This window comes from Pararhizobium sp. P1_E7, from assembly GCF_056405855.1.
This window is the reverse complement of record NZ_JBFUBH010000012.1, coordinates 1-57,671: the sequence shown is the minus strand read 5'-3', so window position 1 is coordinate 57,671 and position 57,671 is coordinate 1. Positions and strand designations below refer to the sequence as shown.

At 60.3% G+C, this 57,671-nt stretch carries 47 protein-coding genes and 1 pseudogene (1 of these 48 running past the window's edge); 22 read left to right on the top strand and 26 right to left on the bottom strand.

Features of this window, described 5'->3' with window-relative positions; translation table 11 throughout:
* From atzF to AC1D17_RS14645, 3 genes are all read left to right on the top strand, one after another.
* Positions 1-1,672, top strand: the 3' portion of a protein-coding gene (gene atzF, locus AC1D17_RS14655; protein WP_477566125.1) for an allophanate hydrolase. 143 nt of this gene lie to the left of the window's left edge; 1,672 of the gene's 1,815 nt are visible here — the last part of the coding sequence; its start codon lies beyond the left edge, outside the window; the stop codon is at positions 1,670-1,672.
* A 416-nt stretch (positions 1,673-2,088) separates the two neighbouring features.
* Complete coding sequence (locus tag AC1D17_RS14650; RefSeq protein WP_477566124.1) at positions 2,089-3,375, top strand: NAD(P)/FAD-dependent oxidoreductase; 1,287 nt, start codon at positions 2,089-2,091, stop codon at positions 3,373-3,375.
* Between the two features lie 179 nt (positions 3,376-3,554).
* Positions 3,555-3,977, top strand: a complete 423-nt coding sequence (locus AC1D17_RS14645) for a DUF4864 domain-containing protein (protein WP_477566123.1) — start codon at positions 3,555-3,557, stop codon at positions 3,975-3,977.
* A gap of 44 nt (positions 3,978-4,021) precedes the next feature.
* Here AC1D17_RS14645 and tgt read toward each other — a convergent pair whose 3' ends face one another.
* The 5 genes from tgt to coaD all read right to left on the bottom strand — a co-directional run bounded on the left by tgt (position 4,022) and on the right by coaD (position 7,975).
* Positions 4,022-5,152, bottom strand: coding sequence for a tRNA guanosine(34) transglycosylase Tgt (gene tgt / locus AC1D17_RS14640; RefSeq protein ID WP_477566122.1), 1,131 nt, complete (start codon positions 5,150-5,152; stop codon positions 4,022-4,024).
* Positions 5,149-6,249, bottom strand: a complete 1,101-nt coding sequence (queA, locus tag AC1D17_RS14635) for a tRNA preQ1(34) S-adenosylmethionine ribosyltransferase-isomerase QueA (protein WP_477566121.1) — start codon at positions 6,247-6,249, stop codon at positions 5,149-5,151. Before queA ends, tgt begins: the two co-directional genes overlap by 4 nt.
* A gap of 78 nt (positions 6,250-6,327) precedes the next feature.
* Complete coding sequence (locus tag AC1D17_RS14630; protein WP_264218779.1) at positions 6,328-6,837, bottom strand: peptidylprolyl isomerase; 510 nt, start codon at positions 6,835-6,837, stop codon at positions 6,328-6,330.
* 43 nt (positions 6,838-6,880) lie between these two features.
* Complete coding sequence (locus AC1D17_RS14625; RefSeq protein ID WP_477566120.1) at positions 6,881-7,450, bottom strand: peptidylprolyl isomerase; 570 nt, start codon at positions 7,448-7,450, stop codon at positions 6,881-6,883.
* Between the two features lie 30 nt (positions 7,451-7,480).
* On the bottom strand, positions 7,481-7,975 hold the full coding sequence (gene coaD / locus AC1D17_RS14620; RefSeq protein ID WP_477566119.1) for a pantetheine-phosphate adenylyltransferase: 495 nt from the start codon (positions 7,973-7,975) through the stop codon (positions 7,481-7,483).
* Positions 7,976-8,227: 252 nt separating this feature from the next.
* Here coaD and AC1D17_RS14615 point away from each other — a divergent pair, with 252 nt between their 5' ends.
* From AC1D17_RS14615 to AC1D17_RS14605, 3 genes are all read left to right on the top strand, one after another.
* Positions 8,228-8,350, top strand: a complete 123-nt coding sequence (locus AC1D17_RS14615; protein WP_477566118.1) for a hypothetical protein — start codon at positions 8,228-8,230, stop codon at positions 8,348-8,350.
* A gap of 29 nt (positions 8,351-8,379) precedes the next feature.
* Positions 8,380-8,520: a hypothetical protein gene (locus tag AC1D17_RS14610; protein ID WP_477566117.1), complete on the top strand. Its 141-nt coding sequence runs from the start codon at positions 8,380-8,382 to the stop codon at positions 8,518-8,520.
* A gap of 244 nt (positions 8,521-8,764) precedes the next feature.
* Complete coding sequence (locus AC1D17_RS14605; protein WP_477566116.1) at positions 8,765-10,438, top strand: M10 family metallopeptidase; 1,674 nt, start codon at positions 8,765-8,767, stop codon at positions 10,436-10,438.
* A gap of 170 nt (positions 10,439-10,608) precedes the next feature.
* Here AC1D17_RS14605 and gyrA read toward each other — a convergent pair whose 3' ends face one another.
* Positions 10,609-13,389, bottom strand: coding sequence for a DNA gyrase subunit A (gene gyrA, locus AC1D17_RS14600; protein ID WP_477566115.1), 2,781 nt, complete (start codon positions 13,387-13,389; stop codon positions 10,609-10,611).
* Positions 13,390-13,621: 232 nt separating this feature from the next.
* Between gyrA and AC1D17_RS14595 the strand changes: the two genes are divergently transcribed.
* Entirely contained in the window at positions 13,622-14,251 is a 630-nt protein-coding gene (locus tag AC1D17_RS14595) for a MarC family protein (RefSeq protein WP_477566114.1), read from the top strand.
* Positions 14,252-14,328: 77 nt separating this feature from the next.
* Here the strand turns inward: AC1D17_RS14595 and AC1D17_RS14590 are convergent, their stop codons facing one another.
* Positions 14,329-14,862, bottom strand: coding sequence for a single-stranded DNA-binding protein (locus AC1D17_RS14590; RefSeq protein WP_477566113.1), 534 nt, complete (start codon positions 14,860-14,862; stop codon positions 14,329-14,331).
* A 268-nt stretch (positions 14,863-15,130) separates the two neighbouring features.
* On the opposite strand from AC1D17_RS14590, the gene uvrA reads away from it, so the two are divergent.
* Positions 15,131-18,052, top strand: coding sequence for an excinuclease ABC subunit UvrA (gene uvrA / locus AC1D17_RS14585; protein ID WP_477566112.1), 2,922 nt, complete (start codon positions 15,131-15,133; stop codon positions 18,050-18,052).
* 24 nt (positions 18,053-18,076) lie between these two features.
* Positions 18,077-18,880 carry a DUF72 domain-containing protein gene (locus AC1D17_RS14580; protein ID WP_477566111.1) on the top strand — a complete coding sequence of 268 codons (804 nt, stop codon included), beginning with the start codon at positions 18,077-18,079 and terminating at the stop codon, positions 18,878-18,880.
* A 64-nt stretch (positions 18,881-18,944) separates the two neighbouring features.
* Here AC1D17_RS14580 and AC1D17_RS14575 read toward each other — a convergent pair whose 3' ends face one another.
* Positions 18,945-20,465: an NAD(P)H-hydrate dehydratase gene (locus tag AC1D17_RS14575; RefSeq protein ID WP_477566110.1), complete on the bottom strand. Its 1,521-nt coding sequence runs from the start codon at positions 20,463-20,465 to the stop codon at positions 18,945-18,947.
* A gap of 338 nt (positions 20,466-20,803) precedes the next feature.
* On the opposite strand from AC1D17_RS14575, the gene AC1D17_RS14570 reads away from it, so the two are divergent.
* On the top strand, positions 20,804-21,142 hold the full coding sequence (locus AC1D17_RS14570) for a P-II family nitrogen regulator (protein WP_018324798.1): 339 nt from the start codon (positions 20,804-20,806) through the stop codon (positions 21,140-21,142).
* Positions 21,143-21,202: 60 nt separating this feature from the next.
* Positions 21,203-22,612, top strand: coding sequence for a type I glutamate--ammonia ligase (gene glnA / locus AC1D17_RS14565; protein ID WP_477566109.1), 1,410 nt, complete (start codon positions 21,203-21,205; stop codon positions 22,610-22,612).
* 92 nt (positions 22,613-22,704) lie between these two features.
* Here glnA and AC1D17_RS14560 read toward each other — a convergent pair whose 3' ends face one another.
* On the bottom strand, positions 22,705-23,742 hold the full coding sequence (locus AC1D17_RS14560) for a TAXI family TRAP transporter solute-binding subunit (protein ID WP_477566108.1): 1,038 nt from the start codon (positions 23,740-23,742) through the stop codon (positions 22,705-22,707).
* Positions 23,743-23,787: 45 nt separating this feature from the next.
* Positions 23,788-24,831, bottom strand: a complete 1,044-nt coding sequence (locus AC1D17_RS14555) for a hypothetical protein (protein ID WP_477566107.1) — start codon at positions 24,829-24,831, stop codon at positions 23,788-23,790.
* A 187-nt stretch (positions 24,832-25,018) separates the two neighbouring features.
* On the opposite strand from AC1D17_RS14555, the gene hspQ reads away from it, so the two are divergent.
* A complete protein-coding gene (hspQ, locus tag AC1D17_RS14550) occupies positions 25,019-25,348 on the top strand; it encodes a heat shock protein HspQ (protein ID WP_477566170.1) in 330 nt (109 codons plus the stop codon).
* An 87-nt stretch (positions 25,349-25,435) separates the two neighbouring features.
* Here hspQ and AC1D17_RS14545 read toward each other — a convergent pair whose 3' ends face one another.
* Positions 25,436-26,065: an invasion associated locus B family protein gene (locus tag AC1D17_RS14545; protein ID WP_477566106.1), complete on the bottom strand. Its 630-nt coding sequence runs from the start codon at positions 26,063-26,065 to the stop codon at positions 25,436-25,438.
* Positions 26,066-26,193: 128 nt separating this feature from the next.
* A complete protein-coding gene (locus tag AC1D17_RS14540; RefSeq protein WP_477566105.1) occupies positions 26,194-26,391 on the bottom strand; it encodes a hypothetical protein in 198 nt (65 codons plus the stop codon).
* Between AC1D17_RS14540 and AC1D17_RS14535 the strand changes: the two genes are divergently transcribed.
* Both AC1D17_RS14535 and AC1D17_RS14530 read left to right on the top strand, forming a co-directional pair.
* On the top strand, positions 26,372-28,165 hold the full coding sequence (locus tag AC1D17_RS14535; RefSeq protein ID WP_477566104.1) for an extracellular solute-binding protein: 1,794 nt from the start codon (positions 26,372-26,374) through the stop codon (positions 28,163-28,165). The genes AC1D17_RS14540 and AC1D17_RS14535 overlap by 20 nt on opposite strands.
* Before the next feature lie 100 nt (positions 28,166-28,265).
* The gene (locus tag AC1D17_RS14530) at positions 28,266-28,931 is read left to right on the top strand and encodes a DsbA family oxidoreductase (RefSeq protein ID WP_477566103.1); all 666 of its coding nucleotides are present in this window, start codon (positions 28,266-28,268) and stop codon (positions 28,929-28,931) included.
* A gap of 164 nt (positions 28,932-29,095) precedes the next feature.
* On the opposite strand, the gene mfd is transcribed toward AC1D17_RS14530, so the two are convergent.
* Complete coding sequence (gene mfd, locus AC1D17_RS14525) at positions 29,096-32,602, bottom strand: transcription-repair coupling factor (protein ID WP_477566102.1); 3,507 nt, start codon at positions 32,600-32,602, stop codon at positions 29,096-29,098.
* Positions 32,602-32,916, bottom strand: coding sequence for an FAD assembly factor SdhE (locus AC1D17_RS14520; RefSeq protein WP_477566101.1), 315 nt, complete (start codon positions 32,914-32,916; stop codon positions 32,602-32,604). The genes mfd and AC1D17_RS14520 overlap by 1 nt, the downstream gene beginning before the upstream one ends.
* Before the next feature lie 117 nt (positions 32,917-33,033).
* On the opposite strand from AC1D17_RS14520, the gene recG reads away from it, so the two are divergent.
* Positions 33,034-35,136, top strand: coding sequence for an ATP-dependent DNA helicase RecG (gene recG, locus AC1D17_RS14515; RefSeq protein ID WP_477566100.1), 2,103 nt, complete (start codon positions 33,034-33,036; stop codon positions 35,134-35,136).
* On the opposite strand, the gene AC1D17_RS14510 is transcribed toward recG, so the two are convergent.
* The 4 genes from AC1D17_RS14510 to glmU form a co-directional block, all read right to left on the bottom strand.
* Positions 35,123-35,839, bottom strand: a complete 717-nt coding sequence (locus AC1D17_RS14510) for a DUF502 domain-containing protein (protein WP_477566099.1) — start codon at positions 35,837-35,839, stop codon at positions 35,123-35,125. The genes recG and AC1D17_RS14510 overlap by 14 nt on opposite strands.
* Before the next feature lie 119 nt (positions 35,840-35,958).
* On the bottom strand, positions 35,959-36,459 hold the full coding sequence (locus AC1D17_RS14505; protein ID WP_477566098.1) for a GNAT family N-acetyltransferase: 501 nt from the start codon (positions 36,457-36,459) through the stop codon (positions 35,959-35,961).
* Positions 36,456-38,282: a glutamine--fructose-6-phosphate transaminase (isomerizing) gene (gene glmS, locus AC1D17_RS14500; protein WP_477566097.1), complete on the bottom strand. Its 1,827-nt coding sequence runs from the start codon at positions 38,280-38,282 to the stop codon at positions 36,456-36,458. Before glmS ends, AC1D17_RS14505 begins: the two co-directional genes overlap by 4 nt.
* Positions 38,283-38,444: 162 nt before the next feature.
* The gene (gene glmU, locus AC1D17_RS14495) at positions 38,445-39,800 is read right to left on the bottom strand and encodes a bifunctional UDP-N-acetylglucosamine diphosphorylase/glucosamine-1-phosphate N-acetyltransferase GlmU (RefSeq protein WP_477566096.1); all 1,356 of its coding nucleotides are present in this window, start codon (positions 39,798-39,800) and stop codon (positions 38,445-38,447) included.
* Between the two features lie 147 nt (positions 39,801-39,947).
* On the opposite strand from glmU, the gene AC1D17_RS14490 reads away from it, so the two are divergent.
* A complete protein-coding gene (locus AC1D17_RS14490; protein WP_477566095.1) occupies positions 39,948-41,741 on the top strand; it encodes a hypothetical protein in 1,794 nt (597 codons plus the stop codon).
* A 3-nt stretch (positions 41,742-41,744) separates the two neighbouring features.
* Here the strand turns inward: AC1D17_RS14490 and AC1D17_RS14485 are convergent, their stop codons facing one another.
* A complete protein-coding gene (locus AC1D17_RS14485) occupies positions 41,745-43,391 on the bottom strand; it encodes a Na/Pi cotransporter family protein (RefSeq protein WP_477566094.1) in 1,647 nt (548 codons plus the stop codon).
* Between the two features lie 382 nt (positions 43,392-43,773).
* On the opposite strand from AC1D17_RS14485, the gene AC1D17_RS14480 reads away from it, so the two are divergent.
* From AC1D17_RS14480 to AC1D17_RS14460, 5 genes are read left to right on the top strand one after another with little or no spacing between them, the layout of a single operon-like run.
* Positions 43,774-45,669 carry a peptidylprolyl isomerase gene (locus AC1D17_RS14480; RefSeq protein ID WP_477566093.1) on the top strand — a complete coding sequence of 632 codons (1,896 nt, stop codon included), beginning with the start codon at positions 43,774-43,776 and terminating at the stop codon, positions 45,667-45,669.
* Positions 45,670-45,685: 16 nt separating this feature from the next.
* Positions 45,686-46,699: an anthranilate phosphoribosyltransferase gene (gene trpD, locus AC1D17_RS14475; protein ID WP_477566092.1), complete on the top strand. Its 1,014-nt coding sequence runs from the start codon at positions 45,686-45,688 to the stop codon at positions 46,697-46,699.
* A gap of 11 nt (positions 46,700-46,710) precedes the next feature.
* The gene (gene trpC, locus AC1D17_RS14470; protein WP_477566091.1) at positions 46,711-47,526 is read left to right on the top strand and encodes an indole-3-glycerol phosphate synthase TrpC; all 816 of its coding nucleotides are present in this window, start codon (positions 46,711-46,713) and stop codon (positions 47,524-47,526) included.
* Positions 47,526-48,020 (top strand): cyclic pyranopterin monophosphate synthase MoaC, encoded by a 495-nt coding sequence (moaC, locus tag AC1D17_RS14465; protein ID WP_477566090.1) that lies wholly within the window; start codon positions 47,526-47,528, stop codon positions 48,018-48,020. The genes trpC and moaC overlap by 1 nt, the downstream gene beginning before the upstream one ends.
* Entirely contained in the window at positions 48,020-49,243 is a 1,224-nt protein-coding gene (locus tag AC1D17_RS14460) for a molybdopterin molybdotransferase MoeA (protein ID WP_477566089.1), read from the top strand. The genes moaC and AC1D17_RS14460 overlap by 1 nt, the downstream gene beginning before the upstream one ends.
* A 228-nt stretch (positions 49,244-49,471) precedes the next feature.
* Here the strand turns inward: AC1D17_RS14460 and AC1D17_RS14455 are convergent, their stop codons facing one another.
* The 6 genes from AC1D17_RS14455 to ytfQ form a co-directional block, all read right to left on the bottom strand.
* Positions 49,472-50,749 carry a hemolysin family protein gene (locus tag AC1D17_RS14455; RefSeq protein WP_477566088.1) on the bottom strand — a complete coding sequence of 426 codons (1,278 nt, stop codon included), beginning with the start codon at positions 50,747-50,749 and terminating at the stop codon, positions 49,472-49,474.
* 190 nt (positions 50,750-50,939) lie between these two features.
* The gene (locus AC1D17_RS14450; RefSeq protein WP_477566087.1) at positions 50,940-51,704 is read right to left on the bottom strand and encodes a FadR/GntR family transcriptional regulator; all 765 of its coding nucleotides are present in this window, start codon (positions 51,702-51,704) and stop codon (positions 50,940-50,942) included.
* A gap of 12 nt (positions 51,705-51,716) precedes the next feature.
* Positions 51,717-52,685 (bottom strand): galactofuranose ABC transporter, permease protein YjfF, encoded by a 969-nt coding sequence (yjfF, locus tag AC1D17_RS14445; protein WP_477566086.1) that lies wholly within the window; start codon positions 52,683-52,685, stop codon positions 51,717-51,719.
* Positions 52,682-53,707: an ABC transporter permease gene (locus AC1D17_RS14440; protein WP_477566085.1), complete on the bottom strand. Its 1,026-nt coding sequence runs from the start codon at positions 53,705-53,707 to the stop codon at positions 52,682-52,684. The genes yjfF and AC1D17_RS14440 overlap by 4 nt, the downstream gene beginning before the upstream one ends.
* The gene (gene ytfR / locus AC1D17_RS14435) at positions 53,704-55,227 is read right to left on the bottom strand and encodes a galactofuranose ABC transporter, ATP-binding protein YtfR (protein WP_477566084.1); all 1,524 of its coding nucleotides are present in this window, start codon (positions 55,225-55,227) and stop codon (positions 53,704-53,706) included. Before ytfR ends, AC1D17_RS14440 begins: the two co-directional genes overlap by 4 nt.
* A 212-nt stretch (positions 55,228-55,439) precedes the next feature.
* The gene (gene ytfQ, locus AC1D17_RS14430) at positions 55,440-56,402 is read right to left on the bottom strand and encodes a galactofuranose ABC transporter, galactofuranose-binding protein YtfQ (RefSeq protein WP_477566083.1); all 963 of its coding nucleotides are present in this window, start codon (positions 56,400-56,402) and stop codon (positions 55,440-55,442) included.
* A 394-nt stretch (positions 56,403-56,796) separates the two neighbouring features.
* Between ytfQ and AC1D17_RS14425 the strand changes: the two are divergent.
* Positions 56,797-57,294, top strand: a pseudogene (locus AC1D17_RS14425) (transposase); the annotation flags it as partial.
* Between the two features lie 230 nt (positions 57,295-57,524).
* Here AC1D17_RS14425 and AC1D17_RS14420 read toward each other — a convergent pair.
* Positions 57,525-57,671: ATP-binding protein (locus tag AC1D17_RS14420; protein WP_477566169.1), on the bottom strand; the 147-nt coding region annotated here is incomplete at its 5' end.

The following is a 57,671-nucleotide window of genomic DNA, read 5'->3' as shown; positions in this document are numbered from 1 at the left end:
GAAGCTGCGCTCTGCCGCCCGTGACCTGCTGGCACGGGCACCCGACCCAAACAGCCTACCGCTTTGGGGTATCCCCTTTGCTGTGAAGGACAATATCGATGCCGCTGGTCTGCCGACCACAGCCGCCTGCCCTGCCTTCGCTTATGATTCGACGGTGGATTCGACTGTCGTCGCACGTCTCAAGGCTGCCGGCGCCCTCCTCATCGGCAAGACCAACCTCGACCAGTTCGCGACCGGGCTCAATGGCACACGGTCTCCCTATGGCGCGCCGCGTTCGGTCTTCGACCCCGCCTATGTATCGGGTGGTTCGAGTTCCGGTTCGGCGGTAGCGGTCGCCTCGGGGCTTGCCACATTCGCGCTCGGCACGGACACGGCAGGTTCCGGCCGCGTGCCGGCGGCCTTCAACAATCTCGTCGGCATCAAGCCGACCCCTGGGCTGGTGCCGAACGGCGGGGTCGTCCCGGCCTGCCGCAGCATCGATGTGGTCACTGTCTTTGCCGCGACGGTTGGTGATGGCGTTACGATCCGCAAGGTGATGGAGGGCTATGACGCTGCCGATCCCTTCTCGCGCCATGCCAAGCCCACTAGCCTTCCCGCGTCCGGTTTGCGTATCGGCGTGCTGGAGGCTGCCGAGCGCGAATTCTTCGGAAACCGGGATGTCGAGGCGCTCTACGATGCGGCGATCGAGCGGGCGAAATCGCTTGGCGCGACCATCGTGCCTTTCGACTACGCGCCGTTCCGGCAGGCCGCCGAACTGCTCTACAATGGCCCGTGGGTCGCCGAACGGCTGGCGGCCGTGAAGGACTTCCTGGCCAGCAACGCGGATGATTTCGACCCGACGGTTCGCACGATAATCGAAGGCGCCAAGGCTTATGATGCCGTCGCCGCATTCGAAGGCAGGTACAAGCTCGAAGCGTTGCGGCAACAGACGAAGGCCACGTGGACGAAGGTGGACATCCTGTTGCTGCCAACCTCGCCCACCACGTACACGGTTGGGGAGATGCTGGCCGATCCGATCGTGAAGAACAGCCATTTCGGGCGCTACACGAATTTCGTCAATCTCTACGACTATGCTGCCATCGCCATTCCGGCGGGCTTCGGCAGCAATGGTTTACCCAGTGGCGTGACGCTGATCGGCCCGGCGTTTACGGACGACGCGCTCGCCCCGTTTGCCGACGCCATGCACCGGGCAGTTGGCGCGGGCATGGGCAAGGACAAGACGGCATCGCTGCCCGAAGAAATCCGGATTGCACCGCTTGATGACGGCTTTGTTCCGATCGTTGTCGTCGGGGCGCATCTGACCGGCATGCCACTCAATCACGAACTGACCGGACCGGGTGGATATCGCCTGAAAACCTGCCGAACAGCCGGCGATTACCGCCTCTTCGTGCTGCCGAACACCACGCCGCCGAAACCCGGCCTCATCCGTGACACCGGGTTCGCCGGCGATGGCCTCGAAGTCGAAGTCTGGGCACTCCCACCCGCCGCCTTCGGTACCTTCGTCCAGAAGATTCCAGGGCCGCTCGGCATTGGAAAAGTGACCCTTGAAGACGGCAGCTGCGTCTCCGGCTTCCTCTGCGAGGCGCATGCCGTCGCAGGCGCCGAGGAAGTGACCGCGCTCGGTGGCTGGCGGGCCTACATCCGCACGAAAAACGCGAATTCAACCGTATGACGAAGGAAGCAAATAACATGACAAGATTGCTCGGACATATGCTTCGCCTGTTCCGCGAGGGACTGCTCGCCCGCACGTTCGCCATCGGCGCGCAGCGTCGCAATTCGGCACTCCTCGACAAATGATATGCATGCCGACCTCAAAGATTAGGAACAATGATTTAGCGCAAAGCTCGGTCGCCGTACCGACACGCAGATAGACACGAGCGGCGCAAGCGCTTCGGATGAGGTTCGACTTGCAGGCGCTATCGTCGTTTTCGCTCCGGCGGGCAGGAGGTAGCATGCAACGCTGGAATGTCCCACTGCCCGGGTTTCGATGACCTGGGAGATTGCCGATGGGATTGATTGCGGATGATCGCCCTTCTCAAATAGCGCCCGCCGTGCAGAATGGTCTTTCCATTCAGATGAAAGCACAGCATGCCCGCAGTCCCGCTGCCGACCAGCCTCTATACCGACACCGCCCATCCCGCACCGTTGACGCCACCGCTTGATGGCGACAGGACCGTGTCGGTCGCGATTATCGGCGCCGGTTTTGCCGGGCTCTCCACAGCCTTGCATCTTGCCGAGATGGGCGTCGATGTCTGCGTGCTCGAAGCCAATGAACCCGGCTGGGGGGCGTCCGGACGCAATGGCGGACAGGTCAATCCCGGGCTCAAGTTCAACCCCGACGAACTGCTTGCCCGGTTTGGCGGCGATCTTGGCCAGCGCATGATCAAGATGGCCTGGGGTGCGCCGGATTTCACCTTCGGTCTCATTTCCCGGTTGGACATCGATTGCGACGCACGGCAGAACGGCACGCTGCGGGCGGCGACCAATGCACTGACGGCCAAGGCTGTCGGCATCACGGCCGCTCAATGCGCAGTACACGGCATGCCGGCACGCTTGCTCGATGCCAGAGAAACGGAGCTGGCGACCGGCACGGGCCGCTATTCCGCGGCCCTGTTCGATCCGCGCGGCGGCGATCTGCATCCGCTCAACTTTGCACGCGGCCTGGCTTCTGCCGCCCAGAATGCGGGCGCGTCGATCCATGGCGACAGCCGTGTCGTCTCGGCCCGCAAGCAATCCGGAAAGTGGCTGTTGCGCACCCACAAGGCCACCGTTACGGCGGACAAATTGCTAGTCGTTACAAATGCATATGCGGACGGGCTGTGGCCTGGCTTGAAGAAATCCCTGGTTCCCGTCTACAGTTCGATTGTTGCAACGGAACCCCTGCCGGGCGAACTTACGGACCGCATCCTGCCGCACCGTCCGGTGCTCTACGAAAGCGGCCATATCACTGTTTACTATCGCCTCGACAAACAGAACCGGCTGCTGATGGGCGGACGCGGACCGCAGCGGACACTGACCGGGCAAACCGGGCCGCTCGACTATCTCAAGCGCTACGCCGAAGCGCTTTGGCCGGGCCTGCGGGGTGTTCGCTGGCCACATGCCTGGAACGGCCAGCTGGCAATCACACCGGACCACCTGCCGCATCTGCATGAGCCGTCGGAAGATGCATTGATCTATCTCGGCTGCAATGGCCGTGGCGTGGCGCTGGCGACAACCATGGGCCATCAGCTGGCCGGACGCCTGGTGGGCGGACAATCGGCCCGGATCGACCTGCCGGTGTCCGGCATCAGGCCCATGCCTTTCCATGCGCTGTGGCCCATCGGCGTGCATTCCGCCATGATCTGGGGGAGAATGAAGGACCGGCTGGGCATATAGACCCGAAGGATACCGGCGTATCCACTCAACAGTTTTCGTATTCTTCAGTTTAATAAAACAAACCAATACATTGAAATTTATATATTTATTACGATGCATCCCAAGCGGCGTGAGCGCATCAAAAAACCATTTTCGCTCGTTGCACGTATCTATTCTGATGGCCAGCAAGGGAGACGGGAATGATCCGAACATTCAGAGCCTGCGCGTGCATTGTCATTCTACTGTCGACCGCACCGGTGGCGGTGGCGGCGGAGCCCGTCGATACCGCGCAGTCGATCATCCAGAACCAGATCGAGGCCTTTCTCAACGACGATGCCGAAGCCGCCTATTCGTTTGCCTCGCCGCAGATCCGGCAAAAATTTCCCGACAAGAGCATCTTCTTCGAGATGGTCAAGCGCGGCTACGCACCGGTCTACCGTCCCGGCAATTTCGCCTTTGGCCGCAGCAAGGTCGAGGGCGGCACGGTGGTTCAGGAAGTGCTGATTACGGGTGCGGACGGCAAGGACTGGACGGCGCTGTACTTCCTCGTCAGGCAACCGGACGGCAGCTACAAGATCAACGGCGTGCAGATACTGCAGCAGGCGCCCGGCCCGGAAATCTGACCGGGACCCCGCTTATATCAAGTCTCTATCTCCGAGACTTGGTATTACAGCGGCGCCAGATCGCCGCGCGCCCATTCTTCCTGGGTCTCTTCCATGAAGGCGGCATAACGGCCTTCCTCGATTGCCTTGCGGATGCCTGCCATCAGCTCCTGATAATAGGCCAGGTTGTTCCATGTCAGCAGCATGCCGCCCAGGCTCTCGTCGGCGCGCACGAGATGATGCAGGTAGGCGCGGGAATAATCGCGCGTTGCCGGGCATGCGGACTGGTCGTCAAGGGGCCTTGTATCCTCCGCATGGCGCGCGTTGCGCAGGTTGACGCGGCCGCGCCGGGTAAAGGCCAGGCCGTGACGGCCGGCACGGGTCGGCATGACGCAATCGAACATGTCGATGCCGCGCGCCACGGACTTCAGGATATCGTCAGGCGTGCCGACACCCATCAGATAGCGCGGCTTTTCGGCCGGCAGTTCCGGGCATGTGATGTCGAGCATGTCGAGCATGACGGCCTGCGGTTCACCAACGGCCAGACCACCGATCGCATAGCCCTTGAGATCAAGCCCGGATAGCGCCTGCGCCGAGCGGACACGCAGCGCCGGCACATCGCCCCCCTGGACGATGCCGAACATCGCCTTGCCCGGCTGGTCGCCAAAAGCGGTCTTGCAGCGCTCCGCCCAACGCAGTGACATTTCCATTGCGCGTTCAATATCAGAGGGTTCTGCCGGAAGCCTCACACATTCGTCGAGCTGCATCTGGATATCGCTGTCGAGCATGCCCTGTATCTCGATCGAGCGTTCCGGCGACATATGGTGCAGGGCGCCATCGACATGGCTCTTGAAGGTCACGCCCTTCTCATTGAGTTTTCGCAGGCCGGCCAGCGACATGACCTGAAAGCCGCCACTGTCTGTGAGGATGGGATGGGGCCAGCGGATCAACTCATGCAGACCGCCAAGACGCGCCACGCGCTCCGGGCCGGGGCGCAGCATCAGGTGGTAGGTGTTGCCGAGGATGATGTCTGCGCCGAGATCGCGCACCTGGTCGAGATACATCGCCTTGACGGTGCCCACTGTGCCCACCGGCATGAAGGCCGGGGTGCGTATCTCTCCGCGCGGCATCGATACCGTACCGCGCCGCGCCTTGCCGTCCGTTGCCTTGATGTTGAACTGAAATGTCTCGGTCATAATGTCTCGATCATGGGGGTATCCCGAAAAAGCAGGCTGGAATCGCCATAGGAATAGAAGCGGTAGCCGGTTTCGATCGCATGCGCGTAAGCGCGCCGCATCGTCTCCATGCCGCTGAAGGCCGAGACGAGCATGAACAGCGTCGACTTCGGCAGGTGGAAATTGGTCATCAGCATATCGACGGCGCGAAAACGATAGCCGGGCGTGATGAAGATACCGGTCGGGCCGGACCACGCGTGGATGTCGCCGTTTTCCCCGGCGGCACTTTCGATCAGCCGCAGCGAAGTGGTGCCGACGCAGACGATGCGCCCGCCCCTCGCCCGCACAGCGTTCAGCCGTTCGGCGACTTCGGCGCTGACATGGCCGATTTCCTGATGCATGACATGGTCGTCGGTATCATCGACCTTCATCGGCAGGAAGGTTCCAGCACCGACATGCAGGGTAACGAAATGGCGCTCGACCCCAAGTGCGTCCAGGGCCTGGAAAAGGCGGTCCGTAAAGTGAAGGCCGGCGGTCGGGGCTGCCACGGCGCCGTGTTCGCGTGCGTAAACCGTCTGGTAATCGGTGCGGTCCTGCTCGTCCTCTGCACGCTTGGACGCGATATAGGGCGGCAGCGGAATGTGGCCGACGGACAGAATGGCTTCGTCCAGCGCCGGGCCGGAGAGATCGAACTGCAGGGTCACCTCACCCGCCTCGCCCTTCTCCTCGACGGTCGCGTCCAGCGCGCCCATCAGGCAGGTGTTGGAGCCGTGGCCGAATTCGATACGGTCGCCGGGCTTCAGGCGTTTTGCGGGACGTGCAAACGCCTTCCAGCGATCTGCGGCGACGCGCATATGCAGCGTCAGCGAGACCTGGGTGACCACGTCCTCGCCTCGCCGGCGCAGGCCTTCCAGCTGTGCGGGAATGACTTTTGTATCGTTGAAGACGAGCGCATCGCCGGGGCGCAGGAACGACGGCAGATCCATGACGCTGTGATCGGAAAGCTCAGCATTTTGCTGCGGCCGGACGACGAGCAGGCGGGCGCTGTCGCGCGGGCTTGCAGGCCTGAGCGCAATATTGTCCTCGGGGAGATCGAAATCGAACAGGTCGACGCGCATGAAAAATCTTCTTTAAACGGCAAACCCGCCCCGGCGCTTTTTAAGGCGATCCGGGACGGGTTTTGGCAATAGCCTGAATTAGGCGTTGGCGGCAAGTTTCATCGACACGATGCTGTCGGGATCCTTGACGGGCTCGCCCTTCTTGATCTTGTCGACGTTCTCCATGCCGGAGATAACCTGGCCCCAGACCGAGTACTGCTTGTTCAGCCAAGGACTGTCGGTGAAGCAGATGAAGAACTGCGAATTGGCCGAGTTCGGCATCTGGCTGCGGGCCATGGAGCATGTGCCGCGTACATGGCTCATGTTGGAGAATTCAGCCTTGAGGTCCGGCTTGGAGGAGCCGCCCATGCCGGCGCGGGCCGGGTTGAAATGCTCGCCGCCCTTCTTGCCGAACTGGACGTCGCCGGTCTGCGCCATGAAGTCGTCGATGACGCGGTGGAAGACGACGCCGTCATAGGCACCTTCGGCGCACAGTTCCTTGATGCGGGCAACGTGGCCCGGCGCCAGGTCCGGCAGAAGCTGGATGACGACCTGTCCCTTGGTGGTTTCCATGATGATGGTGTTTTCCGGATCCTTGATCTCGGCCATGGCCTTCTCCTTCTTGTTTAAAGCAGGCGTGTTAAAGCGGTTGTTACTTGCCGACCTTGACGCTGATCATCCGGTCGGGATCGGTGACGGAGCCGTTGTTGGCTTCGTCGCCCTTCTTGATCTTGTCGACATTCTCCATGCCATCGACGACCTTGCCGACGACGGTGTACTGGCCATTCAGGAAATCGCCGGGTGCGAACATGATGAAGAACTGGGAATTGGCCGAGTTCGGGTCCTGGCTGCGCGCCATGCCCACGGTTCCGCGCTCAAAGGGAACCTTCGAGAATTCGGCTTCAACATCCGGTTTGGACGAACCGCCCATGCCGGCCATATCGGCCTTGAAGTCCTTTTCCATGTTGCCGTACTGGACGTCGCCGGTCTGGGCCATGAAGCCCGGGATGACGCGATGGAAGGCGACATTGTTGTACTCGCCCGCCTCCGTCAGTTCCTTGATGCGCGCGACATGCTTCGGCGCGACATCCGGCATAAGCTCGATGACGACCGGGCCGTCCTTCAGCGTGATGGTGATGTATTCCTTGGCCTGGGCAAAGGCATTGCCGGTCAGGGATGCGAGGACAACGGCGCCGGCGAAAGCGAGTTGGAAAATTTTCATGATAGCTCCCGTGAAAATGAAATGGACGCGTCAGGATTTGCGTTTGGCGCTGAGGGCCTGGTGAACGGCTTTCGGCACGAAAGCGCTGACGTCACCGCCCATAGCCGCGATCTGGCGGACCAATGTGGCGGTAATGGGCCGCGATGCCGTTCCGGCCGGTAGAAACAAGGTCTGTATATCCGGCGCCATCTGGCGGTTCATGCCCGCCATCTGCATTTCGTAGTCGAGATCCGTGCCGTCGCGTAGCCCGCGCACCAAAATCGATGCGCCATGTTTGCGCGCCGCATCAACCACCAGATTGTCAAAGGAGACCACGGATATATCGCCGGCCCTCTGCGGCAGGAACTCGCTCAGCGACTGCCGGATGAGGGCAGCGCGTTCCTCGAAGGAAAACAGCGGCGCCTTGCCCGGATGGATGCCGATCGCAACGATCACCGTCGGCGCCACGTTCAGCGCCTGCACCAGCACATCAAGGTGACCGTTGGTCATGGGGTCGAAGGAGCCGGGGTAAAAAGCAGTGGTCATCGCGCCTGTTTCCGTTTCGAAGCCTTTTGTCACGGACAGCGGCCAATCGCAAGAGAGCGCCCTGATGCCAAGTCTCGATGACGGAGACTTGGTATTGCTGCACCCTGTTCCTTGCGGAACTGCAGCGGGCTCGCATGGATGCTAGATGAAGGGTGTATCCAAGGTTGCTTCAAGCACCACCTTGTATCACGCGAAGTAGAGAACGGAACTTTTTCGGATCACAGCCATTATCCGGCTGAAGGGATCACGGCTATGGCACTTATTCTTCTTTCGATGACCATGTTTTTTGTCATGCTTTTTGCAACGGCAAACGCAATCAGAAACGAAGCGCGTATGGATCGTTCCGGTCTCAACCGCAAGCAGTTGTTCAAGTAGCGGCATTTTCAAGCAAAGGATAATCTGCAATGGCCATCGCGATGATGCTCGTATCGGCAGGGATTACTATCGTGTTCCTGGTCGATTTCGCCAAAACCATTTTCGAACTCCGGCGCGACCGTATCGCGATGAAGTCTACCAGCCCCGACGCCGGCGGTTTCAGCGTCTAAAATCCGTGCGTTCCAAGGTTTCCCGACAGCGGCAACCTCCAGTCTCCGCTGACATAAAAAACCGGACGGTTCCCTGCCCGTCCGGTTTTTCTTTGTTCGCGGCGTGTCGCTTGCATTGCCCACGATCAAGGCCGATCCGGTCCCGCATCTCATCTTGACTTGCTGCGGTCTTCTCGATAGAGGCAATAGTATCGGGGCATGCACCTTATTGGTGTATTGTGCAGTATTCAAGGTTGAGGCGAACATGGCAACTCCGACACTCAATTCCGTTCCGGTGACGGCGGTAAACGCTGCGGCGACAGGCGCTGGCGCCTATTTGATCGCGGGAACGAAATGGGGCGGAGCCCTCGGGTCGGGCGTGACTTTGACCTACAGTTTCCCCACGGGCGTTGCGACGTTCATCCAAGGTTACTCCGAATGGAGCAGCTGGTCGGCGCTTTCCGACGGAGAGCAGGCAGCAATTCGCGATGCTTTGAGCATGTGGTCGAAATCTGCCAATGTCACATTCGTTAAGGTTGCCGACGATGCGTCCACCGTCGGTGAGCTTCGTTTCGCCTACACTGAAGATATTGATCCGGGCGCAGCAGCCCACGCCTATTTACCCGGAAGTCACCCAAGCGCCGGCGACATCTGGTTCAGCTGGTACAATTTCAATCCGAACGCCAACCCAACAGTTCCTCGCGGAACGTATGACTATCTTACAATCCTGCATGAGATTGGCCACGCGCTGGGGTTAAAGCATTCCTTTGAATCGCCTAACGCCATTCCGGCCGACAAGGACAATTATTTTTATACGATCATGAGTTACACCGCCTCGCCCTGGTCTGCCGTTGGCGACAACTATTCTTCCTTCGCCCCAACCACGCCTATGTACTACGACCTTGTGGCGATCCAGGCACTTTACGGAAAAAATACGAGTATAAACAGCGGTGACACAGTCTACACGTTCAAGGATGGCTCGCGCTATTGGCAGGCAATCAATGACGCTGGGGGCCGTGACGAGATTGTCTATAGTGGTTCTGAAAACAGCTCGATTAACCTCAACCCTGGCGCTTTCAGTGCTCTCAGCGAAGCAATTTTCTTCCAGACCCCCACAGGGGCAAGCACATCGTCACGGAGCACAGTGACGATCGGTCCAGGCGTGACGATCGAAAATGCGCGCGGCGGCACTGGCAACGACAGCTTGATCGGGAACGGCGTTGGCAATCGACTGTGGGGCCAAGCGGGCAACGACACACTGACTGGAGGCGGCGGCAACGACACCCTTGACGGCGGTACCGGCGCAGACATTCTGCGTGGGGGCGCGGGGAACGACACCTATGTCATCGACACCAGCGCGGACACCGTTGACGAAAGCCCTGCCGGCTCCAACGGTGCGGATATCGTGCGCTCGTCGGTCAGCTGGAGCCTCGTGAATTCCACCAGGGTTCTCGGCGCATTCGAAAACCTGACACTGACCGGGAGCAACAACATAAGCGGCACGGGCAACGCGCTGAACAACCTGCTGACCGGCAATAGTGGCGCCAATGTGTTGAGTGGCGGTGGCGGCAATGACACGCTCAACGGCGCGGGCGGCAATGACAAACTTGCCGGCGGTGCGGGTAATGACACATTTTTCTTCAATACGGCGCTGAACGCAGGCGCGAATATTGACCGTATCACTGATTTCTCAGTTCCTGCGGATACAATCCGCCTGGAGAACGCCGTTTTTACGGCACTGCAGGCCGTCGGAACTCTGGCAAGCGCGGCCTTCTACCTTGGTTCAGCCGCTCACGACGCCAGCGATCGCGTTGTCTACAACGCCAAAACGGGTGCGCTGACCTACGATCCGAACGGTAATGCAGCAGGCGGCGACATTCAGTTTGCGACCCTCAACACCGGGTTGGCACTCACCCACCTGGACTTCATCGTGGTGTAACCGTGCCGGAATCACCGGCGACGGATTTTTCCGGACGCGAGCCAAAACCCCGAAAAAGCAAGGCACTGATATAGCCAGCCGATAAAGGCTATTTTTGTCAGATGGACCAAACGCAAAAAGCCGGGCGATCTGACCGCCCGGCTTTGTTGGAGATGCCTGAACCAGGCTGACTATTCCTCGGCTACCGCCGGAGTGTCGCTCTCCGGCAGACCCGCATCGCTTGCGATTTCCTCGTCCTCATCAGAGTCCGGTTCGCTGATCCGCTCGACCGAGACGACCTTTTCGTCCTTGGCGGTCGAGAAGATCGTGACGCCCTTGGTGGCGCGGCTTGCAAGCCGGATGCCGCCGACCGGAACACGGATCAACTGGCCGCCATCCGAGACGAGCATGATCTGGTCGCTGTCTTCGACCGGGAAGGCCGCCACAAGCTCGCCGATTTCGCCGGTCTTGGACGTGTCCGTTGCGCGAATACCCTTGCCGCCGCGGCCGGAGGTGCGGAAGTCATAGGTGGACGAACGCTTGCCGAAGCCCTTGACGGAGATCGTCAGCACGAACTGCTCGCGTGCCTTCAGTTCTTCGTAACGGGCATCTTCAAGCTGACCTTCCTCGGTGACTTCCTCGCCGACCAGAGCGATTTCCTCATCCTCGCCGGTGGCCGCCCGGCGCTCTGCAGCAGCGCGCTTCAGATAGGCAGCGCGTTCCCATGGCTCGGCGTCGACGTGGCCGACGATGGTCATCGAGATGATCCGGTCGCTCTCACCCAGCGTGATACCGCGAACGCCGATCGAGTTGCGGCCGGCAAAGACGCGGACGTCATCGACCGAGAAGCGGATGCACTGGCCAAGCGCCGTCGTCAAAAGAACGTCGTCGTGTTCGGTGCAGGTTTCGACGGAGAGGATTTCGTCGCCCTCTTCCTCGAGCTTCATGGCAATCTTGCCGTTGCGGTTGACCTGGACGAAGTCCGACAGCTTGTTGCGCCGGACGGTGCCGCGGGTGGTCGAGAACATCACGTCGAGGTTTTCCCACGTCGCCTCGTCCTCAGGCAGCGGCATGATCGTGGTGATGCGTTCGCCGGGCTCCAGCGGCAGCATGTTGATCAGCGCCTTGCCGCGCGATTGCGGCGTACCGATCGGCAGGCGCCAGACCTTTTCCTTGTAGACGATGCCGCGCGACGAGAAGAACAGGATCGGCGTATGGGTGTTGGCGACGAACAGGCGCGTGACGAAATCCTCGTCGCGCGTCGCCATGCCGGAGCGGCCCTTGCCGCCGCGGCGCTGGGCCCGGTAGGTCGTCAGCGGCACACGCTTGATATAGCCGAGATGGGACACGGTGATGACCATGTCTTCCCGGGCGATCAGGTCCTCGTCGTCCATGTCCGGACCGCCTTCGACGATCTCGGTGCGGCGCGGCGTGCCGAATTCGTCGCGAACGGCGATAAGCTCGTCCTTGACGATGGTCATGATGCGAATGCGCGACGACAGGATATCGAGGTAATCCTTGATCTCGTCGCCGATCTTGTTCAGTTCGTCGCCGATTTCATCGCGGCCAAGCGCCGTCAGGCGGGCAAGGCGCAATTCGAGGATCGCCCGGGCCTGCTCTTCCGACAGGTTGTAGGTGAGGTCCTCGTTGATGCGGTGACGTGGATCGTCGATGAGGCGGATCAGGCTTTCGACGTCGGCTGCCGGCCAGCGGCGCGTCATCAACTGTTCGCGCGCGGTGGCTGGATCCGGCGCTTCGCGGATCAGCTTGATGATCTCGTCAATATTGGCAACCGCGATGGCAAGGCCGACCAACACATGGGCGCGGTCACGCGCCTTGCGCAGCAGGTACTTGGTGCGGCGGCTGATGACTTCCTCGCGGAAGGAAACGAATGCGCGCAGCATGTCGAGCAGCGTCATCTGTTCCGGCTTGCCGCCGTTCAGAGCCACCATGTTGCAGCCAAACGAGGTCTGCAGCGGCGTATAGCGATAGAGCTGGTTGAGGATCACCTCGGCATTGGCATCGCGCTTCAGCTCGACGACGACGCGGTAGCCCTGGCGGTCGGATTCGTCGCGCAGGTCGGAAATGCCCTCGATGCGCTTGTCCTTGACCAGTTCGGCCATCTTCTCGATCATCGTCGCCTTGTTCACCTGATAGGGAACTTCGGTGATGATGATCTGCTCGCGGTCGCCGCGCATCGGCTCGATGGTAGCGCGGCCGCGCATGATGACCGAGCCGCGGCCGGTCTCGTAGGCCGAGCGGATGCCGGACCGGCCGAGAATGAAGGCGCCGGTCGGGAAGTCCGGACCGGGAATGATCTCCATCAGCTGCGGCAGTTCGAGCGCCGGTTCGTCAATCAGGGCGATACAGCCGTTGATCACCTCGATCAGATTGTGCGGCGGGATATTGGTCGCCATGCCGACGGCGATGCCGCCTGCGCCGTTGACCAGAAGGTTGGGGAATTTCGCCGGCACGACAGACGGCTCGCTCAGCGTGCCGTCATAGTTGTCGCGAAAATCGACCGTTTCCTTGTCGAGGTCGTCGAGCAGCGCGTGCGCCGCTTTCTCCAGGCGGCACTCGGTGTAGCGTTCGGCCGCCGGCGGGTCACCGTCGATGGAGCCGAAATTGCCCTGACCGTCGATCAGCGGCAGGCGCAACGACCAGGGCTGCGCCATGCGGGCGAGCGCATCATAGATCGCCGAGTTGCCATGCGGATGGAATTTACCCATCACGTCCCCGGTGACGCGGGCGCATTTGACGTATTTCTTGTTCCAGTCGATGCCCAGTTCGCTCATCCCGAACAGGATGCGCCGGTGCACGGGCTTCAGACCATCGCGGACGTCGGGAAGAGCGCGGCTGACGATAACGCTCATGGCGTAATCGAGATAGGAGCGCTGCATTTCCTCCATGATGGAAATGGGCTCGATGCCGGGTGGGTTCTTGCCGCCGCCTGGTGTGCTTTGTTCAGTCAATTTCGATCACGATCTTTGTTCAGAATCAGACAGATTTTTATAGCCGAATGCATTGGCGAGCGCCAATTTCGGGGCTGGGTTTTGAACAGCCTTTTAGGCTCATCGGCGCTCTCGCAGGCATTTGCAAGGCAAAAGCGGCAGAACAGTGAAGGACGGCCCTTTCATTCGCTGCCGCCCTCGCCTAACAATTCATCAGGCGGCGATCCTAAACAAGGCCGCGAGGGGGAACGGGATGCCTGACATCGACCTTCTGATCAATGCGCTGACCACAATCCTGGTCACCATCGATCCGCCCGGCCTTGCGCCGATCTTCCTTAGCCTCACCGTCGGCATGAGCCGGCACGAACGCTTTCTGGTGGCCCGCCGCGGCACGCTGATCGCGTTTTTTATCCTGTCGGCCTTCGCGCTGTTCGGCAACGGCATCCTCGGCCTGCTGGGCATCTCCATCGGCGCCTTCCGGATCGCCGGCGGCCTGCTCCTGTTCTGGATCGCTTTCGAAATGATCTTCGAGAAGCGCAATGAGCGCAAGGAAAAGAGCGGCGAAGCCGCCATTACCCGAGACCACATCCACAATATCGCGGTGTTTCCGCTGGCGCTGCCGCTGATTGCCGGTCCCGGCGCGATCTCGGCGACGATCCTGCTTTCCGGCTCGTTTTCGGCAACGATCGACCGGGCCCAGCTGATCCTGGTCATCGCTTTCTGCCTGGCCATCCTGTTTGCCGCCCTCGTCATCGCCGATCGCATCGACCGGTTCTTGGGCGTCACCGGCCGCGCCATCCTGACACGGCTGCTCGGCGTCATCCTTGCGGCTTTGGCGGTGCAGTTCGTGGTCGACGGCGTCAAATCGGCCATGGCTTTGTGACCGCGCCAAACTGCAGGCGGTTCGTCTGACGAAAAAGGCCCGGTTTCCCGGGCCTTTTTGACTGTCGAGCGCTTCGCTCAGAACGGAATGTCGTCATCCATATCGCGCGAAAAGTTTCCGCCGCTGCTGCTGCCGCTGGAGCGGCCCGATGGCGCCGGGGACGGGCGATCGTAATCGCCGCCGTAGTTGCTGGAACCGCCGCCGGCATTGCCGCCGTATTCGGAGCCGCCGCGGCTGCCGCCGGCGCCCTGCCCGTCACCACGGCCGCCCAGCATGGTCAGCGTCGAATTGAAGCCCTGCAGCACGACTTCCGTCGAGTAGCGATCCTGGCCGTCCTTGTCCTGCCATTTGCGGGTCTGCAGCTGGCCTTCGATATAGACCGTCGCACCCTTCTTCAGATACTGCTCGGCAACCTTGCACAAACCTTCGTTGAAGATCACCACACGATGCCATTCGGTCTTTTCCTTGCGCTCGCCGGAATTGCGGTCGCGCCAGCTTTCCGACGTCGCAATGTTCAGGTTGGCGATCGGCTTGCCGTCCTGCGTGCGCCGGATTTCCGGGTCTGCCCCGAGGTTACCGATCAAAATCACCTTGTTGACACTGCCTGCCATCTTGCTTTTCCCGCTATCCTGCCCGGCCTTTCACAGCCCGGCTACCTAATTCCAAGCGCGCATCTTAGCGGCTGACGCCCAAGCATACGCCCCTTTGCATTGCATCATCCACAACAGATTTCAAATTTCGTTCTTTATTTGTTCTAATAAATCCGTAATATCCTGTCAACCGACTCGTGAAGGTTGCCTGTTTTTCGGATTGCGCCTCGACATGCGCTGTGCCGTACCTAAATAGGAGCTTTCCAATGCAGACACAAAGCTGGGCACGATGAGCAAACTCGAGACCATTTCCATCCGCGGCGCGCGTGAGCACAATCTGAAGGGCATTGACCTCGATCTGCCGCGCAACAAGCTGATCGTCATGACCGGCCTGTCCGGCTCCGGAAAATCCTCTCTCGCCTTTGACACCATCTATGCCGAGGGACAGCGGCGCTATGTCGAAAGCCTGTCGGCCTATGCCCGCCAGTTTCTCGAGATGATGCAGAAGCCGGACGTCGACCAGATCGACGGCCTGTCTCCGGCAATCTCGATCGAGCAGAAGACCACCTCGCGCAACCCGCGCTCGACGGTCGGCACGGTCACCGAGATCTACGACTATATGCGTCTTCTGTTTGCCCGGGTCGGCGTGCCCTATTCGCCGGCGACCGGCCTGCCGATCGAAAGCCAGACAGTCAGCCAGATGGTCGACCGGGTTGTCGATTTCGGCGAAGGCACGCGCCTCTATATTCTCGCGCCGATCGTGCGCGGCCGCAAGGGCGAGTACAAGAAAGAGCTCGCCGAGCTGATGAAGAAGGGCTTTCAGCGCGTCAAGATCGACGGGCAATTCTACGAGATTGCCGAGGCGCCGGCGCTCGACAAGAAATACAAGCATGACATCGACGTCGTCGTCGATCGCGTCGTCGTGCGCCCGGACCTGACGACGCGCCTGGCCGATAGTCTGGAAACCTGCCTGACGCTTGCCGACGGTCTGGCCATCGCCGAATTCGCCGACAAGCCACTGCCGCCGGAAGAGACTGCGGCAGGCGGCTCGGCCAACAAGTCGCTGAACGAAACGCACGAGCGCGTGCTGTTTTCCGAAAAATTCGCCTGCCCCGTATCCGGCTTCACCATTTCGGAAATCGAACCGCGGCTGTTCTCGTTCAACAACCCCTTCGGCGCCTGCCCGACCTGCGACGGTCTGGGCAGCCAGCAGAAGATCGACGAGGCGCTGATCATCCCGGAACCTGACCGGACGCTGAAGAGCGGCGCCATCGCCCCTTGGGCGAAATCGTCGTCACCCTACTACAACCAGACGCTCGAAGCGCTCGGCAAGGCTTTCGGCTTCAAGCTGTCGAGCAAATGGACCGACCTCTCCGACGAGGCCAAGCACGCCATCCTGCAGGGCACCGAAGAAAAGATCAGCTTCCACTACGAGGACGGCGCCCGTTCCTACAACACGACCAAGACCTTCGAAGGCATCGTGCCCAACCTGGAACGGCGCTGGAAGGAAACCGACAGTGCCTGGGCGCGCGAGGAAATCGAGCGCTACATGTCGGCCGCCCCATGCCCGGCCTGTGCCGGCTTCCGGTTGAAGCCGGAGGCGCTCGCGGTCAAGATCAACAAGCTGCATATCGGCGAAGTCACGCAGATGTCGATCCGGGTTGCGCGTGACTGGTTCGACGTCCTGCCGCAGCACATGAACGCCAAGCAGAACGAGATCGCGGTGCGCATCCTCAAGGAAATCCGCGAGCGCTTGCGCTTCCTCAATGATGTCGGCCTCGAATATCTTAGCCTGTCGCGCAATTCCGGCACGCTGTCGGGCGGCGAAAGCCAGCGCATCCGGCTGGCCTCGCAGATCGGCTCGGGCCTGACCGGCGTGCTCTACGTTCTCGACGAACCGTCGATCGGCCTGCACCAGCGCGACAATGCCCGGCTGCTCGATACGCTGCGGCACCTGCGCGATATCGGCAATACCGTGATCGTCGTCGAGCATGACGAGGACGCCATCATGACGGCCGACTATGTGGTCGACATCGGGCCGGCTGCCGGCATTCACGGCGGCGAAGTCGTGGCACAGGGCGCGCCACCGGAAATCCTTGCCAATCCGAACTCGCTGACCGGCAAGTATCTGTCCGGCGAAATGGCGGTTTCGGTTCCGGCCGAGCGGCGCAAGCCGAAGAAGAAAAAGGAAATCACCGTCGTCGGCGCCCGTGCCAACAATCTGAAGAACGTCACGGCCTCGATCCCGCTCGGCATTTTCACGGCCGTCACCGGCGTTTCAGGTGGAGGCAAGTCGACCTTCCTGATCGAGACGCTCTACAAGGCCGCGGCGCGGCGGATCATGGGTGCGCGCGAAAACCCGGCCGAGCACGACCGGATCGACGGGTTCGAGCATATCGACAAGGTCATCGATATCGATCAGTCTCCGATCGGCCGCACACCGCGCTCCAACCCGGCCACCTATACCGGCGCCTTCACGCCGATCCGCGACTGGTTCGCCGGCCTGCCCGAGGCAAAGACGCGCGGCTATCAGCCGGGCCGGTTCTCCTTCAACGTCAAGGGCGGCCGCTGCGAGGCCTGCCAGGGCGACGGCGTCATCAAGATCGAGATGCACTTCCTGCCGGACGTCTATGTCACCTGCGACGTCTGCCACGGCAAGCGCTACAACCGCGAAACGCTCGACGTGCATTTCAAGGGCAAGTCGATCGCCGACGTGCTCGACATGACCGTCGAGGAAGGCGTCGAGTTCTTCGCCGCAGTCCCCGCCGTGCGCGACAAGCTGCAGGCGCTGCAGGGCGTCGGCCTCGGTTACATCAAGGTCGGCCAGCAGGCGAACACGCTGTCGGGCGGCGAGGCGCAGCGCGTCAAGCTCGCCAAGGAACTGTCGAAACGCTCGACCGGCCGCACGCTCTACATTCTCGACGAACCGACCACCGGCCTGCACTTCCATGACGTCGCCAAACTGCTCGAGGTGCTGCACGAACTGGTCAATCAGGGCAATTCCGTTGTGGTCATCGAGCACAATCTCGAAGTCATCAAGACCGCCGACTGGGTCATCGATTTTGGCCCCGAGGGCGGCGATGGCGGCGGTGAGGTGATTGCTGCGGGAACGCCCGAGGACATTGTCAAGGAAAAGCGCTCCCATACCGGCGCTTTCCTCAAGGAACTTCTGGAGCGGCGGCCGATCCGTAAGATGGCCGCGGCGGAGTAAGACATAGAACGAGAGGGAGAGAGTATGTCGACATCAGGCACGATCCGCTGCGGCATTGGCGGCTGGACCTTCGATCCCTGGGAGGGGACGTTTTATCCGGAAACGCTGGCGAAGAAGCGGCAGCTTGAGTATGCAAGCCAGCAGCTGAAGGCCATCGAGGTCAACGGTACCTATTATAGCTCGCAAAAGCCTGAGACTTTCGCCAAGTGGGCGTCGGAAGTGCCTGATGATTTTATCTTCTCGCTGAAGGCCAGCCGCTTTGCCACCAACAAGAAGGTGCTGGCGGACGCCGGCGAATCGATCGGCAAATTCCTTGGCCAGGGGCTGACGGAACTCGGACCGCATCTCGGCCCGATCCTCTGGCAGTTCATGCCGACCAAGAAATTCGACGCCGATGATTTTGGCGCGTTTCTGGCGCTGCTTCCGGAAAAGCAGGATGGCCTGACGCTGCGTCATGTCGTTGAAGTCAGGCACGATTCCTTCCGCACGCCGGAATTCACGGCTCTGCTTGCCAAGCACAAGGTGGCGGTCGTCTGCGCCGATCATTTCGATTATCCGATGATCGCCGATGTGACCGGTGATTTCGTCTATGCCCGCCTTCAGACCGGCAGCGATGACGTGCAGACCTGTTACGATGAAAAACGCCTCGATCTCTGGGCTGAGCGGGTGAAAATCTGGGCGGCAGGCGGCGATATCGGCGATCTCGCCCATGCCGATCCAGCTCACAAGCCGGAAAAGAAGCCGCGCAACGTCTTTGCCTTCTTCATCACCGAGGGCAAGGTCAATGCGCCGAACGGCGCTCGGGCACTTCAGAAGCGGGTGGCTTGATCACTAGCCGCACAATTCCTTAAATCGGAGCCAATTTATGGAATTATGCAGCAAATTTAAGGTGTTACAGCGACCTTTGCGGGTCATGGGTGACCCGCTGCGCTGTAACGGCCGGCAGCGGCTCGATAGCGGCCGCAAGGTCTTCCGCCGTCAGCCCCTCGCCCGCCTTGGTGCCTGCCCGGCCATGGCGCCAGACGCCGGCGGCGGCGGCTTCAAAGGCCGGCATGCCCTGCGCCAGATGGGCACCGATGATGCCGGCAAGTGTATCTCCTGATCCGGCCGTCGCCAGCCACGGCGGCGCGTTGGTATTGATTGCGGCGCGGCCGTCGGGCGATGCGATGACCGTATCGGCGCCCTTGTAGACGATGACGCCATGGCTGCGTTTGGCCGCCGCAATGGCGCGATCGACCTTCGAGAGCGTTTGGTCAGCGTCGATATCGGCAAACAGCCGGGCGAACTCGCCCTCGTGCGGGGTCATGACCAGCCGGGTTTCGCCTCCCGCAAAGGCTGCGAACAGCGGTGCCGGATCGTCCTTGAAAGCGGTGATCCCGTCGGCATCGAGCACCAAAGCCCTGTCGCTGAGCATCAAGGCGTATTGCCGTGCCTTCTCCATATCGCCAAAACCCGGACCCAATACGAAGGCGCTGACGCGTCTGTCGGCAAGCCAGTGCGACAGAGCGCCGGCATCGTCGATTTGCTTGAGCATCACGGCGGTCAGGTGGGTTGCGTTGGCGTCGAGGGCGTCGGATGGGGACACCAGCGTCACCAGCCCGGCGCCGGCCTTCAGTCCGGCGGACGCCGAAAGCCGCGCCGCCCCGGTTGTGAGCGGCCCGCCCGAGAAGACGGCGAGATGGCCGCGCTTGAATTTATGGGCCGAAGGATCAAGGACGCGCGCCTGCCCTGCCCAGAGATCTGGAGCGTTTTCGCAAAGCCCGCTTGCGTGGCTGCGCAGGATCCGCTCCGGTATACCGATATCGAAAACCTCCAGGCTGCCGCAGAGCGCCCGGCCCGGCAGCAGGATGTGCCCCGGCTTCCGCGCCATGAAAGTGACGGTATGGCTGGCGCGAAAACTCTCACCCAGCACCTGTCCGGTGCGGCCGTCAACACCGGATGGCAGGTCCACCGCGATGACCGGGAGTTGCGCTTGCGCGACGGCCTGCATGATCGAGGCCACATCATTGCCGACCGGACGGGCGAGGCCTGCGCCAAACACGGCATCGATAACGATATCCCCGGGCTGCGGCTTGTATGCCGCAAGAGCGGCGGTGCTGTGCGCCCACGCCGCATGGGCACGGGCGGCATCGCCTTTGAGACGCGCCGGCTCGCCGAGGCAATGGACGCGGACATCAGCGCCGCTCTGCCGCAAGGCCACTGCTGCGATATAGCCGTCGCCGCCATTGTTGCCGGGTCCACACAGAACGGCAAACCGCAACGCGCCGGGGTAAAGCCGCAGGGCTGCAGCGGCGACGGCCATGCCGGCTAAGGTCATCAGCCGAAAACTGTCGATCCCCGACAGCGCTGCGTCGCGATCGATCGCAGACATTTCGGCGGGGGTAATGATCACGGTGTCGCGGGTGAATGGCATGGCGTCAAAATGCCCCCAAGCAGCGGCGGCGGCAAGCGTAAAACTATGGGTCGATTTTGTATATTTTTTATGCATTTGCACATATTTGACGCTCAAATATGTCGCTTAACAATGCACTAGGCGCCAAGAGTTGCGGACAATTCGGTTTCGCGCAGAAAAATTCATAAAAAATAGGCAAAAGGCGCTGTTTATTCCGAATAAAGCGATATGATCACAGCAGATGGAGGAGTTTTCATCCAAAACACCATCGCATTTGCCATATCTGGCATGTAAAATGCATATTAAGGGCGAGCGGGCATAAGCCTGCCATAACGGGAGAAGCGGAGAGACATTTTCTCATGAAAAAGATCGAAGCGATCATAAAGCCTTTCAAGCTTGACGAAGTGAAGGAAGCCCTTCAGGAGGTTGGTCTGCAGGGTATCACCGTCACGGAAGCGAAGGGCTTTGGGCGCCAGAAAGGCCACACGGAGCTGTATCGTGGGGCGGAATACGTTGTTGATTTTCTCCCCAAGGTGAAAGTCGAAGTCGTGCTGGCTGACGAAAACGCGGAGGCCGTGATCGAGGCCATACGGAATGCCGCCCAGACCGGACGCATTGGCGACGGAAAGATCTTCGTATCCAATATCGAAGAGGTCATTCGAATCCGTACCGGCGAAACCGGCATCGACGCCATCTAATCTGCCTGACCGTTCGGTTCGGGTCCTACCTCGTCATCTCAAAAGAGGGACTTTCAAAACATGACGACTGCAAATGATATCCTCAAGCAAATCAAGGATAACGACGTCAAGTTCGTTGACCTGCGCTTCACGGACCCGAAGGGCAAGCTGCATCACCTGACGATGGACGTCGGCTGTGTGGATGAAGACATGTTCGCCGATGGCGTCATGTTCGACGGCTCGTCTATCGGCGGCTGGAAGGCCATCAACGAGTCCGACATGGTGCTGATGCCGGATACGGCAACCGTGCACATGGATCCTTTCTTTGCGCAGTCCACGATGGTTATCGTCTGCGATATTCTCGATCCGGTCTCCGGCGAAGCCTATAACCGCGATCCGCGCGGCATCGCCAAGAAGGCCGAGGCCTATCTCAAGGCGTCCRGCATCGGCGACACCGTCTTCGTTGGCCCGGAACCGGAATTCTTCGTGTTTGACGACGTCAAATACAAGGCCGATCCCTACAATACCGGCTTCAAGCTCGATTCTTCCGAACTGCCATCGAACGACGACACCGACTACGAGACCGGCAACCTCGGTCACCGTCCGCGCGTCAAGGGCGGCTATTTCCCGGTTCCGCCGATCGACAGCTGCCAGGATATGCGCTCCGAAATGCTGACGGTCCTGACAGAAATGGGTGTCACCGTCGAAAAGCAGCACCACGAAGTGGCCGCCGCCCAGCATGAGCTCGGTGTCCGGTTCGATACGCTGGTGCGCAATGCCGACAAGGTGCAGATCTACAAATACGTCGTACACCAGGTCGCCAACGCCTATGGCAAGACGGCAACCTTCATGCCGAAGCCGATTTTCGGCGACAACGGCTCGGGCATGCACGTCCACCTGTCGATCTGGAAGGACAGCAAGCCGACCTTCGCAGGCGACGAATATGCCGGCCTTTCGGAAAGCTGCCTCTATTTCATCGGCGGCATCATCAAGCACGCCAAGTCGATCAACGCCTTTTCCAACCCGACGACGAACTCCTACAAGCGTCTCGTCCCGGGCTATGAGGCACCGGTGCTGCTCGCCTACTCCGCCCGCAACCGCTCGGCTTCGTGCCGCATTCCGTTCGGCACGGGCCCGAAGTCCAAGCGCGTCGAAGTCCGCTTCCCTGATCCGCTGGCAAACCCCTACCTCGCCTTCGCAGCGATGCTGATGGCTGGCCTCGACGGCATCAAGAACAAGATCCATCCGGGCAAGGCCATGGACAAGGATCTGTACGACCTGCCGCCGAAGGAATTGAAGAAGATCCCGACCGTCTGCGGCTCGTTGCGCGAAGCGCTGGAAAGCCTCGACAAGGACCGCAAGTTCCTGACCGCCGGCGGTGTCTTCGACGACGATCAGATCGATTCCTATATCGAACTGAAGATGGTCGAGGTCATGCGCTACGAGATGACCCCGCATCCGGTCGAATTCGACATGTACTACTCGGCCTGACGGCCGGTTTCGGACCCGTCTGCGGCGGGTCCGTCTCAAACAAAAGGCCGGCTTTCACCAGAAAGCCGGCCTTTTGTTTGGAGAGGTTTGCTCTATTTCTTCTTCAGCCGCTGCTTCAAAAGATTGAGATATTCCTCGTTGCCATCCGGCGCTTGGCTCGCGGCTTCCGGCGACTTGCAGGCCGGCTTGTAGTCGAGCGCCATGCCTGCCTTGACGCAGACCCCGACCTGCCAGCCGGGCGGCAGGGCCGTCAGATCGACATCCTTCCATTTCGGATGGCCGGTTGCCTGCAGCTTGTCGAGATTGTTGAGGATGAGGCTGGAAAACTCCGAGACGGCCTTGCAGCTGTCCCGTTGATAGGCGTTGCGCTTGACGTCGTAGTCATAGGTCATCATCACAGCCTTGACGGCGATCAGATCGACGGGCTCTTTCTGGAAGGCATAGGTTCCGGCATCGATGCGCGACGGCGTGTAGGTTGCCAGAAGCGGCGCTTCGGTGATCGGCACGAGATGGAATTTCGCTCCATCGATCGGGTTGTTCTTGAACAGCGCCGCCGGCGCCCCGGCGACGTAGAAGAAGGCGTCGATCTCGCCTGCGAGAAGCTTTGGCAAGGCTGCATCCGGATTGAGCGGCACCCGCTCCCCGGTCTTCACCTGCAAGATATCGAGGATCAGCGAGGATGTCAGGAAGGTGCCGCTGTCCTTGACGCCGACGGCAACCTTTTTGCCAGCCAGATCTTCCATGCCTTTGATATCGGTACGGGCGAGAACATGGATTTCCTCGTTATAGAGCGGAAACATGATGCGCACGCCGCGCACCGCCTGCTGCACTTCCGGATCATCGGCCTCGAACGTTTTCAGATATTCGAGCACATCGCTCTGGACGATGCCGAACTGGGTATTTTTGCTGTTGCGCACGCCGACGAAATTCTCAAGCGACCCTGCGGATTCCTTGACGTTGAGCGTCAGGCCACAGGTCTTGCCGAGGGTCGAGACATCCCGCCCGATCTGTATATAGGTGCCCTGCGGCCCGCCGGTCATGATGTTCTTTTCGAATTCGGCAGCCGATGCCGAATGGAGCGCCAGCGCCGTAAAGATCGTAGCGGCTATGAAAGCCCGTCGGAACATCATGTTTTCTCCACGTAATGCGCCCGCCTGGCAGGCAGATACCGGTTGTCAGCAATCACTTTTAAAATCGCGCATCAGATTGCGCATCAGGATCAGCGGCACTTTGTCAAAGACACTTTCAAGCGCATCGGTAACGCAAGCGCCTGACGCCAGCTGGTCTTTCAGGCGTTGTTTCTTCTCGTCGTCCAGAAAGCCAACGCCCCGCGTCGTACCAATGATCCTGTCCACCGTCAGCCGGTCACGGGGGACCAATCCCGCGCCCGGAACCGGCCGACCGGCCTCGGATACCGGCTTGTCGATCACCGGTACATCGGATGGCGTTTCGGCGGCAATTCTGGCAGCGGCCTTAGCCTGATCCTCAAGCTGCTTCTGCAGTATTTCGACTTTCCGGCGTTCTTCACTGAGGCTTTGTTCCAGCGTCTGGAGCTGAACATCACGCGCCAGATCAAGCGCTGATTTGAATGTCGGAGGCTTTCTTTCGGCGTCCGTCACCTTCTGCTCCAACGCCTTTTGCGCTGCCACCGTATCGGCCATTGCCCTCTCGAGGGCCGCCTTCAGGCTGGTTATCTGCTTGTTCAGCGCAATGTTGTCGGCGCCAAGATTTTGCAGTTGCGTCCGGGCATCGGCAGCATCGGTCTTGGCAATGCTCAGCTGATCGTTGAGCCTGGCAATCGTTGCCGTGAAATCATCGGCCGCAGATTTCGCTGCGGTCTTTTCGGTTGAAAGCAGTTTTTCAAGCGCGGAAATATCGGCGTCGCGCTTGTCCAGCAGCCGGGTGAGCTTGGGAACCTCATTCAGCTTCAGCTCGGCATAATCCTTCTCCAGTTCTTCGGCCCAGTTTCCGGAATTCTTTTTGAAGTTGACGAGATCGCTGCTGGCCTTGTCTTTCTCCGCCGTGACTTCGGCCAGTTCCGCTGTGAGTGAGGCAGTACCGGCCTTCAGCGCGGCAATATCCGCCTGCATAGTCTGCCGGGCAAACCAGAAATAGCCGCCGGCGGCAATCAGCACGACGCAAAGCACAGCCGGCAGCGCGAGGCCGGAGGGGCTGCGGCCGCGTGTCACCTGATGATCCCTACCCCATTGATTGCTCATGCCATATCCGCTGCCGAAGAACGCCTCCCATTTGAGGTACGACGATTTTCCAACAGAGGCAAGCAACCGCATCAAGCGATGCTGTCTGTGCCGATCCGCGATGCTCTGCGCCCATGTCCTGGCAGAGTTTGGCTATTGATGTTTGATGAAGAACCACCACATAATACAGCGAAAGGAACCTAACATGCTGAAACAAAGAGACGCAAAATTTCAGATTGGACAGGTTGTTCGCCATCGCGTGTTTCCATTCCGCGGCGTTATATTCGACGTCGATCCGGAATATGCCAACACCGAGGAATGGTGGAATTCAATACCCGCTGAAGTCCGCCCGACCAGGGACCAGCCGTTCTACCATCTGCTCGCGGAGAACGAGGAAACGGAATACGTCGCCTATGTCTCCGAACAGAATCTCGTTTCGGATGAAAGCGGAAAACCGGTGCGTCATTCGCAGGTGAACGCCTTCTTCGATCCGGAGACCGTCGGGCAGTATAAGCCGAAAGCGGTTGTCCAGCACTGAGACAACCATCGATGATGGTTTTGGCCTTAAATGCAAAAAGCCGCCGCGAGATTATCGCAGCGGCTTTTTGCTTGAGAAGTCAGGCAATCAGTTCGCCTTGGCAGCCTTCTGGGCTTCTTCAAGCTTCTTGCGGGCGTCCTCGGCCTTCTTCTGCATTTCTTCCTGCAGCAGGCGCTGGCGCTCTTCGAGCTTGGACTGTTCGATCGGTTCGCCGTCGAAGACGCCGGTGAAACCACCGAGCGAAATCTTGATCGGGTTCGGCGCGCGCTGGAAGTTGACCGACGTGAAGACGACTTCGCCGCCCTTCTTCAGGCTGGCAAGAACGGCATCGCTGAGCGGCACTTCGGCAACGCACTTGTCAGGCATGCAGATGGCGTAGTCGAGCTTGGCGCCCTTTCCACCATCGATCTGCATCTGAATGCCGGGCGGAATGAGGCGTGCCGACGGAACCGAAACCTGCAGAACCTTGCGGTTGACCTTGCCCTGAACGCTGATCAAGCCAACGGCGGTGATCAGCTGACCGTTGCTGGCCGTCAACAGGTTCTGCACGATGCAGACGTCGTTGTCTTCCTGCTTGGTGCAGACCTTGAACCAGCCCTGCGGCGGACGGCCGGCAGCCTGCTGCGCGAAAGACGCGGACGGCAGAGCGGCAACGGCGACAGCGCCGGCGAACGCCGACAAAGCAGCCTTTTTGGTGAAGTTCGACTTGAAGATCATATTGATATCCGTCTCCTGAATTCCGGTGTCTGAGCAGTCTTAAAGACGCTCGTGATCAATGGTCAGCTGCCCGCTCTCCTGTTGGGCAAATGAGGCAATTGCATGACCCTCGTCTCCGGGAACACCTGTTACAGCGAGCGGCGATAGATATCCAGCCTCTCCGCCATTTTTTTGCATTCGGTTCTCGGGCCGGCACCGGCTTTAAATGCCATCTGCCGGTTGGCAATGCTGGTCAACGTGATAATTTGCCGTGATTCACAGGACGACGACAGCAGGAGGCGGGCTTTGCGCGCATTGTTTTTGGGTTTGATTTCGTTGCTGGCCACGCTTGGCGCCGGTGTAACGGCACAGGCAGAACCGGTTCACGGCATCGCCATGCATGGCCAACCCGCCCTGCCCGCCGATTTCAAGAACTTCCCTTACGTCAAGCCGGACGTGAAGAAGGGCGGCCGCGTCTCTTACGGCGTCGTCGGCACGTTCGACAGTCTCAACCCGTTCATCCTGAAGAGCATGCGCACCACCGCGCGCGGCATGCTCGATCCGGAATACGGCAATCTCATCTATGATTCGCTGATGCAGCGCTCCCGCGACGAGGCTTTCTCGCTCTATGGCCTCCTGGCCGAGACAGTCGAGTGGGATGACGACCGCACCTTCATCCAGTTCAACCTGAACCCCAAGGCCAAATGGGCCGATGGCCAGCCGGTGACGCCCGAGGACGTCATCTTCACCTTCGAGCTGTTTCGCGACAAGGGCCGTGTCCCGTTCGCCACGCGGCTGGCAAAGGTCGAAAAAATGGAGAAGGTCGGCGACCGCAGTGTCCGCTTTACCTTCAACGATCAGGCCGACCGCGAGTTTCCGCTGTTGATCGCCATGACGCCGATCCTGCCGAAACATGCGACCGATGCGGCGACGTTCGACCAGACATCGCTGAAATTCCCGCTCGGGTCGGGGCCATATCGTGTCGCCGAGGTCAAGCCCGGCGAGCGCATCGTCTACAAGCGTAACCCGGATTACTGGGCAAAGGATCTGCCAACGAAAATCGGCTTCGACAATTACGACGAGATTTCCGTCGAATACTTCCTGCAGGACAATTCCCTTTTCGAGGCCTTCAAGAAGGGCGAGATCGACATCTATCCGGAAGGCAGTCCGACAAAATGGTCGCGCAGCTACAATTTCCCGGCTGTTCAATCAGGCAAGGTCGTCAAGGACACGTTCACGCCGAAGACGCCGTCCGGCATGCTCGGCTTCGTCTTCAACACCCGCCGGCCGATGTTCGAGAACCCGAAGCTGCGTCAGGGCTTGGCGCTGGTCTTCGATTTCGAATGGGTCAACAAGAACCTCTTCGATAATGCCTATACCCGCACGCAGAGCTTCTGGCAGAATTCGGGCCWGTCCTATCTCGGCGTTGCCGCCGACAATCGCGAACTGGGGATTTTGGGCGACATCAGGAACCGTATCAATCCATCGGTTCTCGACGGAACGTATCGTCTGCCGGTCACGGATGCCACGGGACGCGACCGCAATGTGCTGCGCGAAGCCGTGACGCTTTTGCGTGAAGCCGGTTACGGTATCAAGGACGGCAAGATGATCAACGACAAGGGCACGCCGCTTTCGTTCGAGATCATGACCCAGAACGAGGGGCAGGAGAAACTGGCCCTGGCCTATCAGCGATTCCTCGCGGCACTTGGCATCACAGCGACGGTGCGCACGGTCGATGATTCGCAATATCAGCAGCGCAGCCAGTCGTTCGATTATGATGTCATCATGAAGTCGTTCCCATCCTCGCTTTCACCGGGGATCGAGCAGATTTCCTATTGGGGTTCGCAATCGCGCGATCAGCAGGGCAGCTCGAATTTTGCCGGCGTCGCAGACAAGGATGTCGATACGCTGATCGATCATATTCTTCGTGCCGTCAGCGTCGACGACTTCACCGCAGCGGTGCGGGCCCATGATCGCCTCCTCGTCTCCAACTTCTATCTCGTGCCGCTTTATCATGTCGGGTCGCAATGGGTGGCCCGCGAAAAGCACATCGGCCGCCCGGGCGTGGTGCCACTTTATGGCTACCAGCTACCGACCTGGTGGGATGAAACTGTGCAGTAACGCGGAATTGGCGGCGGTATACTTTTGGTAACGCATTGAAAGCGCAAACCGGGACGCCTATGTCGCTGATCAATGATTGTCAGCGCAAGGAGCAAGCGTCATGAACCATGTCAATATCGACGTCATCTCCGACGTCGTCTGCCCCTGGTGCTATCTCGGCAAGGCGAGGCTCGATCAGGCGATCGCCAATGTCGCTGGCGATGTTCTTGTGACGGTGAACTGGCGGCCGTATCAGCTCAATCCTGACCTGCCGCCGGAAGGCGTCGATCACAAGGCGCATCTTGCCGCCAAGCTCGGGGGCCAGGCGGCAGTCGAGCGTGCGCATGAAATGCTGGCTGGGCTTGGCCAGCAGGACGGCATCGCGTTCGATTTCGACGCCGTCAAGATCAGCCCCAATACACTCGACGCGCACCGGCTACTCCGCTGGGCGCTGACAGAAGGGCCGGAGACGCAGAGCGAAGTAGCCTCACTGCTGTTCAAGGCGAATTTCGAAGAGGGCCGCAATGTCGGCGACCACGCGGTCCTGCTCGATATCGCGGAAGAGGCCGGGCTCGATCGCAGCGTCGTCGCAGCGCTGCTCGCCTCGGATGCCGACAAGGATGCCGTTTCAGGCGAGATTGAAACGGCGCGGGACATGGGCGTCACCGGCGTTCCCTGCTTCGTCATCGACGGCAAGTATGCCGTCATGGGGGCGCAGTCGGTCGATGTCTTGACCGGAGCCCTGCGCGATATCGCCAAGATGAAAGATACGTCCCAGATCAATTGAGCCGGAAATAACCGGAAAAGTCAAACAGCCGCGCGAAATTCCGCGCGGCTTTTTTGTTCGCAGTCAGTTCTTACAGCGCCGCGCGTCATTCATGACGCGCAAACCGCTGTAACACCTTCGATTTACTGCATAATTTTTCCTCAAATCGACTCCGATTTGAGGAATTATGCAGTAGCCAACCCGGCCAGCTGCGTCATCACGACTGCGGAGCCTGCCAGCCGCTTTTCCGGTGTCGGGAAATCGCGCTGGAAGAAGATGCTGTGATCCGGGCGGATCTTGGCCATGATCCCCTGCTTTGCGATATAGCCGACCWGCGCGCCCGGATTGGGGAATTCGCGGTTGCGGAACTGGACGACGACGCCCTTCGGGCCTGCATCCAGCTTTTCGACATTGGCGGTGCGGCAGAGCGACTTGATATAGACGATCTTCAGAAGATGCTGGACTTCGAGCGGCAGCGGGCCGAAGCGGTCGATCAGCTCGGCGCCGAAGGCATCGATGTCCGAAAGCTCGGTGATTTCGCCGAGCCGGCGGTAAAGGCCGAGGCGCAGATGCAGGTCGGGCACATAGTCGTCGGGGATCATCACCGGCGTTCCGACGGAAATCTGCGGCGACCAGCCGCTGTCGGCGATCTCCTCGTCGCCCTTCAGTTCGGCAACTGCCTCCTCCAGCATCTGCTGGTAAAGCTCGAAGCCGACTTCCTTGATGTGACCCGACTGCTCGTCGCCGAGCAGATTGCCGGCGCCGCGGATATCGAGGTCGTGGCTCGCCAGCTGGAAACCTGCCCCCAGCGTATCCAGTGACTGTAGGACCTTGAGGCGGCGTTCGGCCATGCCGGTCAACGTCCGGTTGACCGGCAGCGTGAACAGCGCGAAGGCGCGAACCTTGGAACGGCCGACACGGCCTCTGAGCTGATAGAGCTGCGCCAGACCGAACATATCGGCACGGTGGACGATCAGCGTGTTGGCGGTGGGAACATCGAGGCCCGATTCGACGATTGTCGTCGACAGCAACACATCGTAGCGGCCCTCGTAGAAGGCATTCATGATGTCTTCGAGTTCGGTCGCCGGCATTTGGCCATGGGCGACGGCAACCTTCAGTTCCGGCACATCGGATTTGAGGAAGTCATGGATTTCCGACAGGTCGGCCAATCGTGGGCAGACGTAAAAGCTCTGGCCGCCGCGATAGTGCTCGCGCATCAGCGTCTCGCGAATGACCAGGGCATCGAACGGCGAGATAAAGGTCCTGACAGCCATGCGATCGACCGGCGCCGTGGTGATCAGCGACAGTTCGCGAACACCAGTCAGCGCCAGTTGCAGCGTGCGCGGGATCGGCGTTGCCGACAGCGTCAGGACGTGCACGTCGGATTTCAGCTCCTTCAGCCGCTCCTTGTGCTTGACGCCGAAATGCTGTTCCTCGTCGATGATCAACAGGCCGAGATTGGCGAAATTGATCGAGGCGCCGAGCAGCGCATGCGTGCCGACGACGATATCGGTCTTGCCCTCGGCCACTTCCTTCTTGGTCAGTGCCAGTTCCTTGGAACCGACGAGACGGGATGCCTGGGCAATGCGCACCGGCAATCCGCGAAAACGCTCGGTAAACGACTTGAAATGCTGGCGGGCAAGCAGCGTCGTCGGCACGACAACGGCCACCTGGACGCCGTTCATCGCAGCGATGAAGGCGGCGCGCAGCGCAACCTCGGTCTTGCCGAAGCCGACGTCACCGCAAACGAGCCGGTCCATCGGACGGCCGGCGCCAAGATCGTCGCGAACGGATTCAATCGACGTCATCTGGTCTTCGGTCTCGTCATAGGGGAAGCGCGCCGCGAATTCGTCGTACAGCCCCTCAGGCGTCGTCAGCACCGGTGCATGACGCGTCAACCGCTCGGCTGCGATGCGGATCAGACCGCCGGCCATGTCGAGCAGGCGTTTCTTCAGCTTGGCCTTGCGCGCCTGCCAGGCGACGCCGCCGAGCTTGTCGAGAACGGCATCGCTGCCTTCCGAGCCGTAGCGCGACAGAAGCTCGATGTTTTCGACCGGCAGAAACAGCTTTGCCTCGTCTGCATAGACCAGTTCAAGGCAGGCATGCGGCGCACCGGCCGCCTCGATCGTGCGCAGGCCGATGAACCGGCCGATCCCGTGTTCGGCATGGACGACAATACTGCCCTCGTCGAGACCAGCGACTTCAGCAATGAAATCGGCCCCGCGCTTGCGGCGTTTCGAGCGGCGCACCATGCGGTCGCCAAGAATGTCCTGCTCGCCGATAACAACGAGATTGCCCGTTTCAAAACCGCTTTCGAGGCTAAGCACGGCCGATGCCGCCTCACCGGCTTTCAGGCTGGTCAGTTCAGACAGCGCCTTGACCGGCTTGATATTGGCGAGGCCGTGCTCGACAAGCACCTGAAGAAGGCGGTCGAGCGATCCTTCCGACCATGCGGAGATCAACACCTTGGCGCCCTTGGCTCGGCGGTCGGCGATATATTTGACGGCCTGATCGAAGACGTTGACGCGCTCGGCGTCGCTGGTCGTTTCCGTCGCGTTTTTTGCCCAGCGCACACCGAGCCGCGCATCGACGGTGATCACCTGCCGCGCTTCGCCCTCGTGTTCGCTGAATGGGGAGAGGCGCACGGCATTGCGCGAAACCAGCGCGGCGTTGAACGCTTCGGCGCTCAGATACAGCATCTCCGGCGGCACGGGCTTGTAGGGCGTTCCCTGTGAAATCTGCGACTTTCCCGGGGACGCCGACGACTGGCGGGCCTCGTAATAGTCCTGAACCAGCTTGGAGCGCTCGGCAGCCGCTTCGCGAACCACATGGTCGGTCACGATATGGAAGCCGGCGAGGTAATCGAACACCGTATCGAGCGTGTCGTAGAACAGCGGCAGCCAATGCTCCATGCCGGCATAACGCCGGCCTTCGGAAACCGCCAGGTACAGCGCGTCGTCGCGGGTCGCAGCACCGAACATCGACAGATATTGGGTGCGAAAATGGCTGATCGTTTCCGGCGTCAGCGACACCTCGCTCATCGGATTGAGATCGAGCGAGCGGGCCTGTCCGGTGGTGCGCTGGCTGGCCGGATCGAAGGAGCGGATGCTCTCGAGCGTATCGCCGAAGAAATCCAGCCGCACCGGTTCGTCGCTGCCGGGGACAAAGACATCGAGGATGCCGCCGCGCACCGCGTATTCGCCGACCTCGCGAACGGTGGCGACGCGCTCGAAACCGTTGCGCCCGAGGCGGGCGGCGATGTCGTCCATGCGGATGCTGGCACCCGGGCGGGCCGAAAAGGCAAGGCTCTCGATGATATCCTGCGGCGCCATTTTCTGTAAGGCGGCGTTGACGGTGACGAGTACGATTGCCGGATGCGGCTTTTTTGCATGCACAATCAGGCCGCTCAGCGCTGCAAGACGCCGCGCCGACGTATCGGCGCTCGGAGAAACGCGGTCATAGGGCAGGCAGTCCCAGCCCGGCAGCGTCAGCACCGGAATATCCGGAGCCGCAAAACCCAGCATCTGCTCGACATCGGCAATGCGCTGGCCGTCGGAGAGAATATAGGCAACCGGGCCGTTGGCGCGGGCAAGCTCGGCAAGAATCAACGGCTCGACGCCGGCGGGAACCGGACCGATGGTCAGCTCGCGGGTGGCGCGCGCGACTTTTATGGGATCAAAACCGGCAATCATCAGTGGTTCTTGTCCTTGTCGGCAAGCAGCACATCGAAATCGGGCCGATAGGAGGCGATGCGCTCGAACAAAGGCGTGCGATATCGCTCCGGCACCGGCCATTCGCCGACGATCCACTTGACCAGATCATTGTCTTCTTCGGCCATGATGGTTTCGAGCTCATCGAGATCGGCCTCGGCAAGCCCGGCCAGCTCATTGTCGGCAAACTGCCCGAACACCAGATCCATTTCGCGAATGCCGCGGTGCCAGGCGCGGAAGAGAATCCGTTTGCGGCGCGGATCGAGATCGGCGCTGGTGCGCGTGATGCCGGTCATGAAAAGTCCTTCCTGTCGCCGCGCCGGTAAAGGCGGCGTGTGCCATGGCTCTATAAACGCTGAAAAGATAATTGTCAGCCTTGCCAAAGACCTAATCCTTGTTTCAGTCTGCGCGCCATGCGACCTGCCCTTCTCGACCCGCTTTTTGCGCCTCTCAACTCGCTTCCAGGCATTGGACCGAAAGCGGGAGAACTCTATGCACGGCTGCTGGGCCGTGAAAGCATCGATGATTGCCGGGTGATCGACCTCGTCTTTCACGCGCCACATTCGCTGATCGATCGGCGCCACCAGCCGGGTATTGCACGCGCGCCGCAGGGTGTCATCGTTACCATTACCGGCCGGGTGGACCGCCACCAGCCGCCAGCGCCGCGCACCAGCCAGCCGTACCGCGTCTTCCTGCACGATGACACCGGCGAGCTGGCGCTGACATTCTTCCGGGTCAAGGGAAACTGGCTGGAAAAGGCATTGCCGGTCGATGAGACGGTCACCGTCAGCGGCAAGGTCGACTGGTTCAACGGCCGCCCGTCGATGGTGCATCCGGACTATATGGTGCGGGCGAGCGAGGCTGAAAACCTGCCGCTGGTCGAGCCGATCTATCCGCTGACAGCCGGTCTTTCCGCGCGCATCCTGCGCAAGGCTGTCGAAGCGGCCCTGCCCCGCATTCCAGACTTTCCGGAATGGATTGAAGAAGCCTTGATGCAGAAACAGGGCTTTCATTCCGCCCGCGACTGTTTCCTCGCCCTGCACGACCCGCGCGACGAAACCGACCTCGATCCGCAGGCGCCTGCCCGCCGGCGGCTTGCCTATGACGAATTCCTCGCCGGACAACTCTCCCTGTCGCTGGTGCGCCAGCGGTTGCGCAAGGTGGCCGGTACGCCGGTGCATGCGACAGGAACGCTCAGCAAACCGGTTGTTGCCGCGCTGCCCTTTTCACTCACCGGCAGCCAGATGACGGCCATCGAAGAAGTGCTGAAGGACATGGCAGGCACGGAGCGCATGCTGCGGCTGCTGCAGGGCGATGTCGGCTCGGGAAAGACGGCGGTGGCGCTGATGTCGATGCTGGCCGCCGTCGAGGCCGGCGGGCAGGCCGTGCTGATGGCCCCGACGGAGATTCTGGCCCGGCAGCATTTCGCAACATTGTCGAAGATGGCAGCGCCCGCCGGTGTCAGCATCGATGTGCTGACCGGCCGCACCAAGGGCCGCGAGCGTGACGCCATTGTGGAACGCATCGCGTCTGGCGAAACGCAGATTGTCATCGGCACGCATGCGCTGTTCCAGGATACCGTCGTCTACAACAACCTTCTGCTGGCCGTCGTCGACGAGCAGCACCGCTTCGGCGTGCACCAGCGCCTGCGGCTGACCGCCAAGGGGATTTCCCCGCACATGCTGGTGATGACCGCGACGCCCATCCCTCGCACCCTGGTTCTGGCGGCGTTCGGCGACATGGATGTCTCGAAACTCACAGAGAAACCGGCGGGCCGCAAACCGATACAGACGGTGACGGTGTCAACCGAGCGCACCGGCGAAATCGTCGCTCGGCTGCGCACGGCGCTTGCCGAGGGCAAGAAGGCCTATTGGATTTGCCCGCTGGTCGAAGAATCGGAGGCTTCCGACCTGATGTCCGCCGACGAACGCTTCCAGAGCCTCGACAAGCAGTTCGGCCCGAATGTCGGCCTGGTGCATGGACGCATGAACGGCGCGGAAAAGGATGCGGTGATGCTTGCCTTCAAGAACGGCGACATTCGCCTTCTGGTCGCGACCACCGTCGTCGAGGTCGGGGTCGATGTGCCGGACGCGACGATCATGGTGATCGAGCATGCGGAACGGTTTGGGCTGGCTCAGCTGCATCAGCTGCGCGGCCGCGTCGGCCGCGGCGACGAGGCGTCGACCTGCATCCTGCTCTACAAGGGACCGCTCAGCGAAAATGGCCGCGCGCGTCTGTCGATCCTTCGGGAGACAGAAGACGGATTCCTGATTGCCGAAGAAGACCTGAAACTGCGCGGTGAAGGAGAATTGCTCGGCACGCGCCAGTCCGGTACGCCCGGTTTCCGCATCGCCAGCCTGGAAGCGCATGGCGACCTGCTCGAAATCGCCCGCAAGGATGCCGCCTACGTCATCGAGCGCGACCCTGATCTGACGTCACCGCGCGGCGAGGCTTTGCGAACCCTGCTTTATCTCCACCGCAGGGACGAAGCGATCCGTTTCCTCAGAGCCGGCTGAAGAACTTTCCGCGTTTGGTCGCGACCGGCATCGTCTTTCCTGCGGCGGGCAAAGCTTTTGGCAGATAGTCAGGGGCGACCAGACCGCCGGACAACAGCAGCTTGGCGGCGTCCTCTGGGCTCATGTCGAGCGGGACGATCTTTTCGCGCGGCACGAAAATCAGGAAGCCGGCCGTCGGCACCGGCGTCGGCGGCAGAAACACAACGACCATATCCAGGCCACGCTCGGTGAATTTGACCGCGATCTCGCCCTTGGCGTCCGTCGCGATGAACACCAGCGACCAAAGGCCCGGGCTCGGATATTCGATCAGGCCAGCCTTCTTGAACGAGTTCGACTGATCCTGCAGCACCGTCTGGAAGATCTGCTTGAGACCCTTGTAGATTGAGCGCACCAGAGGGGTGCGCACGAGAAGGGACTCGCCGAAACCGACGATGCTCTTTCCAATGAGATTGGYGGTGAAAAATCCGACCAGGGTTATCAGCATCAGCGCCGTCAAGAGGCCGAAGCCGGGCACCGGATAAGGCAGAAAATTATCGGGATTATAATCAAACGGAAGATAGGGTTTGACCCAGCTGTCAGCCCACAGAATAAACGACCAGGTAATCCAGGCGGTAATGGCAAGCGGCGCACAGATGATCAGGCCGGTCAGGAAATAATTCCTCAACCGCGTGGCGAAAAACCCACGTGCCGGTTTGTCGATCATGCTGCTCCGTCTATTCGTCTACGTTACAGCGCCGCACGCTATTCATGATGCGCAAAGGCCGCTGTAGCACTTTAAATTTTCTGCATAATTTTTCCCAAAATCGATTCCGATTTCAGGAATTATGCAGCGGCATAAAACGCCGCGTCATATGTCACCATGCCGGACGCCCCTGCAGAGGACAAGAGCTGCACCAAAAAATACTGCGGCGCACAATCCTTGAAGACAAGCTTGGCATCGTTGCTAAATCCGAACTTCCGGTAAAGATCCGGATCGCCCATCACGACACACCCGGCGGCAGCCTGATCCCGCAGCAGATCCAGCCCCTTGCGGATCAATGCGCCACCAATGCCCTGCCCCTGAAATGCCGGCAAGACCGATACCGGCCCAAGCCCAAACCAGCCCTTCGAACCGTCAAACAGTTTAACGGGCGAAAAGGCGATATGGCCGGCCACTTGGCCATTCACTTCGGCAACCAGCGAAATGCTGAGAGCGCCCGCCTGCCGCAAGCGATCGACGATCAGGTGTTCGGTCTGATCGCTGTGCGGATGATCCTTGAACGCGGCAATCGTCACAGCGCGGATTGCTGCAATATCAGCCGGACTTTCAAAGCGTGTGATCATTCCACCGTCACCGATTTTGCCAGGTTGCGCGGCTGATCGACGTCGGTGCCCATGAACACGGCGGTGTGGTAGGCGAGCAGCTGGATCGGCAGCGAGAAGATCATCGGGGCGATGATTTCATCAACATTCGGCAGCACGATCGTGCTCATCGTCTCAAGCTTGGAGGCGGCTGCCCCCTTCTCGTCGGTGATGAAGATGATGCGGCCGCCGCGTGCCGCGACTTCCTGCATGTTCGACACCGTCTTTTCGAAGAACCGGTCATGCGGGGCGATGACGATGACCGGCATGTTTTCGTCGATCAGGGCGATGGGACCATGCTTCAGCTCACCGGCGGCATAGCCCTCCGCGTGAATATAGGAGATTTCCTTGAGCTTCAAAGCACCTTCCATGGCCAGCGGATAGCTGGTGCCGCGGCCGAGATAGAGCACGTCCTTGCACTTCGACAGTTCGCGCGACAGGCTTTCGATCACCGGCTGGATGCTGTTGAGCACCTTGCCCATGATCCGCGGCATCTCGGCAAGGCTGCGGACGAGAACCTTTTCTTCGGCTTCCGACACCGTTCCACGCGCCCGGCCCGCGCCGATCGCAAGAGCTGCGAGCACGGACAATTGGCAGGTAAACGCCTTGGTCGAGGCAACGCCGATTTCCGGACCGGCCATGATCGGGAAGATCGCGTCGGATTCCCGCGCGATGGTCGATTCCTTGACGTTGACGACGGCGCCGATCTTCAGGCCGTTTTCCTTGCAATAGCGCAGCGACGCCAGCGTGTCGGCGGTCTCGCCGGACTGCGAGATGAACAGGGCGGCCGACTGCGGCGACAGCGGAATGTCGCGGTAGCGGAACTCGGAGGCCACGTCGATTTCGACTGGTAGGCGAGCGTAGCGTTCGAACCAGTATTTGCCGACAAGGCCGGCAAGATAGGCGGTGCCGCAGGCGGAGATGGCAAGGCTCGGCACCTTGGCAAAATCGATCACTGCGGCAATCGGATTGACCTTGTTTTCGATGAAATCGACGTAGTGACTGAGCGCGTGCGAAATCACTTCCGGCTGTTCGTAGATTTCCTTTTCCATGAAATGGCGGTGGTTGCCCTTGTCGACCATATAGGCAGCCGCAACCGACACCTGGCGCGGACGGGAGACCGGCCTGCCGTCGTGATTCAGAATTTCGATGCTGTCGGCTGTCAGCACGGCCCAGTCACCGTCGATCAGATAGGTGATTTCATTGGTGAACGGCGACAAGGCGATGGCGTCGGAACCGAGGAACATCTCGCCCTTGCCGAAGCCGACGGCAAGCGGCGGGCCGCTGCGGGCGGCCATGATCGTATCCGGCGCATCCTGGAAGATGACGGCCAGTGCATAGGCACCGGTGACACGGCGCAGCATCGCCTGCATCGCCTCCCTATGGCTCAGGCCATTGCGGATCAGACTGGCCAGCAGTTGCGCGACGACCTCGGTGTCGGTCTGCGTCTTGAAGGTCGCGCCGGCAGCGGCAAGCTCATCCTTCAGCTCGGAAAAATTCTCGATGATGCCGTTGTGAACGACGGCAACGCCATCGGTGAAATGCGGATGGGCGTTGTTTTCCGTCGGTGCGCCGTGCGTAGCCCAGCGCGTGTGGGCAATACCGGTCTGGCCAGCCAGCGGTTCGCCGCGCAGCTTGGCTTCCAAGTTGACCAGCTTGCCTTCGGCGCGGCGCCGCTCAAGAACACCGTTGTGGATCGTCGCGACGCCGGCGGAATCATAGCCGCGATACTCGAGCCGCTTCAGGGCATCGACAAGACGCTCGGAGACGGGCTGGTTTCCAACGATACCGACGATGCCGCACATATGTTTCTTCTCCGCAATTTCTTCGCAAGACCCGTCCGGACAGGGACACGACGGCCCCTATGCGCTTTTCAGATGCCGCTTTGGTACCGGATTCCGCAAAATCCGCAATCAGCCCGAAACTCACTTTCGATTTCAGGCTTTAACCGTGGCAATCGCCAGATGCTATTTCTTTCTGGCAGTCTTTTCCGCCTGATAGCGCTCACGCAGGATTTTCGCCCGCCCGGGCTTGATCTCCTGCCGCGCCCGCCCGAAAGCCACCGCATCGGCCGGCACATCGTCAGTCACCACACTGCCGGATGCCACCAGCGCACCGTCGCCGATTGACACCGGAGCAACAAGGGACGAGTTGGAACCGATAAAGGCATTCGCCCCAATACGGGTGATGTGCTTGTTGACGCCGTCGTAGTTGCAGGTGATCGTGCCTGCGCCAATATTGGTTTTCTCGCCGACGAACGCATCGCCGATATAGGTCAGGTGATTGACCTTGGCGCCCGCACCGATCTCGGCCTTCTTCACCTCGCAGAAATTGCCGACCTTGGAGTTGGGTCCGAGATTGGCGCCGGGCCGCAGGCGCGCATAGGGGCCGACAGTCGCGCCAGCGCTCACATGGGCTCCCTCAAGGTGGGAAAAGGCATGGATGACCGCGCCGCTTTCGATGACGACACCAGGGCCGAAAACCACGTTCGGCTCAATCAGCACGTCCTGGGCAATCTGCGTGTCGAAGGCGAGGAATACGGTTTCCGGCGCAATCATCGACACACCGGAGACCATCATCTCGTGACGGCGGCGCTTCTGCCAGATGGCCTCGATCATCGCGAGTTCGGCGCGGTTGTTGCAGCCGGTGAGTTCCGTCTCCGGCGCCGCAACGGCAATGGCCTTGCCGCCCTGAGCGCGGACGATCTCGACGATATCGGTCAGGTAGTATTCACCCTTGGCGTTGGCATTGCCGATCTTACCGAGCAATTCCAGCGCCTTGGCGCCGTTGATCGCCATCAGGCCACCGTTGCAATAGGTAATCTTCTTTTCGTCCTCGGTTGCGTCCTTCTGCTCGCGGATGGCCATAAGCTGACCATTCTCGACAAGCAATCTGCCGTAACCGGTCGGATCGGCCGTCTCAAAGCCGATGACCACCACGTCATTGCCGTCGGCAAGCCCCTGCCGCGCGGCCAGAAGCGGGGCTGCGGTAATCAGCGGCGTGTCGCCGAACACGACGAGAATATCGTCATAGCCCCTGGCAATGGCGTCCTTTGCGGCGAGAACGGCATGTCCGGTCCCAAGGCGTTCGGTCTGAAGAAAGGCAGACAGATCGATATCGCTGCGGGCGGCGGCGGATTGAACCGCTTCGGCATCGCGGCCAAGCACAAGGGCTGCTGACGTGATCGATGCATGGACGAGCGACTCGACCACATGGGCGATCATCGGCCGGCCGGCGACCGGGTGGAGCACCTTCGACATGGACGACTTCATCCGGGTGCTTTCTCCCGCAGCCAAAACAATCGCCAGGCATGTGCGCTTCATTCACGTTCTCCCGCTTTGGTGGCAGCCGGTTCCGAAATCCGGCGCGATTCTGCCTGCTACATAGCAGGAAGATATTGCACGGAACATAATCCGGGCGCGAGCCGTCCTATTAACCCGGATAAAACCCGATCCTGTCATAAGCGGGGAATGACCGCATTTGACGGTTGCGATGGCCGGGGAATGGTACCGACAATGCATGGTTCGACCGAGACAGTGCGTGCCGGCAGGTTCAAAGGTGTTGGGGCGACACTCGCTCGCCAGCCGCTGATCGTCCTGGCGCTGGCCGTTGCGTGTTTGCCGCTGGCACTGTTTGCGACCGTGACCCTGCCGATCGGCCCGATGTATTGGGACCACTATATCTACCTCGACGCGGCAAACCGTATTTTCGACGGCCAGGTCCCCTCCGTCGATTTCTTCGCACCGGTGGGCGGCCTTGGCTATTATCTCTTTGCCGGATGGCTTTATCTTTTCCCCAACGGCCACCCTCTGCTTCTCTCCAGCTGGTCGTTGATGACAATCACGGCACCTTTGATGGCGCTGGTCATCCTCGACGTGCAGAAGCGCTCGACGGCCATCGCCTATGGTCTGCTGCTGCCATTCCTGTTCTTTACGCTCTTGCCGTTCAACACGGGCGAGTTCTATCCCTATCCGGGCTCGGATGGCTTCGGCATCTACAATCGTCAGGTCTGCCAATTGCTCTATGTGCTGGCGGCCGGGCTGGTCTTCGTGCGTGGATGGAAAACACTGGCCACGGTGACGGTGCTCGCCATGCTCGCCCTTTTGTTCATCAAGGTCACCGGCCTGATCGCCGGCCTTGTCCTGTGCCTGATGGCATTTCTGGCTGGGCGCCTGCCGCTTCGCGCGGCTCTTGTTGGCGGCGTCCTCTTCTTCGCCGCGATCGGATGTCTGGAAGTTACATCCGGTACCGTTTCAGCCTATGCCGCCGACATCTTGTCGCTGGTCGTGATCAATGACACCAGCCTGTTGCCCCGCCTTCTGCAGGCCGCCTCGATCAATTTTGGTGTGGTTCTGGTTTGCTGTCTGCTCGGCCTTACCCTGCTCGTCAGTGAACTGCCTGTATTTTTTGGGACAATTCGCACCTTCATCGCCAGACCCGGCTTTTCGGCTTTCAGCAAGATTGCCGATCAATCGTTTCTCTGGTTGGCGGGGTTCGTCACCGCCGGCCTGCTGTTTGAAAGCCAGAACACCGGTAGCCAGGCATTCATCTTTGTCTGGCCGCTGCTGCTTGCCATCCTCATCGACAACTATCGCCACAAGGGACCAACAGCGGGTTTCGCCGCCGTTGCCATCCTTGCTTTTGGCGCTGCAATTCCCGTCGGGGCCACTATCGGACAAAAGGCGGCGCGTGCCTGGATCGGCAGCGTCAACACCAAGCCGCTTGAACACAAGAACCTCAAGAGCATGGGCGCCGTCGGCATCCGCGACATTCTCAGCCAACGGGCGCAGCGCCTGCAAACCAACTATGTCGCATATCGTCCAGCCTACGAGGCACTGGCCGAAGCAGGTGAATTGCCATCCTTCCTGCTCTATAGCGACTTCGATTTTCAAGGGCTGTGGCTTGCAAACGCCGATGAGGTGGTCTCGGCGATCCGGGCCTTCGAAACGGCCAACAAGGTACGGTTTGCGACGATCATGACGATCGATTTCACCAATCCCTTTCCCTGGCTGATGGATCGCCATGCACCGAAATATATCGCCATCGGTGCCGACCCGTACCGGGCCGTGCCGCAGCCGGGGCAACGCGTCAACCAGGCCGTGGCTGCCGTCGACCTGGCACTTTACCCGACATGCCCGCCCACCACCGCGCGGCTGAAACTTTTGAGCCTCTATCAGCCGGCGCTCGCGCCGGGTCATCACCGCATCACGCTGACACCCTGTTACGATGCTTTCGTCCGCAACGGTCTTGCCGCAGCGCCGTGAGCGTCAGTGCGGCATCCGCAACCGGCTTTCCGTCAACAGGCCGCCTTCATCGAGAATGGGGTGCGCGACGGAGACGATATGGGCGTTGATGCGCTTGAGATCACGCAGGATGTCGAGATGCAGTGAGCTCGTCTGCAGGCTATCGGTGCGGCCGTCGCGAAGTCGCTCAAGATGGCGCTCGGATGAGCGTTTCTCCATGTGGCGGACATCGACCTTCACCTCCATCAGGTGGCGGGCAAGATCGGCGTCGCGGGTCACGAAAATGGTCTGGGCGATGCGCAGATTGTCGATGGTGAGATTAAACAGCGTTGTCAGCTCATGATAGCCGTCCTCGGAGAATTTGAGGCCGTTGTCGATCTTCTTTTTGACCTGTTCCGTCAGGCCCTTTTCGATGATGTCGCCGATATGTTCAAGGTTGATGGCATAGTCGATGATCACGATGGAACGGCGGCCGTTGTCGTCGCTGAGACCGCTGCGCCCGAGCCGTGACAGGTAGAGCTTGACTTCCTGCTGCAGCAGATCGACCTGTTTTTCCAGTTTTCCGATGTCCTGCAGCTGGACAAGATCATTGCTGTTGAACGCATTCATCGTCGCGATCAGCATCTTCTCGATCAGATCGCCGACGCGCAGCACTTCCCGGGTGGCGCCGGAGAGAGCAATGACCGGCGTTGCGAGTGCACGGTCGTCGAGATAGAGCGGGCCTGTCTCGGCCTTTGGCTCATCTGGAATAAACCGCAGCATGGCCGCCGAGAGCAGTGACGAGAATGGCCAGGCGAAAATGGCAAGCGCGACATTGAAGATCAGGTGGATATCGACCGGCAGTTTTGCCGGCGAAAGAGGCAGCGTCTGGAGAAAGGCCGCAACCGGTGTTGCCACCGACAGCGCAATCAGGCAACCGATGGCGCGGACGACCAGATTGCCTGTGGTCACCCGTTTGGCCGAGGCGGAAGCCGACAGTGTCGCCATCACCGGCGGGACCGCACCACCCAGGTTGGCGCCAAGCACCAGCGCGATTGTCAGACCGGACGAGAGGATGCCGGTCCCTGCAAGCGACAGGATGAGAACAACGACGGCAAGGCTGGATGACGAGACGAAGGCAAGCACGGCCGCAAAGATCATGGCGACGGGCCAGGCGCTGTCGAGCATGGTGAGGAAGCTTGCGAGCGCCGGCGACTGGCGCATCGGTTCAGTCGCCAGCCCGAGCAGATGCAGCGACAACAGCATCAAGCCGATACCGACCAGGGCTGTGCCCGCGCCCTGTTTCGCACTGGACCGCCCTGCCCGGTACAGCATCACCCCCATGAGAATCAGCAATGGCGACAGCCAATCGATGCCGGTCGCGACGATCCAGGCAGTCACGGCTGTTCCGACGTTGGCGCCGAGGAGTACGATCTGGGCCATGCGCGCACGCACCAGCCCCTTTTCGACAAAGGAGGCAATCATCAGCGCAGTGGCGGTCGAGCTCTGAAGGGCGACTGTTGCGACGAACCCGCCGAGAAAGGAGCGCACCGGCCCGCTGGTGCCCTGCGCCAGCCCGGTCCGCAGCTTGATACCAAAAGCACGCGTCGCACCGTCCTTGACCTGCGACAATCCGAAAAGCAGCAAGGCGACCGCTCCAAACAGATTGACCATGACGATGATGGATTCCATGTCTGCACTCCGGCTTTTCCACCAAAATGGCTGCGCAACAAGCGAGTCGGCAATTTCTGGCGGATCAATGCTAGCATTTTCGAGGGCGATATAACCCGGGCTACAGCCAATTGTGACAGATAATTTTAGATTGCCGGCTAATATTTCCGACATGTTCCAGCCTTCGAACGGCACGGTCCAGGACTGCGCTGGCCTCGGTCTTGAAGCAGCTGGCGCGACATCGCGGGCAAATGCCCGCATGGCTGCTTCCATTCGCCAGCGCGGCACTGATTTCCTCGACTTTTTGCGCGTTTGAACCCTTCAATTCCGCCTCGGATTGCTCTAAGGAACGACACCGGTTGCCATCCGGCGGCCACGAAATTGCGACGAGGTATGCAGTCCCATGCTTGAAATCCTGAGAAGAGGCTCCCAGACCTGGGTTGTCAAAGGGCTTATGGCCCTTCTTGTTCTTTCCTTCGGTGTCTGGGGTGTGTCAACGTCGCTGGTACCGGGAGCTGCCGATGCGGTGGTGACGGTCGGAGACGTCAAAGTGTCTCCGAGCGATTTCCGCCTCGCCTATGAGCGCCAGCTCGCTCAGCTTTCCCGGCAGTTCGGTACGCGGCTGAGCCGCGAACAGGCCAAGGCCTTCGGTGTCGAAGCGCAGGTCTACTCGCAGCTCGTCGCCGGCGCCACCCTCGACCAATTGTCCGAGAACATGAACCTCGGCCTGTCCCAGGACCGGCTCGCCACGCTGATCAGCGAGGACCCGGCGTTCAAGGGCGTCAACGGCCAGTTCGACCGGTCGACCTTCTCGAGCGTCCTGCGCAATGCCGGTTTGCGCGAACAGGATTACATCAACAATCGCAGCCAGGTTGCGGTGCGCTCCCAGATCGTCGAGGCGCTGTCGGACGGCTATACGCCGCCGAAGGTGCTGGGCGACGCCCTGCGTCAGTATCGCAACCAGACGCGCACGATCGACTATTTGCTGTTGTCGAATGCCAATGTCGATCCGGTCAAGGCGCCGTCCGATGAGGTACTGAAGCCCTGGTTCGAAACGCACAAGGCCGAATACCGTGCGCCCGAGTTCCGCAAGATCAGCTATGTGAAGCTTGAACCGGCCGATATCGCCGATCCGGCCTCGGTCACCGAGGACGAAGTGCGGGCCGACTACGAGAAGCGCAAGAACAGTTTCACCACGCCGGAAACGCGGACCGTCGAACAGCTTTCCTTCCCCTCGCGTGCGGAAGCTGACGCAGCGGCAGTCAAGCTTTCCACAGGCACAAGCTTCGACGCTCTGGTCACCGCCTCCGGCAAGACCGCCAGCGATGTGCTGCTCGGCGATTTCACCCGTGACCGCATGCCCGATGCCAAGCTGGGTGACGCGGCTTTTGCGCTTGTGACGGATGGACAGACCACGCCGGTGATCGACGGTGCCTTCGGTGCCGTCATCCTGCGCGTCACCAACATCAAGCCGGAAACCGTTCGCGCCTATGACGAGGTCAAGGACGAACTGCGCAAGGAGCTGGCGCTCAGCAATGCCGGCGACGAGATCATGGGTATCCACGACAAGTTCGAGGATGCCCGTGTTTCCGGAGCGTCGATGAAGGAAGCCGCCGAACAGACCAATCTCAAGCTTGTTGTCCTCAACGCAGTTGACGCGCGCGGAAACGATGCCGATGGCGAGGCAATCGCCGGTATTCCGGAAGCAAAGACCTTTCTCGAGGAGGCCTTCAAGGCTGAAGTCGGCGGAGAAACCCTGCCGGTCAATCTCGGCCGCGACGGTTACGTCTGGTTCGATGTCGACGAAGTGACGCCAGCGCGCGACCGCACGCTGGATGAGGCCCGTGAAAAGGTCGTGGCCGACTGGACGGCGGAACAGCAGCGCAGCGAGCTTGCCGCCAAGGCCGTCGAGCTGAAGGGCCGGGTCGAAAAGGGCGAAACACTCGCAGCAATTGCCACGGAACTCGGTATCGCCGTCGAAACCAAATCGGGACTTCGCCGGTCTTCAGAAGATGCGGCGCTGAGCCCTCAGGCCGTCACCGCTGCCTTTGGCGGCGCCAACGGTCTGGTCGCCAATGCCCCCGGCCTTGCCGGCGAAGGACAGATCCTCCTGAAGGTCACCGAAGTCGATGACAACAATCCCGGCGACGCGCTCGACAATGACGATCGCCAGATCAACGCCATGGCCCAGGCCAGCGGCGACGACATTCTCGATCAGATGGTCACCGAGCTGCAGAAGGGCTACGGTGTCACGATCAACCAGCAGCTCGCCGAGCTTGCTCTGTCGCAGCAGCGGTAACGCAAAAGGGATCAGCATGCCGGACTTGAAGCCTTTCGTCGCCAAGGCCGCAACGGGTGAAGCGCTTAACCGCGACGATGCTCGTGCGGCCTTCGAAATCATCATGTCCGGCGAAGCCACCCCTTCGCAGATCGGCGGTTTCCTGATGGCGCTGCGCGTGCGCGGCGAAACGGTGGATGAAATCGTTGGCGCCGTCGGCGCCATGCGGGCGCGTATGCTGACGGTGGAAGCACCGGCCGACGCCATCGATATCGTCGGAACCGGCGGCGATGGCGCCGGGACATATAACATCTCGACGCTGGCGGCCTTGATTGTCGCCGGCGCCGGTGTCCCGGTCGCAAAGCATGGCAACAGGGCGCTCAGCTCCAAGTCCGGAACAGCCGATGCGCTCTCCTGCCTTGGCGTCAAGCTCGATATCGGGCCCGATGCCATTGCGCGCTGCATTTCAGAAGCCGGGCTCGGCTTCATGTTCGCCCAGCAGCACCATTCCGCCATGCGTCACGTCGGCCCGACCCGCGTCGAGCTTGGTACCCGCACGATCTTTAATCTGCTCGGTCCCCTGTCGAATCCTGCCGGCGTCAAGCAGCAGCTTGTCGGCGTCTTTGCACCGCAATGGGTGGTGCCGGTCGCCGAGGTTTTGCGCGATCTCGGTTCGAAAAGCGTCTGGGTCGTGCATGGCGATGGGCTGGACGAGATTACCACGACTGGTGTCACACAGGTCGCAGCACTTGAAAACGGTTCAATCCGCACGTTTGAATTGACGCCGTCCGATTTTGGGCTGGACACTGTGACCATCGACAAGCTCAAGGGTGGTGATGGTGCGCACAATGCCGTGGCGCTGAAGGGCGTTCTTGAAGGCGATGCGACCCCTTACCGCGATATCTCCCTTGCCAATGCCGCCGCATCGCTGGTGATTGCAGGACGTGCCGGCAATCTTGAAGAGGGCATGGCGCTTGCCCGTCAGTCGCTGACCAGTGGCTCTGCCAATGCCACGCTTGAGCGGCTCATCCGCGTTTCCAACGCGGCATAAGGAGAAACTCCATGGCCGATATTCTGCGGAAGATCGAAATCTACAAGCGCGAGGAAATCGCAGCCGCAAAGGCAAGTGTCAGCCTCGCCGACCTCAAAGCGATGAGCGCCGGCCAGGGAGCGCCACGTGGTTTCCTGAACGCGTTGACAGCCAAGCAGGCGCAAGGCGGATTCGGCCTTATTGCGGAAATCAAGAAGGCCAGCCCGTCCAAGGGGTTGATCCGCCCAGACTTCGATCCGCCGCTTCTGGCAAAGGCTTATGAAATCGGCGGTGCTGCCTGTCTGTCGGTCTTGACCGATGGGCCGAGTTTTCAAGGTGCACCGGAGTTCCTGACGGCGGCGCGCAATGCCTGTTCGCTTCCGGCCCTGCGCAAGGACTTTATGTTCGAGACCTATCAGGTTCACGAAGCCCGTGCCTGGGGCGCCGATTGCATTCTCCTGATCATGGCGTCGCTCAATGACAGCGATGCACAAAGGCTGGAGGAAGAGGCGTTTTCGCTCGGCATGGATGTTCTGGTCGAAGTGCATGACGAGGAAGAGCTGGAACGGGCGCTGAAACTGAGCTCGCCGCTGCTCGGCATCAACAATCGCAATCTGAAGACGTTCGAAGTCGACATCGCCCTGTCGGAAAAGCTGGCGCCGCTGGTTCCCGCTGACCGCTTGCTCGTCGGCGAAAGCGGCATTTTTACCCATGAGGATTGCATGCGGCTGGCAAAGAGCGGGATTTCGACATTCCTCGTCGGCGAAAGCCTGATGCGCAAGGACGACGTCACGGCCGCGACCCGCACCCTGCTGACCGGTTCCGCCACAATTCTGGCCGCCGAATAATGAGCGCGCCCTCCCTCACCCATGTCGGCGCCGATGGCCAGGCCCATATGGTCGATGTGTCAGACAAGGCAGAGACAGTGCGTGTCGCCGTTGCGGAAGGCTATGTGCGGATGCGACCGGAAACGCTTAATCTCATTCTCAAGGGCAATGCCAAGAAGGGTGACGTCATCGCCACCGCACGGCTTGCCGGCATCATGGCGGCAAAGCAGACGGCCAATCTGATACCGCTGTGCCATCCACTGATGCTGTCGAAGGTGTCCGTGGAGATTTCCGCCGACGAGACCCTGCCGGGACTGAGGATCGAGGCCATGGCCAAGCTCACCGGCAGGACCGGCGTCGAGATGGAAGCGCTGACGGCCGCGAGCATCGCCTGCCTGACGATCTACGACATGGCCAAGGCGGCTGACCGGGAAATGGAGATCGGCGGCATACGGCTCGTTCAAAAGTCGGGCGGACGTTCCGGCGACTATATTCGCCAGGAGAGTGAGGGCTGATGGCCTTGCTCCCGGTCGCAGATGCGCTTGCCAGACTGCTCGGGGGTACCGCCCCGCTGACAGGGACCGAGACTGTCGACTTGCACGAGGCGATGGGGCGCGTCCTGGCTGACGATCTCAAGGCAAAGCTGACCCATCCCGCCTTCGACAATTCGGCGATGGACGGCTATGCCGGACGCCACGAGGATTTTGCGGAAATCGGTACGGAGCTTGCCGTTATCGGCGAATCGGCGGCCGGACGCGGTTTTTCGGGCCATGTCGGCCCCGGTCAGACCGTGCGCATCTTTACCGGCGCACCGGTTCCCGCCGGCGCCGATACCGTGCTGATCCAGGAAGATGCGGATAAACTCCCGGATGGGCGTATCCGCACCACCTTTGCCGTGGGGAAAGGCCGCCATATCCGCCCCAAGGGGCAGGATTTTACCACAGGCGATGCGGTGTTGCGGGCGGGCGACATGCTGGACGCAGGCCGGTTGACGGTCGCGGCGGCCATGAATCACCCGCAATTGCCGGTTCTCAGGCGTCCGAAGGTGGCGATCCTTGCCACCGGCGACGAATTGCTGCCGCCCGGCAGCATCCCCGGTCCGGATCAGATCATTGCCTCGAACACCTATGGCGTCGCGGCGATCGCGCGGGACAACGGCGCCGAGGTCATCGATCTGGGGATTGTCCGCGACGACAAGGCGGCTATTGCCGCGGCGGTCGCCAAAGCGCGGGCCGCAGGTGCGGATGTCCTGGTCACCCTTGGCGGCGCATCCGTCGGCGATCACGACCTTGTCCAATCGGCACTGGTCGAAAGCGGCATGGTGCTCGACTTCTGGCAGATTGCCATGCGGCCCGGCAAGCCGCTGATGGTCGGGTCCCTTCACGGCATGACCGTGCTCGGCCTGCCCGGAAACCCGGTTTCAAGCCTTGTCTGCGCACTGCTGTTTCTGGAACCGCTGCTGCGCCATCTCGGGCGTCTGCCCCGGCGCAATCGCAGCGGCCAGGCAAGAACGGTGACCGCGCTTGCCGCCAATGACAAACGTCAGGACTATGTTCGTGCGCGGTTGACATGGGGCGACGATGGCGTTCTGCGCGCAGAAACCTTTTCACGCCAGGATTCCTCGATGATGCAGGTCTTTGCCCAGTCCGGTTGCCTGATCATCCGGCCGCCCCATGCGCCGGCGGTGAACGCCGGTGCATTGTGCGATGTCATGATCCTGCGGCAGCCAGCGGTCTGATCGTTTCCCCTGCCAAAGGCCTTCGGCGCGCCCATCTACCCTGACGAAAAATGAGGTGATGGCGGCATCGTCCGCAATACTGTTGCGTTAATCATTTATTAATCGAAGCGGCCGAATAATAGCTCCAGTTGACCTGACTACGGATGTACTAGCGGGCCAAACATAGGACGAGTTGACAAAAGGCCGGGCATTCCCGGCCTTTTTGTTTTTTGCAGCTGAACGCAATCTTCAATGGGCAGCGCGAGAGACGAGAATCTTGTCGATGCGGCGGCCATCCATGTCGATGACTTCGAAACGGTATCCATAGGCTTCCGTAACGTCGCCCTCCTCCGGGTTCTTGCGCAGCTGCTGCACCAGGAAGCCGGAGATGGTCTCGTAGCTGCCGTCGGAATCGATTTCGTCGATACCGATCGTCAAGTGGATTTCGTCGATCGGCGTGCGGCCATCGACCAGATAGGACCCGTCATCACGCTGCCGGATCAATGCGTGCTCGATATCGTCATAATTCGACGGCAGTACGCCGACAATCGCCTCAAGGATGTCGGCGATAGTGATGATGCCTTCGATACTGCCATATTCATCGACAATCATCGCCATGTTGATATGCGATGCCTTGAAGGCCTCCAATGCTTTCAGGCAGGACGCGGTTTCCGGCAAGGTGTGGATATCCTTGACGAAATTGCGAATCTGGAAGCCGGTCTTCATCGGTGCATTCAAGATTTCCTTGACCTGCACGGCTCCGAGCACCTCGCCGCTTGCATCCATCACCGGATAGCGGGAATGGGCCGATTGCTCGACCTTGGCGCGGATGGTTTCGAGCGTGTCGTTGACGTCGATGAAGCTGACTTCCGTGCGGTGCGTCATGATCGATTTGACGTTGCGGTCGCCAAGCCGGATGATTCGGCGCAGCATTTCGTGCTCCGACTTCTCGATCGCGCCGCTTTCGACGCCCTCGGCCATGATCGCCTGTACTTCTTCCTCTGTCACATGGTCACTGTCGCTGGTAACGCCGATAATCCGCATGAACAGCGATGCCGACATCTCGAACAGATAGACGACCGGGGCAGCCAGGCGCGAGAGAAACGACATCGGGCCGGCGACGAACATCGCCACGCCTTCGGAATTCTTCAACGCCAATTGCTTGGGAATAAGCTCGCCGATCACGACGGAGAGATAGGTGATCAGGGTGACGACCAGCGCGACTGCAACTGTGCTGCCGTAAGGATTGATCCAGCTGATCGTGTCGAGCGTAGGCGACAGCTTGTCGGCGATCGTCGCGCCACCATAGGCACCGGCGAGCGTACCCACGAGGGTGATGCCGACCTGAACGGTGGACAGGAACTTACCCGGATCCTCGGCGAGCCGCAGCGCCAGTTCGGCGCGGCTGTTGCCCTGTTTTGCCATCTGCCGCAGCAGAGGCCGGCTTGCCGATACAATTGCCATTTCCGAAAGCGCGAAAAACGCATTGATCAATATGAGAACGAAAATGACAATCAGTTCGGACATAACCCTCGGACACCGTTGATAGAGACACTCGCCAAAGACAGCGCGTATCAGTTGAAGTCCTATCAAATAGGCGGAAGACGCAGTTGCAGCAAGGCAGCAACTGCAGAATAACGGTTCTTTTGGCCCTGGCCCCGTTTGAGAGAAGACCATACCCGGCAATTTAGTCAGATTGCCGAACGAGCGGCAGACGTTACCGGGTCGGGCCCGTCTCTTCAGCGAGTTCCTTGAGAGCCACCCGTACGCGCTCGCGCCCGACACGGATGACATTCTCCATCGCCGCCCTTGCGCCTGCCTCATCCCGCCGGCTGATCTGCTCGACAATGCGGATATGCGTGCGAGCAACGTCGTCGATGCGATCGCGGCCTGACGCCGGCGAACTCAACTTGAAGATTCCGACAAGCGCCGCTTCGATCAGGCTGCCAACAGTGCGCATGAACGGGTTTCCCGAGGCTTCGACGACAGCGAGATGAAACCGCAGATCGGCGACAGCAAGCGTTTCGGCGGTATGTTCGGGATCACCCATGGCAACGGCCAGCCGCATCATGCCGCTGATCTCCGCTTCCGTAGCGTTAAGCGCGGCGAGCGCTGCAGCATGGGGCTCGAATGCCAACCGTATCTCACTGAGATGATAGAGGAATTCCTCGTCGACACCGCGATGGAAATGCCATGTCAGCACGTCGCTGTCGAACAGATTCCATTGGTTTTTGGCCGTCACCCGGGTACCGATCCTGGCCCGCGGCACGATCAGTCCTTTGGCCGCCAGCGTCTTCATCGCCTCGCGCAGAACCGTTCGCGACACCTTGAAACGCATCGCCAGTTCCGGATCGCCGGGAAGAATGGAGCCCACCGGAAATTCACCCGACACAATAGCCTTGCCCAGTTCATCCACCACCTGCGCGTGGCTCGTGCGCGTTCGCGCTCCGGTCAGAACGGTTTCGAGCAGACTTTTACCCAACCAAATCCCCCCTCAGGAATACCTCTTGTTTTGGCGCGACAAGAACAGAATGGCCTTTTGCATCAGAATGAATGCAAACAGCAAAGCACCGATCAGAATTTTCGTCCACCAACTCGACAGCGAACCGTCAAAGGTGATGTAGGTCTGTATCAATCCTTGAATCAAGACGCCGACGAGTGTTCCTCCAACAAACCCGGCGCCTCCCGTCAGAAGCGTTCCACCGATCACCACAGCGGCGATCGCATCCAGCTCGACGCCAACGGTGGCGAGCGAATAACCTGCTGATGTGTATAGGGAATAAACGATTCCCGAAAGCCCGGCGAGAAAACCCGACAGTCCGTAGATCATAATTGTCGTGCGGCCGACGGGAACGCCCATCAGGGCCGACGTCTGGGCACCGCCGCCAAGCGCATAAACATTGGTGCCGAAGCGGGTGCGTTGGGCAAGGAGGATGCCGCTGGCGAAGACCAGGAGCATCAGCCCGCCGATCAGCGTGATACGGCCACCACCCGGCAGCTTGTAGTAAAATGTCTTCATCGCCGCGTAGAACGGATGCTTGATCGGGATGGAATCGATCGACAGAACAAAGGCCATGCCGCGTGCGAGAAACATGCCCGCCAGCGTCACGATAAAGGCCGGCATTTCAAGATAGTGGATGATCGCGCCCATGATCGCGCCGAACAGCGTTGTGATCAAAAGTACGAGCGCGAAGGCTGCGAGCGGATGGATGCCGGTATTTTCCATCAGGACCGCAAGGAAGATGCCGGTAAAGGCAATGACCGAGCCGATCGACAGGTCGATGCCACCCGACAGGATGACGAATGTCATGCCGACCGCGGCGATGCCGAGAAAGGCGTTGTCCGTCAACAGGTTGCCGATCACCCGGGTCGACAGGATATTTGGATATTGCGCAGCACACGCCGCATAGGAGACGACGAAAATGACGATGGTGGCGATTAGCGGGAGATATTTCTGGTTCATCGGGCGGACTGCTCTGCGGTCTCTCTGCGGACGGACTTGCGGCTGAAAAACGTCATGCCGGCCTGCACACGCGGCGATTGGATAACGAGGATGATGACGATGATCGCCGCCTTGATGATCAGGTTGAACTCCGGCGGAAAGCCGGACGACAGGATGCCGGTGTTGACCGCCTGAATGATCATCGCGCCGATCAGCGAAGCAACGATGCTGAACCGGCCGCCAAGCAGCGACGTGCCGCCGACGACGACGGCCAGAATGGCGTCGAGTTCGAGCCATAGCCCGGCATTGTTGGCATCCGCTCCACGAATGTCAGCGGTCACGATCAATCCGGCAATGGCCGCGCATAGTCCCGACAGCATGTAGGCCGCCATCAACAGCAAGGGCGTCTGGATGCCGGAGAGCGTGCTGGCGCGGCGATTGATGCCGACTGCTTCGATCAGCATGCCGAGCGCTGTTCGCCGCACCAGCAGGGCGACGGCAATACCGAATACCAGCCAGATGACCACCGGCATGGGAAGACCGGCGAACGAGCCGCTGCCGATGAAAATCAGGCCCGGATCGTTAAAGGTCAGGATTGCGCCTTCCGTCACCAGCTGCGCGATACCGCGCCCGGCAACCATCAGCACAAGCGTGGCGATGATCGGCTGGATATTGAGGACGGAAACCAGAAAACCGTTCCAGACACCGCATATGAGGCCGGTTCCGATCGCAAGCAGCAGGGTGACGGCCAGCGGATCGCCGCGCACGCTGGATGCGGCGGCAACAGCGCCGCAGATGGCCATGACCGCACCGACAGACAGATCGATGCCCTTGGTGGCAATCACCACGGTCATGCCGACGGCAAGAAGGGCAACGGGGGCACCGCGATTGAGAATATCGATCAGGCTGCCATAAAGCCGCCCGTTCTGTATTTCGACAGAAAAGAAATCCGGAAAGACCAGCCGGATCAGCACCAGGATCATCGCCAGAGCGATAAACTGCGGCAGCAGACGTCGGCCGAGGCGTTTTGCGTTATCGATCATTGCACGCCTCCAGCAGCCGTTGCCGCGGCAATGGCATTGACGATGTGTTCGGTGGTGATCTCGCTGCCGGTCAGTTCGGCGACATGGGTCCGATCCCGAAGGACGATGATCCTCGAACTGTAAGCCACGAGTTCCTCAAGCTCGGAGGAAATGACGATCAGCGACATGCCCTGCGCGCAGAGTTCGCCGATCAGCCGGATGATTTCCGCATGCGCGCCGACATCGATGCCGCGCGTCGGTTCGTCAAGAATGAGAAACTGCGGGTTGGTCGCCAGCCAGCGCGCCAGAATGGCCTTTTGCTGATTGCCACCGGAGAGCAGGCGGATCGGCTTTTCCCGGTCGCTGGTGCGAATGTCCAGCGCCTTGATATAGCGGTCGGCCAGGGCGTTCTGTTCGGATGCCGACAGGGGACGCGCCCAGCCACGCCGCGCCTGCAAGGCAAGAGCGATGTTTTCGCGCACGGACAGTTCGCCGATGATCCCGTCCAGCTTGCGATCCTCGGGGCAAAACCCGAATCCTTCGGCAATGGCGGCGCGCGGCGATGACAGATTGGCCGCCTTGCCGCCGATATCGGCGCTGCCGCTATCGGCACGGTGCACCCCGAACATCAATTCCGCGGTTTCGGTGCGGCCGGAACCGAGAAGGCCTGCGATGCCGACAACCTCGCCCTTGCGGACGTCCAGATCGAACGGCTTGATCTTGCCGGCCTTGCCGTACTGCGAAAACCGGAAATGAACGGGCCCGCTTGCGGCCTCGGTGCCGCCGGCCGCCTTTTCGACAGACTGAAGCTCATGGCCAAGCATCATCGTCACGAGTTCGCGGCGCGGCAGGGATGCGGTGTCGCGGGTGCCGACCAGCTGGCCGTTGCGCAGCACGGTGATACGATCGGAAAGATCGTAAACCTGTTCGAGAAAATGGGTGATGAAGACGATACCAAGCCCCCTCGCCTTCAAGTCGCGGACGATGCGGAACAGCATCTCCACTTCCTGCGCATCGAGACTGGCGGTCGGTTCATCGAGGATCAGCACCTTGCCGGAGAGATCGACGGCGCGGGCGATTGCCACCACCTGCTGGATGGCAACGGGATAGCTTTCGAGTGCTGCGGAAACATTGATATCGATGCCGTATTGCGCCAGCAATGCATGGGCGCGCCTGTTCATTTCGCGGGTCTGGATGAGACCGAACCGGCGCGGCTGACGCCCGAGAAAAAGATTCTCCGCGACGCTCAGATTTCCAAGCAGATTGACCTCCTGGTAGACAGTGCCAATCCCCAGTTTCTGCGCGTCGAGCGTATCGTGCGGGTCGATCTCGCCGCCATCCAGCATCAACACGCCGGCGTCACGGCGATAGGCGCCCGTCATGCATTTGATCAGCGTCGATTTTCCCGCGCCGTTTTCACCGAGGAGCGCATGCACTTCTCCGCGCCGCAGCGAGAAATCGACCCTGTTGAGGGCGATGGCGCCAGGAAAGGTCTTCACGATCCCGGCGGCGACAAGAATATCGTTTGAGTTGTTTTGCATAAAACCGGCTTCTTCAAGGAAACTAGGTCGGCCGTAGCTTACGGATTTGCGCCGGTCATGTCAGCATCCGTCGCAGGGCACGGCTGTTTCCGTGGTGAGGGGCGGATGCCTGGGCGAACCGTTGGCAAAGACGATTTGCCGGCATCGTTTTTCGGTCAACACCTGCGGTCCGGGGACCGAAGGTGCGACCTTCCAACGATGCCGGCGATCGATCAGTAGCCGAGGCCCTTCTTTTCTTCGTAGACCTTCTGCGGATCGTCAGCCTGGGTGTAGAGCTTCGATTCCGTCTGGATCCACTTAGCCGGCTTGGTGCCGTCCTTCAGGAACGCATCAAGCGCGTCCAGCGCCGGGCCAGCCATGTTCGGCGTCAGTTCGACGGTGGCATTGGCTTCGCCGGCCGCCATCGCCTGGAAAATATCCGGAACGGCATCGATCGACACGACAATGATATCCGTGCCCGGCTTCAGACCGGCTTCCTTGATCGCCTGGATGGCGCCGACGGCCATGTCGTCATTGTGGGCGTAGAGCGCGCAGATGTTCTTGCCGCCGTCTTCCGCCTTCAGGAAGCTTTCCATGACTTCCTTGCCCTTGGTGCGGGTGAAGTCACCGGTCTGGCTGCGGACGATCTTCAGGTTGTCGTGGCCTTTCAGCGCTTCTTCGAAACCCTTCTTGCGATCGATAGCCGGCGAAGAACCTGTGGTGCCCTGCAGCTCGACGACATTGCATTGCTTGTCCCCGACCTTGTCGACCAGGAATTTGCCGGCGACACTGCCTTCGTGGACGAGGTCGGACGTAACAGCCGTCAAATAGAGATCGTCGGCCGAATCAACCGTGCGGTCGAGAAGAATGACCGGAATTTCGGCATCCTTGGCTTCGGTCAGAACTTCATCCCAACCGGTCGCAACAACCGGCGCGATCAGAATGGCGTCAACGCCCTGGGCGATAAACGAACGCAGAGCCTTGATCTGGTTTTCCTGCTTCTGCTGCGCATCGGCGAATTTCAGATCGATGCCGCGCTTCTCCGCCTGTTGCTTGGTCAACGTGGTTTCAGCCGCGCGCCAACCGGATTCGGAGCCGATCTGCGAAAAGCCGATCGTCAGATCGGCAGCAGAGGCCGAGCCGAACATGCAGGCAGCCAGAACTGTGGCACAGCTAAGTGCAGTCTTGATTTTCATGATTTCCTCCCAAAGAAGCTGCCCTCAGCAGCGCGTGTAAAAAATCATACTATATGATTTATGTAAACAGGCTTTTGTGCCCGTTGGGAAATTTTCGCAACTCTTGGTTCTGCCCTTTTAAAGTGGACTCATTCCATCAATAGAGGCGTGTCTTTTCACTTTAACCGTGTCCCCGCATCAGAGCCTCTCCGCCGCAACCGGTGCCGAACATGAGAAGGCGGGCATAGCTGTTGAGGCCCAACAACAGTACACCGCCGTTCCAGTCGCTGGTGCCATGCCTGCATGTGGGAACGGGTGTTCAAGGCGCTGACGGCGGATCGCGACAATCGGTATCTGATGATCGACAGTACCACCGTGCGCGCCCACCAGCAGGCCGCCAGGAAAAGGGGGGGCCAAGGATCAGGCGGTGGGGCGTTCCCGAGGTGGATTGACGACGAAAATCCACCTGCTGGCCGACACGTTGGGCCGACCTCTTCGCATCATCGTAACGGCCGAACAGGTGGGAGACATCACTCAGGCTTCCGCCCTCCTGGAAGGCCAGAGCGGCGATGCCGTTCTGGCCGACAAAGCCCATGACAGCAATGCCTTTCGTGCCGGCATCGGCGCCAGGGCGGTGATCCCATCAAACCGCTCGCGCAAGATCATCATCCCGCGCGATGCACTCGCCTATAGACATCGCAACCGCATTGAGCGGTGCATTCAACCGAATGAAGCACTTCCGGCGCTTCGCAACACGCTACGATCGAAGAACCATTCATTTCTCAGGCTTCGCCTATCTCACTGCCGCAATGATCTGGATGCGGTGAATGTCGATTGGTCCTGGGAGGATTTCGATGAGCGCAAGTACCCGGCGTGGCGCACGTACGACTGGCAGGCGGATCTCCGAGGTTAGCCTCCTTGCTCTCGGAGATTTAGGGACTGCGATATAGCCATTCCCCCCGGCTAAGTATCCGCGGGCAATGTGGCACAGCGGATCAAACCGATTGGCGTTCCGGGACGAGCGTTAATGGAAAAAGACTGCTTCTATCGCTCCAGGAACACCGAGAAACCACCTTCCCCTTATCAGGAGTGTTGATTTCCACTGAGAGCTGACCCGGCATTTCCACCGAGAAGTGACCCGCCTTAGGTATCGTTCGTGTTGGTCGTGGTGGTCAAGTTCCTGCGTTTTTCCTTTGCGGTTTTGGGCTCATGCGCTGAGCTGTTCTTGAAGCGGAAGCTGTCGTTTCCCGTTTCCAGGATGTGGCAGTGGTGGGTAAGCCGGTCGAGCAG

What these genes read in the sequence shown, in the direction of transcription:
- yjfF (WP_477566086.1), bottom strand. Translation starts at nt 52,685, where the DNA reads ATGAACCAGAAATATCTCCCGCTAATCGCCACCATCGTCATTTTCGTC.
- uvrA (WP_477566112.1), top strand. Translation starts at nt 15,131, where the DNA reads ATGAGCAAACTCGAGACCATTTCCATCCGCGGCGCGCGTGAGCACAAT.
- AC1D17_RS14575 (WP_477566110.1), bottom strand. Translation starts at nt 20,465, where the DNA reads ATGCCATTCACCCGCGACACCGTGATCATTACCCCCGCCGAAATGTCT.
- AC1D17_RS14560 (WP_477566108.1), bottom strand. Translation starts at nt 23,742, where the DNA reads ATGATGTTCCGACGGGCTTTCATAGCCGCTACGATCTTTACGGCGCTG.
- AC1D17_RS14555 (WP_477566107.1), bottom strand. Translation starts at nt 24,831, where the DNA reads ATGAGCAATCAATGGGGTAGGGATCATCAGGTGACACGCGGCCGCAGC.
- AC1D17_RS14530 (WP_477566103.1), top strand. Translation starts at nt 28,266, where the DNA reads ATGAACCATGTCAATATCGACGTCATCTCCGACGTCGTCTGCCCCTGG.
- coaD (WP_477566119.1), bottom strand. Translation starts at nt 7,975, where the DNA reads ATGACCACTGCTTTTTACCCCGGCTCCTTCGACCCCATGACCAACGGT.
- ytfQ (WP_477566083.1), bottom strand. Translation starts at nt 56,402, where the DNA reads ATGAAAATCAAGACTGCACTTAGCTGTGCCACAGTTCTGGCTGCCTGC.
- AC1D17_RS14460 (WP_477566089.1), top strand. Translation starts at nt 48,020, where the DNA reads ATGGCCTTGCTCCCGGTCGCAGATGCGCTTGCCAGACTGCTCGGGGGT.
- glmU (WP_477566096.1), bottom strand. Translation starts at nt 39,800, where the DNA reads ATGAAGCGCACATGCCTGGCGATTGTTTTGGCTGCGGGAGAAAGCACC.
- AC1D17_RS14490 (WP_477566095.1), top strand. Translation starts at nt 39,948, where the DNA reads ATGACCGCATTTGACGGTTGCGATGGCCGGGGAATGGTACCGACAATG.
- recG (WP_477566100.1), top strand. Translation starts at nt 33,034, where the DNA reads ATGCGACCTGCCCTTCTCGACCCGCTTTTTGCGCCTCTCAACTCGCTT.
- AC1D17_RS14645 (WP_477566123.1), top strand. Translation starts at nt 3,555, where the DNA reads ATGATCCGAACATTCAGAGCCTGCGCGTGCATTGTCATTCTACTGTCG.
- AC1D17_RS14480 (WP_477566093.1), top strand. Translation starts at nt 43,774, where the DNA reads ATGCTTGAAATCCTGAGAAGAGGCTCCCAGACCTGGGTTGTCAAAGGG.
- queA (WP_477566121.1), bottom strand. Translation starts at nt 6,249, where the DNA reads ATGCGCGTCGACCTGTTCGATTTCGATCTCCCCGAGGACAATATTGCG.
- glmS (WP_477566097.1), bottom strand. Translation starts at nt 38,282, where the DNA reads ATGTGCGGCATCGTCGGTATCGTTGGAAACCAGCCCGTCTCCGAGCGT.
- AC1D17_RS14455 (WP_477566088.1), bottom strand. Translation starts at nt 50,749, where the DNA reads ATGTCCGAACTGATTGTCATTTTCGTTCTCATATTGATCAATGCGTTT.
- AC1D17_RS14610 (WP_477566117.1), top strand. Translation starts at nt 8,380, where the DNA reads ATGGCCATCGCGATGATGCTCGTATCGGCAGGGATTACTATCGTGTTC.
- AC1D17_RS14520 (WP_477566101.1), bottom strand. Translation starts at nt 32,916, where the DNA reads ATGACCGGCATCACGCGCACCAGCGCCGATCTCGATCCGCGCCGCAAA.
- AC1D17_RS14595 (WP_477566114.1), top strand. Translation starts at nt 13,622, where the DNA reads ATGCCTGACATCGACCTTCTGATCAATGCGCTGACCACAATCCTGGTC.
- AC1D17_RS14590 (WP_477566113.1), bottom strand. Translation starts at nt 14,862, where the DNA reads ATGGCAGGCAGTGTCAACAAGGTGATTTTGATCGGTAACCTCGGGGCA.
- AC1D17_RS14650 (WP_477566124.1), top strand. Translation starts at nt 2,089, where the DNA reads ATGCCCGCAGTCCCGCTGCCGACCAGCCTCTATACCGACACCGCCCAT.
- AC1D17_RS14440 (WP_477566085.1), bottom strand. Translation starts at nt 53,707, where the DNA reads ATGATCGATAACGCAAAACGCCTCGGCCGACGTCTGCTGCCGCAGTTT.
- trpD (WP_477566092.1), top strand. Translation starts at nt 45,686, where the DNA reads ATGCCGGACTTGAAGCCTTTCGTCGCCAAGGCCGCAACGGGTGAAGCG.
- moaC (WP_477566090.1), top strand. Translation starts at nt 47,526, where the DNA reads ATGAGCGCGCCCTCCCTCACCCATGTCGGCGCCGATGGCCAGGCCCAT.
- AC1D17_RS14615 (WP_477566118.1), top strand. Translation starts at nt 8,228, where the DNA reads ATGGCACTTATTCTTCTTTCGATGACCATGTTTTTTGTCATGCTTTTT.
- AC1D17_RS14580 (WP_477566111.1), top strand. Translation starts at nt 18,077, where the DNA reads ATGTCGACATCAGGCACGATCCGCTGCGGCATTGGCGGCTGGACCTTC.
- AC1D17_RS14630 (WP_264218779.1), bottom strand. Translation starts at nt 6,837, where the DNA reads ATGGCCGAGATCAAGGATCCGGAAAACACCATCATCATGGAAACCACC.
- tgt (WP_477566122.1), bottom strand. Translation starts at nt 5,152, where the DNA reads ATGACCGAGACATTTCAGTTCAACATCAAGGCAACGGACGGCAAGGCG.
- AC1D17_RS14485 (WP_477566094.1), bottom strand. Translation starts at nt 43,391, where the DNA reads ATGGAATCCATCATCGTCATGGTCAATCTGTTTGGAGCGGTCGCCTTG.
- AC1D17_RS14545 (WP_477566106.1), bottom strand. Translation starts at nt 26,065, where the DNA reads ATGATCTTCAAGTCGAACTTCACCAAAAAGGCTGCTTTGTCGGCGTTC.
- ytfR (WP_477566084.1), bottom strand. Translation starts at nt 55,227, where the DNA reads ATGCAAAACAACTCAAACGATATTCTTGTCGCCGCCGGGATCGTGAAG.
- AC1D17_RS14505 (WP_477566098.1), bottom strand. Translation starts at nt 36,459, where the DNA reads ATGATCACACGCTTTGAAAGTCCGGCTGATATTGCAGCAATCCGCGCT.
- AC1D17_RS14605 (WP_477566116.1), top strand. Translation starts at nt 8,765, where the DNA reads ATGGCAACTCCGACACTCAATTCCGTTCCGGTGACGGCGGTAAACGCT.
- trpC (WP_477566091.1), top strand. Translation starts at nt 46,711, where the DNA reads ATGGCCGATATTCTGCGGAAGATCGAAATCTACAAGCGCGAGGAAATC.
- AC1D17_RS14570 (WP_018324798.1), top strand. Translation starts at nt 20,804, where the DNA reads ATGAAAAAGATCGAAGCGATCATAAAGCCTTTCAAGCTTGACGAAGTG.
- AC1D17_RS14625 (WP_477566120.1), bottom strand. Translation starts at nt 7,450, where the DNA reads ATGAAAATTTTCCAACTCGCTTTCGCCGGCGCCGTTGTCCTCGCATCC.